At 66.4% G+C, this 57,671-nt stretch carries 44 protein-coding genes and 1 pseudogene (2 of these 45 cut by a window edge); 18 read left to right on the top strand and 27 right to left on the bottom strand.

The genetic code is table 11. The annotated features are described in order from the left end of the window. The 3 genes in view from IT361_06550 to IT361_06540 are tightly spaced (at most 56 nt apart) and all read right to left on the bottom strand, a layout consistent with a single transcriptional unit that may run on beyond the window. Positions 1–880, bottom strand: partial view of an ABC transporter permease gene (locus tag IT361_06550; protein MCC6317338.1) — the 5' portion only. Its footprint begins 1,883 nt before the window's first position; only the first 880 of its 2,763 coding nucleotides appear in the window; the start codon lies at positions 878–880; the stop codon falls past the left edge of the window. Between the two features lie 8 nt (positions 881–888). After that, positions 889–1,221, bottom strand: coding sequence for a PadR family transcriptional regulator (locus IT361_06545; GenBank protein MCC6317337.1), 333 nt, complete (start codon positions 1,219–1,221; stop codon positions 889–891). 56 nt (positions 1,222–1,277) lie between these two features. Continuing rightward, entirely contained in the window at positions 1,278–2,720 is a 1,443-nt protein-coding gene (locus IT361_06540; protein MCC6317336.1) for a M48 family metalloprotease, read from the bottom strand. 295 nt (positions 2,721–3,015) lie between these two features. Here IT361_06540 and IT361_06535 point away from each other — a divergent pair, with 295 nt between their 5' ends. The 3 genes from IT361_06535 to IT361_06525 all read left to right on the top strand — a co-directional run bounded on the left by IT361_06535 (position 3,016) and on the right by IT361_06525 (position 6,329). Continuing rightward, positions 3,016–3,654, top strand: a complete 639-nt coding sequence (locus IT361_06535) for a DUF1080 domain-containing protein (GenBank protein MCC6317335.1) — start codon at positions 3,016–3,018, stop codon at positions 3,652–3,654. 70 nt (positions 3,655–3,724) lie between these two features. Beyond that, positions 3,725–4,972, top strand: coding sequence for a nucleoside permease (locus tag IT361_06530; GenBank protein MCC6317334.1), 1,248 nt, complete (start codon positions 3,725–3,727; stop codon positions 4,970–4,972). A 13-nt stretch (positions 4,973–4,985) separates the two neighbouring features. After that, positions 4,986–6,329 (top strand): Gfo/Idh/MocA family oxidoreductase, encoded by a 1,344-nt coding sequence (locus tag IT361_06525; protein ID MCC6317333.1) that lies wholly within the window; start codon positions 4,986–4,988, stop codon positions 6,327–6,329. A gap of 4 nt (positions 6,330–6,333) precedes the next feature. On the opposite strand, the gene IT361_06520 is transcribed toward IT361_06525, so the two are convergent. From IT361_06520 to IT361_06510, 3 genes are all read right to left on the bottom strand, one after another. Continuing rightward, complete coding sequence (locus IT361_06520; GenBank protein ID MCC6317332.1) at positions 6,334–7,458, bottom strand: alkaline phosphatase family protein; 1,125 nt, start codon at positions 7,456–7,458, stop codon at positions 6,334–6,336. 94 nt (positions 7,459–7,552) lie between these two features. Further along, complete coding sequence (locus IT361_06515; protein ID MCC6317331.1) at positions 7,553–8,818, bottom strand: PQQ-dependent sugar dehydrogenase; 1,266 nt, start codon at positions 8,816–8,818, stop codon at positions 7,553–7,555. A 123-nt stretch (positions 8,819–8,941) separates the two neighbouring features. After that, positions 8,942–10,393 carry an amidohydrolase family protein gene (locus IT361_06510; protein MCC6317330.1) on the bottom strand — a complete coding sequence of 484 codons (1,452 nt, stop codon included), beginning with the start codon at positions 10,391–10,393 and terminating at the stop codon, positions 8,942–8,944. Between IT361_06510 and IT361_06505 the strand changes: the two genes are divergently transcribed. After that, positions 10,347–10,562: a hypothetical protein gene (locus IT361_06505; GenBank protein ID MCC6317329.1), complete on the top strand. Its 216-nt coding sequence runs from the start codon at positions 10,347–10,349 to the stop codon at positions 10,560–10,562. The two genes, IT361_06510 and IT361_06505, sit on opposite strands and share 47 nt — an antisense overlap. 14 nt (positions 10,563–10,576) lie before the next feature. Here the strand turns inward: IT361_06505 and IT361_06500 are convergent, their stop codons facing one another. From IT361_06500 to IT361_06470, 7 genes are all read right to left on the bottom strand, one after another. Then, positions 10,577–11,809: a Gfo/Idh/MocA family oxidoreductase gene (locus tag IT361_06500; protein MCC6317328.1), complete on the bottom strand. Its 1,233-nt coding sequence runs from the start codon at positions 11,807–11,809 to the stop codon at positions 10,577–10,579. A gap of 102 nt (positions 11,810–11,911) precedes the next feature. Then, the gene (locus tag IT361_06495) at positions 11,912–12,571 is read right to left on the bottom strand and encodes an AroM family protein (protein ID MCC6317327.1); all 660 of its coding nucleotides are present in this window, start codon (positions 12,569–12,571) and stop codon (positions 11,912–11,914) included. Between the two features lie 44 nt (positions 12,572–12,615). Next, positions 12,616–14,334, bottom strand: coding sequence for an amidohydrolase (locus tag IT361_06490; protein MCC6317326.1), 1,719 nt, complete (start codon positions 14,332–14,334; stop codon positions 12,616–12,618). Positions 14,335–14,409: 75 nt separating this feature from the next. Further along, positions 14,410–15,387, bottom strand: coding sequence for an acetamidase/formamidase family protein (locus tag IT361_06485; protein ID MCC6317325.1), 978 nt, complete (start codon positions 15,385–15,387; stop codon positions 14,410–14,412). Positions 15,388–15,416: 29 nt separating this feature from the next. Beyond that, positions 15,417–16,301, bottom strand: coding sequence for an acyl-CoA thioesterase II (gene tesB, locus IT361_06480; GenBank protein ID MCC6317324.1), 885 nt, complete (start codon positions 16,299–16,301; stop codon positions 15,417–15,419). Positions 16,302–16,316: 15 nt separating this feature from the next. Next, the gene (locus tag IT361_06475) at positions 16,317–17,453 is read right to left on the bottom strand and encodes an alpha/beta hydrolase (GenBank protein ID MCC6317323.1); all 1,137 of its coding nucleotides are present in this window, start codon (positions 17,451–17,453) and stop codon (positions 16,317–16,319) included. Positions 17,454–17,499: 46 nt separating this feature from the next. After that, complete coding sequence (locus tag IT361_06470) at positions 17,500–19,509, bottom strand: bifunctional 3-deoxy-7-phosphoheptulonate synthase/chorismate mutase (protein ID MCC6317322.1); 2,010 nt, start codon at positions 19,507–19,509, stop codon at positions 17,500–17,502. A 444-nt stretch (positions 19,510–19,953) separates the two neighbouring features. On the opposite strand from IT361_06470, the gene IT361_06465 reads away from it, so the two are divergent. Then, complete coding sequence (locus IT361_06465; protein ID MCC6317321.1) at positions 19,954–20,481, top strand: YceI family protein; 528 nt, start codon at positions 19,954–19,956, stop codon at positions 20,479–20,481. A 39-nt stretch (positions 20,482–20,520) separates the two neighbouring features. Here the strand turns inward: IT361_06465 and IT361_06460 are convergent, their stop codons facing one another. After that, positions 20,521–21,036 carry an SRPBCC family protein gene (locus IT361_06460; protein ID MCC6317320.1) on the bottom strand — a complete coding sequence of 172 codons (516 nt, stop codon included), beginning with the start codon at positions 21,034–21,036 and terminating at the stop codon, positions 20,521–20,523. A 219-nt stretch (positions 21,037–21,255) separates the two neighbouring features. Between IT361_06460 and IT361_06455 the strand changes: the two genes are divergently transcribed. The 3 genes from IT361_06455 to IT361_06445 all read left to right on the top strand — a co-directional run bounded on the left by IT361_06455 (position 21,256) and on the right by IT361_06445 (position 24,530). After that, positions 21,256–21,819 carry a DinB family protein gene (locus IT361_06455; protein MCC6317319.1) on the top strand — a complete coding sequence of 188 codons (564 nt, stop codon included), beginning with the start codon at positions 21,256–21,258 and terminating at the stop codon, positions 21,817–21,819. A 230-nt stretch (positions 21,820–22,049) separates the two neighbouring features. Beyond that, positions 22,050–22,664, top strand: coding sequence for a DUF305 domain-containing protein (locus tag IT361_06450; GenBank protein MCC6317318.1), 615 nt, complete (start codon positions 22,050–22,052; stop codon positions 22,662–22,664). 33 nt (positions 22,665–22,697) lie between these two features. Then, positions 22,698–24,530, top strand: coding sequence for a hypothetical protein (locus IT361_06445; GenBank protein ID MCC6317317.1), 1,833 nt, complete (start codon positions 22,698–22,700; stop codon positions 24,528–24,530). A gap of 195 nt (positions 24,531–24,725) precedes the next feature. On the opposite strand, the gene IT361_06440 is transcribed toward IT361_06445, so the two are convergent. The 6 genes and pseudogenes from IT361_06440 to IT361_06415 form a co-directional block, all read right to left on the bottom strand. Then, a complete protein-coding gene (locus IT361_06440; GenBank protein MCC6317316.1) occupies positions 24,726–25,304 on the bottom strand; it encodes a GNAT family N-acetyltransferase in 579 nt (192 codons plus the stop codon). A gap of 120 nt (positions 25,305–25,424) precedes the next feature. Further along, a complete protein-coding gene (locus tag IT361_06435; protein MCC6317315.1) occupies positions 25,425–25,613 on the bottom strand; it encodes a hypothetical protein in 189 nt (62 codons plus the stop codon). A gap of 4 nt (positions 25,614–25,617) precedes the next feature. Further along, positions 25,618–25,797 (bottom strand): annotated as a pseudogene (locus IT361_06430) (ATP-binding cassette domain-containing protein). A gap of 29 nt (positions 25,798–25,826) precedes the next feature. Beyond that, the gene (locus tag IT361_06425; protein MCC6317314.1) at positions 25,827–26,216 is read right to left on the bottom strand and encodes a GntR family transcriptional regulator; all 390 of its coding nucleotides are present in this window, start codon (positions 26,214–26,216) and stop codon (positions 25,827–25,829) included. A 158-nt stretch (positions 26,217–26,374) separates the two neighbouring features. After that, on the bottom strand, positions 26,375–28,048 hold the full coding sequence (locus IT361_06420; protein ID MCC6317313.1) for a sodium:solute symporter: 1,674 nt from the start codon (positions 28,046–28,048) through the stop codon (positions 26,375–26,377). A 251-nt stretch (positions 28,049–28,299) separates the two neighbouring features. Then, positions 28,300–30,921, bottom strand: a complete 2,622-nt coding sequence (locus tag IT361_06415; GenBank protein ID MCC6317312.1) for a prolyl oligopeptidase family serine peptidase — start codon at positions 30,919–30,921, stop codon at positions 28,300–28,302. Positions 30,922–31,343: 422 nt separating this feature from the next. Here IT361_06415 and IT361_06410 point away from each other — a divergent pair, with 422 nt between their 5' ends. Beyond that, positions 31,344–34,376, top strand: coding sequence for a hypothetical protein (locus IT361_06410; GenBank protein MCC6317311.1), 3,033 nt, complete (start codon positions 31,344–31,346; stop codon positions 34,374–34,376). Here the strand turns inward: IT361_06410 and IT361_06405 are convergent. Next, positions 34,367–34,720, bottom strand: coding sequence for a PilZ domain-containing protein (locus tag IT361_06405; protein MCC6317310.1), 354 nt, complete (start codon positions 34,718–34,720; stop codon positions 34,367–34,369). The two genes, IT361_06410 and IT361_06405, sit on opposite strands and share 10 nt — an antisense overlap. 231 nt (positions 34,721–34,951) lie before the next feature. Here IT361_06405 and IT361_06400 point away from each other — a divergent pair, with 231 nt between their 5' ends. Further along, positions 34,952–35,767, top strand: coding sequence for a class I SAM-dependent methyltransferase (locus IT361_06400; GenBank protein ID MCC6317309.1), 816 nt, complete (start codon positions 34,952–34,954; stop codon positions 35,765–35,767). Between the two features lie 73 nt (positions 35,768–35,840). Here the strand turns inward: IT361_06400 and IT361_06395 are convergent, their stop codons facing one another. After that, complete coding sequence (locus tag IT361_06395; GenBank protein MCC6317308.1) at positions 35,841–36,131, bottom strand: hypothetical protein; 291 nt, start codon at positions 36,129–36,131, stop codon at positions 35,841–35,843. Between the two features lie 996 nt (positions 36,132–37,127). On the opposite strand from IT361_06395, the gene IT361_06390 reads away from it, so the two are divergent. Continuing rightward, entirely contained in the window at positions 37,128–37,766 is a 639-nt protein-coding gene (locus tag IT361_06390) for a hypothetical protein (GenBank protein ID MCC6317307.1), read from the top strand. A 204-nt stretch (positions 37,767–37,970) separates the two neighbouring features. Here the strand turns inward: IT361_06390 and IT361_06385 are convergent, their stop codons facing one another. From IT361_06385 to IT361_06365, 5 genes are all read right to left on the bottom strand, one after another. Next, on the bottom strand, positions 37,971–40,061 hold the full coding sequence (locus IT361_06385; GenBank protein MCC6317306.1) for a DEAD/DEAH box helicase: 2,091 nt from the start codon (positions 40,059–40,061) through the stop codon (positions 37,971–37,973). Positions 40,062–40,067: 6 nt separating this feature from the next. Continuing rightward, positions 40,068–42,872 carry a DEAD/DEAH box helicase family protein gene (locus IT361_06380; protein ID MCC6317305.1) on the bottom strand — a complete coding sequence of 935 codons (2,805 nt, stop codon included), beginning with the start codon at positions 42,870–42,872 and terminating at the stop codon, positions 40,068–40,070. Next, on the bottom strand, positions 42,869–43,801 hold the full coding sequence (locus IT361_06375; GenBank protein ID MCC6317304.1) for a virulence RhuM family protein: 933 nt from the start codon (positions 43,799–43,801) through the stop codon (positions 42,869–42,871). The genes IT361_06380 and IT361_06375 overlap by 4 nt, the downstream gene beginning before the upstream one ends. 113 nt (positions 43,802–43,914) lie before the next feature. Further along, positions 43,915–45,552: a site-specific DNA-methyltransferase gene (locus tag IT361_06370; protein MCC6317303.1), complete on the bottom strand. Its 1,638-nt coding sequence runs from the start codon at positions 45,550–45,552 to the stop codon at positions 43,915–43,917. A gap of 16 nt (positions 45,553–45,568) precedes the next feature. Further along, positions 45,569–48,424 carry a DEAD/DEAH box helicase family protein gene (locus tag IT361_06365; GenBank protein ID MCC6317302.1) on the bottom strand — a complete coding sequence of 952 codons (2,856 nt, stop codon included), beginning with the start codon at positions 48,422–48,424 and terminating at the stop codon, positions 45,569–45,571. 215 nt (positions 48,425–48,639) lie between these two features. Between IT361_06365 and IT361_06360 the strand changes: the two genes are divergently transcribed. From IT361_06360 to IT361_06330, 7 genes are all read left to right on the top strand, one after another. Beyond that, entirely contained in the window at positions 48,640–49,620 is a 981-nt protein-coding gene (locus IT361_06360) for a hypothetical protein (protein ID MCC6317301.1), read from the top strand. Positions 49,621–49,834: 214 nt separating this feature from the next. Further along, complete coding sequence (locus IT361_06355) at positions 49,835–53,104, top strand: glycosyl hydrolase (protein ID MCC6317300.1); 3,270 nt, start codon at positions 49,835–49,837, stop codon at positions 53,102–53,104. 336 nt (positions 53,105–53,440) lie between these two features. Then, positions 53,441–54,199: a hypothetical protein gene (locus tag IT361_06350; GenBank protein ID MCC6317299.1), complete on the top strand. Its 759-nt coding sequence runs from the start codon at positions 53,441–53,443 to the stop codon at positions 54,197–54,199. Next, the gene (locus tag IT361_06345; GenBank protein ID MCC6317298.1) at positions 54,196–55,305 is read left to right on the top strand and encodes a hypothetical protein; all 1,110 of its coding nucleotides are present in this window, start codon (positions 54,196–54,198) and stop codon (positions 55,303–55,305) included. Before IT361_06350 ends, IT361_06345 begins: the two co-directional genes overlap by 4 nt. A 4-nt stretch (positions 55,306–55,309) precedes the next feature. Further along, positions 55,310–56,458 carry a PQQ-binding-like beta-propeller repeat protein gene (locus tag IT361_06340; GenBank protein MCC6317297.1) on the top strand — a complete coding sequence of 383 codons (1,149 nt, stop codon included), beginning with the start codon at positions 55,310–55,312 and terminating at the stop codon, positions 56,456–56,458. A gap of 225 nt (positions 56,459–56,683) precedes the next feature. Beyond that, complete coding sequence (locus IT361_06335; protein ID MCC6317296.1) at positions 56,684–57,205, top strand: hypothetical protein; 522 nt, start codon at positions 56,684–56,686, stop codon at positions 57,203–57,205. Between the two features lie 211 nt (positions 57,206–57,416). Next, positions 57,417–57,671: the start of an ABC-F family ATP-binding cassette domain-containing protein gene (locus IT361_06330; protein ID MCC6317295.1), read on the top strand. Its footprint extends 1,371 nt past the window's final position; 255 of the gene's 1,626 nt are visible here — the first part of the coding sequence; it begins with the start codon at positions 57,417–57,419; its stop codon lies off the right edge, out of view.

Below are 57,671 nucleotides of genomic sequence, written 5' to 3'. Positions count from 1 at the left end.
CCGCCGTGCGGATCGGGATCCACGCGTCCACCCGCAGCGATTGCGGGCCGTGAAATCCTGGCGGCGCCACCCCAACCACGGTGTGCATGCGACCGTCGAGACGAACGGCGCGGCCAAGCACCGCCGGGTCCGCGTTGAACTGTCCGCGCCACAACGCGTCCGCGAGCACCACGGCCGGTTCGGTGGCCGCAGGGTCGTCTTCGGCCGGGGTGAACCACCGGCCAAGCGCCGGTGACGCGCCGAGGAGGTTGAAGAAGTTCCCGGTCGCCAGCCCGAGGCTCACCTTGCGGGCAGCGGGCCCCTGGTCGAGCGAGCCCTCGGCGAGAAAGTAGGCGGCGGCGTCCTTCACCGCGCCGGAACTGTCGCGCAGCGCCGCAAAGTCGGGCCACGATGTGTTGTTCCTCGTGAACGCGCGACCCGAGCCCTCGGGCCGCGTGAAGTACACCAGCGACATCTCCGGGGTATCGCGCACGTGCGGCGGCGCACGCAGCAGCAACCGGTCGATGACGCTGAACATGGTGCTGTTCGCCGCGATACCGATGGCCAGCGTGAAGATCGCGCCGAGGGCGAACAGTGGCTCGCGCACCAGGCCGCGCACCGCGTAGCCCAGGTCGCTCCGCAGCTCATCGAGCGCCGTGCGCCACCGAGCACGGGTCAGGCGCTCGCGCCCTTCGCTCTTGAGCGAGGAGCGGTGCTGGTCGACCGGCCCGAACCGACGTTCGGCCTCGCGCCGCGCCGCTCCCTCGTCGAGGCCGCCGGCCACCAGTTCCGCGGTCACGGCGTCGAGGTGAAAGGCGATCTCGTCGTCGACGTCGCGCTGCACGCGGTCGACCGAGTCGACGTGGCGAAAGAGCCGGCGAAGGCCAGGGAGCCGCGGCATCGGGCTCCTCAGGCGGGTTGCAGCACGCGCCCAACGGCCGTCACGTACCGATGCCACTGCTCGGCCTGCGCACGCAGCGCGCGACGTCCCGCTGTCGTGAGATCGTACTGCTTCACGCGGCGCCCTTCGGCGGTGGTTCCCCACTCGCTCTCCACGAGACCGCGTCGTTCGAGCCGGTGCAGCGACGTGTAGAGCGCCCCGTCTTCGATGGCGAGCGCGTCTTCCGTGGTCTCGCGAATCCAGCGGGCCACGCCGTAGCCGTGATTGGGACCCCACGTGAGCGTCTTGAGCACGAGCACGTCGAGCGTGCCCTGCAGGAGCGGCATCTGGTCTGCGGCCATACTACCCTCAAATGTTGAGGGTAGTATGCACGGGCCCCTGGGCCCGACGCAAGCCCCTACTCGACCACCACGCGCTTCACGCGGCTGCCGGCCGGGAACAAAGCGTTCGCGTTCTCCACCCCGTTGATCACGGCGAGCTGCTCGATGGGGATCGGCGAGGGGTACTGCTGCTGGAACTGCGCGAGCGTCATCGCGCTGGCGAGGCGTACGAGTCGCAGGCGTTGCGGCTTCACGCCGAGCACGCGCGCGTCGGTCACGCGCTGGAATGAACCGATGGCGGCGCGGAACGCGCCGTCGTAGGACGCGATGCGTGGCTGTGGGGCATAGGCGAGGATCTGAAAGGTCGCCCCGTCGAGCTGGACAAACGCGGCGTAGCCGGCAAGCACGGTCTGCTCGGCCTGCGCGGTGAACTGGGTGACGGCTGCCGGCAGCCCGTTGATGCTGTTCGTCGATGTGCCGAGCGCGCGCACGCCTTGCTGGTTGGCGAACTGCGCAGCGGCCTGCGATGGCGCCGCGTTCCCGGCTGCCGACAGCACGATGATGGCGTCCTGCTGGGTGCTCACCGCTGCCACCTGCGTGGGCGCGTTCTGAGTCCGCCATCCCGATGGGAAGTCCAGGCGGAACTTCATGGACGGGTGATAGAAGACCTGCTGCTGGAAGTAGCCCTGCCTGGGATCGTCGCCGAACACGATGCCGTCGATGTGCTGCAGAAACGCGTCGCGGTTGACCTTGAGCGCGCCAGCGGGCCGCGACCACGCCGCGATGCGTTCGCGCGTCTTCTCCACGCGGTTGCCGGGGTCCGGGTGCGTCGAGAGCCACTCGGGCGCGCGCTCGGAACCGGCGCTGGTCCGCTCGAGCGTCCGGAACATCTCGGCCATCTCCGCGGGATCGTATGACGCCGCCGTCATGTATCGAAAGCCGAGGTCATCGGACTGCGTCTCGTCGTCACGCCCGAACTTCATGAACATCACGCCGAGTGCCTGGCTTCCGAGGTTGCCGAACTGCTGCAGCTCCGGCGCGGCGATCATGGCGCCAACGAGGCCGATCTGGGCGAGTTGGGCGCGGGACATCTGGTTGACCGAGTGTCGGGCCGTGATATGGCCAATCTCATGGCCGAGCACCGAGACGAGCTGCGCCTCCGAGTTCATGTAGGCGAGGATGCCGCGCGTCACGAAGACCGGCCCGCCGGGAAGGGCGAAGGCGTTGACCATCGGGTCATCGATCACCGTGAACGACCACGGCAGGCTGGGCCGTTCGGACGACCTGGCCAGCGGCATGCCTAACGAGCTGACGTAACGCTGCAGCTGGGAATCCGGGTACACGCCCATCTGCACGGCGGCCTCTTTGGCCGCTTGCAATCCCATCTGGATCTCCTGCGACTCCGAGACGAGGGAGAGCTCGCGACGGCCGGTGACCGGGTTGGTGGCGCAGGACAGAAGGGCGACGCCAAGGCCGGCGAGAGCGATCGCGCGGCCAGAACGCAGGTGAAGTCGGGTCATGGGGAGTGGTGTGCGTTGCCCAATGATACGCGAATCCCGGCGCGTCCGGTCCCCGGCTGTGTGCAACGGGTCCGTTGCGAGCGGAGCGACCGCGGCTGCGACCGCGCGGGCCCCTCGGGAGCGCCGCCCGGTCGACGTTGCCCGGCAACCGGCGGGAGTGCGCTGCTCCGCCGTGCTTTGCACAGCGCGGTTCGCTCTTCCGCCGTGACGCGAGCGGCCCTACGTTGGCCGCGACCTCACTCTGCTGCCGATGCGCCGGTCCCGGTTCGTTGTCGCGATGCTTCCGCTGACACTCATGACCTCTCCCCTGGCCGCACAGACTGCCGGCCCCTGGCGATCGCTGATCGACGCGCGAGCGACAGGCTGGCGCGGCTACCAGAAGGCAGGACTGCCCGACGGCTGGAAGGTCGTCGACGACGCCCTCACGCGCGTCGCGGCCGGCGGTGACATCGTCTACGGTGCCGAGGCTTTCGGCGACTTCGAACTCGAGTTCGAGTGGAAGGTCGGGCCGAAGGGAAACAGCGGCGTCTTCTATCGCGCGGGCGAGGCGACCGCGCGCATCTACGAGAACGCCGCCGAGTATCAGGTGCTCGACAACATCGGACACCCCGACAATACGACCGAGCTCACCGTCGCGGGCGCCAACTACGCGCTGTATCCCGCGCCACGCGACGCGGTGAAGCCGGTCGGCGAATGGAACGTGGCCCGCATCGTGGCGCGCGGCGCGCACGTCGAGCACTGGCTCAATGGCCGCAAGGTGGTGGAGTTCGAGCTCTGGTCGCCGGACTGGGAGCGCCGCATGAAGGCCTCGAAGTTCGTGGAGTGGCCCACCTACGCCCGGGCATCACGGGGCTTCATCGGACTCCAGGATCACGGCGATTGGGTCGCGTTCCGCAACATGCGCATCAGGACGTTCGGGGTCGGGCGAGGGTAGCGGTAGGTCGATCTCCGAGGGCGCACGCGCGTTGCGCGGACCGCCACCAACTCCCAACCCATCGCCCCTCATGTCCGTCCGCACGAAGCTCTCCATCATGATGTTCCTCCAGTACTTCATCTGGGGGAGCTGGTTCGTGACGATGGGCACGTACCTCGGGCAGGGTCTGCGATTCACCGACGGCGAGATCGGACTCGCCTACGGCGCAACGGCGATCGCGGCGCTCATCTCGCCGTTCTTTGTGGGCATGGTCGCCGATCGGTTCTTCGCCTCCGAAAAGCTTCTCGTGATCCTGCACCTCGCCGGCGCGGGTGTGATGTATCTCGTGTCGCAACAGACGAGCTTCAGCACGTTCTACCCGATGCTGATTCTGTATGCGCTCTGCTACATGCCGACGCTGAGCCTCACGAATTCCATCTCCTTCCACCACGTGAAGGATCCGGGCAAGGACTTCCCGCTCATTCGCGTCCTCGGCACCATCGGCTGGATCGCCGCCGGCACGATCGTCGGCAAGGTGCTCAAGGCGGATGCGCAGTCCACTCCCATGCTCATCGGCGCCGCGGCGTCCGTGGTGCTCGGCATCTTTGCGTTCCTGCTGCCGCACACGCCGCCCAAGGCGGCGGGCACCCCGTTCTCCGCACGCGACGCCCTGGGGCTCGACGCCCTGGCGCTCCTCAGGGACCGCGACTTCTCGATCTTCGTGCTCGGCTCCTTTCTACTGTGCATTCCGCTGCAGTTCTACTACACGTTCGCCAATCCGTTTCTCAACGAGATCAACGCTCCGGACCCGGCGTTCATCCAGACGTTCGGGCAGTGGTCGGAGATCGGCTTCATGGTGCTGTTGCCCTTCTTCCTGCGGCGTTTCGGCATCAAGACCATCATGCTGGTGGGCATGGCGGCATGGGCGCTGCGCTACGTGGCGTTCGCCGAGGGCAATGCCGCAGGAGGGCTACCGCTGCTCTACATCGGGATCCTGCTGCACGGCGTCTGCTACGACTTCTTCTTCGTGAGTGGTCAGATCTACACCGACCAGAAGGCGGGCGAGAAGACGCGCGCGGCCGCCCAGGGCTTCATCAACTTCGTCACCAACGGCCTGGGCTACTTCATCGGCGCGTTTGTCTCCGGCTTCGTCGTGAACCGCTCGTCGTCGCCCAACCCGACCTGCAGCGAAGCCGCGGCAAGCGCGCGCGAGTGCCTGGCCGTCGTGCATGACTGGACGGCGATCTGGCTGCAACCCGCGGCGATGGCGGCCGTGGTCTTCCTGCTCTTTCTCCTGCTCTTCCGCCCGGCGAAGATCCCGTCGGTCGATACCCGTTAACCCGTTCCGAGCCATGACCCAGTCCCGTCGCAGCTTCGTGTCCGACGTGTCCAAGGCCGGCGCAGGCGCCTTCGCCTTCACCATCGTCCCGCGCCACGTGCTCGGCCGGGGATACCAGGCGCCGAGCGATACGGTCAACATCGCCTGCATCGGCGTGGGCGGCATGGGTTACAACGACGTCGTCGGCATCGCGCCCGACAACAACATCGCGTTCCTCTGTGACGTTGATGATCGACAGGCCGAGCGCGCAGCGTTGCGCTTTCCTCAGGCGAAGCGCTACCGCGATTATCGGCAGCTGTTCGATCGCGATGCCGCCGGCTTCGACGCCGTCACGATCACCACGCCCGATCACACGCACGCCGCGATCGCGATGATGGCGCTCAAGGTGGGGAAACACGTGTACTGCCAGAAGCCGCTCGCGCGCACCGTTGGCGAAGTGCGCGCGCTCAAGGCCGAGGCGGCACGTCGCCCGAAGCAGGCCACGCAGATGGGGAACCAGGGGCACGCGATGGACACCACACGCGTGCTCCGCGAATGGATCGAGTCGGGCGCGATCGGCTCGGTGCAGCGCGTCGAGTTCTTTACCAACCGACCGATCTGGCCGCAGGGCATCAATCGGCCCACGGACATGCACAACGTTCCGCCCACGCTCGACTGGAACCTCTGGCTCGGCCCGGCCGCGGAACGCCCATACCACCCGAGCTATGCACCGTTCAACTGGCGCGGCTACTGGGACTTTGGCACCGGCGCGATGGGCGACATGGCCTGTCACCTCATGGACGCCGCGTTCTGGATTCTCGAGCTTGGCTACCCCGCGCGCGTGATCCCGGAGTCGACGGCCCTGTTCGCCGAGACGGCCCCGCGTTCGTCGCGCATCACCTACGAGTTTCCGGCGCGCAACGGTCGCCCGCCAGTGACCGTGACGTGGCGTGACGGCTCGCTGTTTCCACCGCGGCCCGAGGAGTGGGGCATGACACGCCCATGGCCTAACGACCCCGAGGGCGGGCAGCTGTGGGTGGGCGACAAGGGTTCGCTCCTGGCCGGCACGTACGGCGGCGATCCACAGCTCTGCGACCCGGCAAAGAACGCCGTCATCCTGGCCACTCCCGTGCCGAAGAAGTACGAACGCACGCCCGGCGTCTACAAGGAGTTCATTGCCGCGGTCAAGAACGGCACGCAGCCCGGCTCGAGCTTCGTGAGCCACGCCGGCCCGCTCACCGAGATGATCGTGCTCGGCAACCTCGCCGTTCGATCCGGGCGCACGATCGAGTTGGATCCGGTGACCGGCGCGGTGAAGACCGCGAACATCCCGGCGGAGTGGATCCTGCCGACCTACCGCGCAGGGTTCACGCTCTAGGCGGTCACCGACGGCGACCCACGACCGATGTGATGGGTGCGCCGGCCTGCGGGTTTGTCGCGCGCCAGTCCTCGCCGAGCAGTGCGGCGAGCGTGGCCGCGACCTGCGACTGCGCCACACGAGCCGCACGCGTGACTTCTCCGAGCGCCGGGGTGTCCGGCCCGATGACAGCCAACCAGATGTTCTCCGCGCCGGTCACATCCTCACCGTGGTCGCGCCACTTCGATGGCCCGTCGCCGCGACCGTGATCGGTGGTGATGATGAACGTCGTGGTGCCACGGTATTCGGGCATGGCCTGCATCGTCTCCCATAGGTCACGGATGTAGCCGTCGACACGGTGGGCGGACTGGAGCAGCATGTCGTACATGCCCGAGTGCGCCCACTCGTCGGTTTCGCCGTAACCGACGAACAGCACGCGTGGCTTTCGCTGGCGGATGTACTCCTTCGTGGCGGCGTGCATCGGGGCGTCGAAGGCGTTGCCGTCCCACATCCGTACCGAGGTGCGGTACCACTCGTTCACGAACGCGGCGCGCGGCGTGCGCGCCATGGCCCCGTGGAAGGGCTCGTCCCACCCGTCGAAGACGTCGAAGCCGGCACGCTCCCGATTGAAGATCCGGCGAAAGGCATCCCAGGTGGCGATCGCCGCCACTTTCCCTCGGTAGGCCGGGCGGCGGGCGAGCCACTCGAACACCGTGATGTTCGGGTTGGGCGGATATTCGTTGCTGTCGATCCGCGGATCGGCAGCGCCGGTCAACAGCTCGTTGTAGCCCGGATACGAGAAGCGCATGGTATTGGTGATCGCCGCCACGCTCCCGCTGTCCTGGTTGCCGAGCAGCACGCCGTCATTCGCGATCCTCCCCCAGAGAAACGGAAGGAGCGTGCGCCGGCGCGACGCGAGATCTTCGCGATACCAGCGCCTCAGAGCCGCGGTCGTGTCGCGCACACCGCCAGCCGTGCGGCTCACGAGGGCGCGCTCGGCGCCGCGAAAGACTTCCTGCCAGCGCAGCCCGTCGCTCACGATCAGCACCACGTTGCGCGTGCGTGTCTGTGCGATCGACGCGGCCGGTGTGATGGTGGCCAGCGCGAAGGCGGCCAGCAGGACGCGTGGGCTGAGGCTGGAGTCAGTCATGGGCGAGTGGCAGCGAGGGTCGCGAAAACGTGCAACGGCGCCGCGGGATCCACATCCCCGCGGCGCCGTCTTCGTGCAAGGAACTTCGGTGCTGTTACCGGCCGCCGACCCAGCGAATGCGGTAGACGCGCCCCGCACGGTCATCGGTGACGAGCAGCGATCCGTCGGAAGCGACGGCGAGCCCCGTGGGGCGACGTTGCTGTTCGTTGGCCGCACCGCGGAACCCATCGGCGAAGATCTCGTACGCTCCGCTGGGGCGCCCACTGGCAAAGGGTTGATAGACCACATTGAAGCCGGCCTGCGGGAGCGGCGCGCGGTTCCACGAGCCATGGAACGCGATGAACGCACCCTGCCGGTACTTCGCCGGAAATGCGTTCGCCGTGTAGAAGACCATCCCGTTAGGCGCCCAGTGACCCGGGTAGGCGGCCATCGGCTGACCCACCGCGGCGCACTTCCCCGGCTTCACACCGTCGCCACCGTACTCCGGCGCCAGCACCTTCTTTTTCTGGTCGACGTCCCAGTAGCAGTACGGCCAGCCAAAGTCGCCGCCCTTGTCGAGCCTGAACATCTCCTCACCGGGATTCTCGGCGCTCTTGGCCTCGGTGTACAGCGGGAACGTCTTGCCCCAGTTGCTGGCCAGCAGGTCGCGCCCGTGTTGCGTGCCCCACGGGATGCGCCCCGCGGGGTCCATGGTGATCGCCATGATGTTGCGGATGCCCGTTGCCCAGCGCTCGCCGTCCGCCTGCGATTGCCGGAGCTTCTTTGCATCGAATCGCCAGATTCCTCCGGAGGTCTCGAGGAAGGGACACGGATCCTGACCCTTGGTGCCCGGTGCGTTCATGCGTTCTTCGCATGCGTTCGAAGGCGCCCCGATGTTCACGAAGATCGACCCGTCCCGGGAGATCGCGAAGCTCTTGGCGGCATGATGCCCGCGCTCGGCGCGCAGGCCCATCACGACGGTGTCTGGCGAGGCCCCGCGATCGATCCCGCCGGGGCTCCAGCGGTAGCGTACGATCGCGGTGTCGGTGCCGAAGTAGACGTAGCCGTCGTGGTACACGGCCTCGCTTCCGGTGAGCGCGCCGATGCGCGAGACCACGTCGGCCGTGCCGTCGTTGTTCGTGTCCCGGAGCATCACCAGGGCGCCGCGCTGCGTGTTCGTGCTGCGCACGGCCACGAACAGGTCGCCGTTAGGCGCCACGGTGATGTGGCGCGCCGGGCCAATGCTGTCGGCGACGATCTGCGCGCAGAATCCGTCCGGGAGCCTGAGGCCCGCGTTGTCAGGGGCGCATTGCGCCCGCGTGCCCTGCGCCGCTGCCAGGGAAGGAACCAGAAGGAGCGCGAACCCGAAGTTTCGGAACATGAGTTGAAGTGTCCGTTGTTGTTGGTGTCCTCGACTATCCTGACGATCCACCTGTCCGGCCATCCGACTGGTCGCAGCCATCTCATCAATCGCCTGTCGAATCCGCCTTCCCTCCCTCCGCCGCTAGAAGAGGCCCACGCGTCCAGTCACGGACGCAATGAGCTTCGCCGGGTCATACCCCACGCCCTGCCTGAAGACCAGCTCCACGTGGCGAATGTCGGCGACCCTGACGGCGGGGTTCCCGTTGATCACCACCAGGTCGGCCTGCTTGCCCACGTTGATCGACCCGACGCGCGACGCTCTGCCAAGGTAGGTGGCTCCGTTCAATGTGGCTACCCGGATCGCCTCGACCGGCGTGAAGCCGCCTTCGACCAGCAGCTCCACCGCGCGCTGGTTGGAGAACCCCGGGATGACGCCGCCACCGCCCGTGGGGTCGGTACCCGCCACCAGCAGGCCACCGGCGCGCGCAAACGCCAGCTCGAGCGCCATCCCCTTCGGAAGCAGCGTCGAGTAGAGCGACGTGGCATTTCGCGCAACCTGGGCGTGCTGCCGCTCATAAGCTTCCCGCATCGCGGGTACGAGCACCTCGATCCCGGGCGGCATCGGTCGGCCCGGCGTGAACGTCTCGAACACCGTCATCGTCGACGTGAGCGCGACCTTGCGGCGAACCAACTCCTGGATGAGTGAGCGCACCGCGTCGCTGGACGGGTCGATCGCATTCACGGACTGCTGGCCGCGACCCTGCCCGGGGCATTCGTCAGGCACCTTGCCGGTGACAAAGTCCGTCGCGGCCAGGAAGCCGTGCTCGAGATTGTCGATGCCGAGTCCTGCTGCCTCGCGGTATGTCACCGAGCAGAGGTGGCCGGTGACCTTGAGACCCCGGGCGTGTGCGGCGTCGATCGCGGCCCTGAGCACCTCGCGCGAGATCTGCATGTAGGCCTTGAACGACGTGGCGCCCTGATCGGCCCAGAAGTTCACGAACGTCCGCGCTTCGGCCGGCGTGCGCAGCGCATGCATCTGGATGAACGCGTTCGGCCCGTTGAGGTATGGCGCCGTGGCGTCGATCCAGGGGCCGGCTTTGTCGCCGCGCTCGATCGCCCTGGCGATGTTGAGTTCGGAGTAGCCGTTCATGTTGCCGCCGGTGCGCATCGAGGTCACGCCGCCAGCGAGGTAGAGTCGCGAGAACGACTCCGTGTAGTTGCCATAGATGCCGGGCCCCGCCGGGTAGTACAGGTGCTCGTGCACCATGACCAGCCCGGGTATCAGCGTCTTGCCCGTGAGATCGACCTGCAGCGCGCCGGCCGGCACCACCGTCGTCGCAGCGTCTCCAACGGCGGCGATGTTTCCGTCGCGGATGACGACCGTTTGCGCGTCCCGCGGGGCAGCTCCGGTGCCATCGATGACACGCACATTGGTCAACGCGACGACGTTCGTGTCGATGCGTACATACGCACGCGTCGCCGGAGCCAGTGTGGGCCGCTGCGCAGCGACCGGGGTGGCGAGGAGCGACAGCAGCAGGACACGCGCGATGGTCATCGACCGTGCGCGTGGCATCCAGGTGGTGACGGATCGCATCAACTGGCAGGGTGAAGAGGTGGTTGCGGGCCCGATCGGGCTACTTCGGTGTGAAGGCACCAGCGACAGGTATCGTGCGCATGGCGCGAACCCGACGCCCGCCTATGGCCTGGTTGCCGGCACGCGCCCGCGTTTGCCCCTGGTGGCGTGCCTGACGAGACATCGTTGACGATGGCGGCCGGGCTACGGTCGCCATTCCCCCTTGGCCACCGCTGGCACGAACCGGTCGATCCCCTTTGGCGGGAACGCCAGCGTCTTTCCCTGCTCGGCGCTCTGGTACGCCGTCATCAACATGCGCACCACGTCCACGCCGTCGTCAAACGTGAGTCGCGCCGTCTCCTTCCCCAGAAACACGCGGCAAAAGTGACGGTCTTCGCCGGTGTACCCGTACGCGAGGTACTCCTCGGGCACCACCGGCATCACGCCCTGCTCCGCGTTCTGCTTCTCCACGAGATCTTCGCCCGCCCTTCCCTTGACCTCGCGCGAGAAAAACAGCTGGAGCCCGCTGTCGAGCGAGTTCCACTTCATCGAGTACTCGGGCCCGAGGAGTTCCGCCGAGAGGCGCAGGCCGGCGCCGATGTAGCTCCACGACGTGCTCGCCTCACCGATCATCCGGTACCCGTCGGCCGACTCGAACTCGATCATCACGCTCGCAAAGTCCTCCGACGGCGTCTTCGTGTAGTCGGCGCCCATGGTCTTCCTGAGCTGGGCCGCGTAGTGCGGCCGCGTCCACTTGAGCGAGGCGATGTGGCCCGTCACCCGCACCGGCTTTACCGTCGACAGCGGCTCGCCCGGCTTGGTGAGCAGGTGCCGCACGACCAGCGCGGAGTGGCACATCATGTCGTTCAGCACGCCCCCGCCCTGCAGATTGCCCTGCCAGAACCACGGCCCGTGGGGCCCCGCGTGCTCCTCAGCCGCACGCGCGAGGTAGGGCCGACCGGTCGTGGCCGCGCCACGCGCCCAGATCAGCGCCTTGCCGTACTCCACGTGGGGCGCAAAGAGCTGATTTTCCAGGTATCCCGTCTGCAGCCCCACCGACGCCACCATCTTCGCGACCTGCGTCGCCTCCTGCACGTTGCGAGCGAGCGGTTTCTCGCTCGCAATGCCCTTGAGTTCGCCCTTTCCACGCTTCACCGCGTCGACGATCTCCTCCACGTTCTCGATGCGCGCGTGGTTGGGGCCGCAGAGCCAGATCGCGTCGATCGCCGGGTCGGACACCATGTCAGCAATCGACTTGTAGGGCCTGGCCGCACCCACGTCGAGCGTACGGGCCAGCTTTGCCGCGTCGGCCGCATTCTTCGCGTTCGGGCTCCACACGCCGAGCACGTCGCCCTCGCGCACACCACGCCATCCCTGAATGTGAAAGCGCGTGTTGAAGCCGGAGCCGATGAAGCCAACGCCAAGGGGACGGGACATGGGACGCGGGGACAGGGGATCGACGAAAGCGTCCGCGAATCTCTCCCGGAATCCCGCCGTCGTCCACCGAACCGCGACGCCGAGCCCGCTATCGGGGCGCGGCTAGCGGGTGAGCAGCTCCGCCTGCACCGCGCGCGCCACGAGCGCTCGCGCCGTCACGACAGTCTTTCCACAGCGCCGCGCGAACTCCTCGGCGCTCCCCACATCGTGTCCAAGGTCGTCCAGCATGACCACGTCGACGTCGGCATCACGCATCGCCTGGCCCGCCCGCATCACCTCCACATGGCGTCGTGGCGAGGCCCAGGTCACGACCGGGAGGAAGCCATCCGCCAGCCATCGCGCCGCCGTCACCCGCGCCTCGGCCTCGACCGGCGCCACGATGCCCACGCGGGCCCGGGGACTCCTCGCGGCCAGTTCGTTTCGGCACACGACCGATGGCTGGAGGATGGGCACCTCGCAGCGACACGGCGGGAAGTCTCCCGTGCATGCGATGACGATGAGGCGCGCATCCGCTTCCATGAGTTCGCGCGCCAGTCGTTCGACCAGCGGGTGCAGCCACTCCATGCCTATCGTGCGCGTCGAACCATCGACCAGGCGCACGAGGACGGGCGCGTCGGTACGCCGCCGGGCAAGGTCGGCGATCTCCTGCGGTCCCAGCCCATCGAGCGCACCGCGCACACGCACGCGGACCGTGGACGCCGCGTCGACGAACGCCTGCTCGAGTTCCGGGTGCGGCGACTGCCCCAGCGTGATGACTCCCAAGGTCAGTTGCGCCCTCGCGTCGGCCCGCGATGGTCGATCCGAGCTCACGTCTGATGGGTGGTGCGGCCACCGGCCACGGTGCGCACGATCCGGATGTCCTTGATCGTATCCGGCGCCACATCCGCCGGCGAGCGTTCGAGGATCACGAAGTCCGCGTATTTGCCCGGCGTGATCGAGCCCTTCACCCGCTCTTCATAGGAGGCATACGCGCCGTTGATGGTCGCGATGCTCAGCGCCTCATCGATCGAGACCTTCTGGTTCGGGCCCCATTCGCGGCCGCGATAGTCCCGGCGCGTGACCATGCTCTGGATGGCCATCAGTGGCTCGTACGGCCCCGGCCCGTAGTCCGAGGCGCCCGGCACGCGGATCCCCATGTCGAGAAACGAGCGGTGAGCGAACATCCAGCGCAGTTTGTCGTCACCGTACTGCGACCACTTCTCACCGTGGTAGTAGACGTAGGTCCAGAACGGCGTGGGAATCGTGCCCGTTGCCTTGATACGCTCCAGCAGCGAGGGGTTCACGAGTGTGCAATGCTCGATGCGGTGACGGCGATCGGGGTGCGGCGCTTCCTGCAACACGCGTTCGTAGGCCTGCAGCACCATGTCGATCGTGACGTCCCCGTTGGCATGGATGCCCACCTGCCATCCCTTCCGGTGCGCGTCCTGCACCGCTTCGTGGATCTCCTGCTGCGTCATCGTCAGGATTCCATGGTCGTCGGTGCCGACGTACGGGGTGCTCATGCGCATGGTGCGCTCCGACGCCGATCCATCCGCCGAGTACTTCACGCCACCGACGCGCACCCACTCGTCACCGAAGCCACTGTACACGCCGGCATCGCGCAGTTGGCGGTAGGCGGCCCCGCGGATCATCATCCATGCGCGGTGCCGCAGCTCTCCCGCGCGCTGCACATCCTCGTAGGCGCGGATCTTGTCGGCACTCGTGCCCGCGTCGTGCACGCTCGTGAGTCCCACCTTCGCGAACTCGCGGGACATGTGCTGCATGCCCTGGCGCGCGCGCTCGCGTTCCTGTTCCGGCGAGAAGCGCTCGCGCACGCCGACCCGAGCGAATACTCCCCGCGCCAGCTCGGCCACGCGTCCGGTCAGCTCGCCCCGCTCATCCCGGAAGAACCGCCCGTGATCCGGATCGGGCGTCGTCCGTGTCACCCCCGCAAGTTCGAGCGCCTTGCTGTTGTACCAGCTCGTGTGCCCACCGCGGTGGTTCACCGAGACGGGATGGTTGGGCGAGATGTCGTCCAGGTGCTGACGCGTCAACGGCACATCGAGCTTGGTGTCGTCGAACATGAACGCCTCGACCCACTGATTCGCCGGCACCTGAGCCACGCGCCTGCCGATATTCGCGCGCAGCTCGGCCACCGTGCGCACATTGGCGTTCACGCCGAACAGCTCGTTGATGCCGCTCGGGTGACTGTGACAGTCGATGAAGCCGGGCGCCACGAACATCCCCGCAGCATCGATCACCGTCGTGCGCGCCGTCGCCAGGTTCCGGATGTCGGCCGATCGCCCGACGGCAAGAATCCGCCCATCCTTCACCGCGAACGCCTCGGCGCGCGGCTGAGCCGCGTCGGACGTGTGGACGTGTGCGTTCACCACCACGCTATCGGCCTCGATGCCACTGCCACGATTCTGCTGCGGCGGCTCCGGCTCGGCGGCCGCGCTCCGGGCAAAGGGCGCCCGCGCGATGGTGGCCGCTCCGGCCAGCAGCGCACCGAACGTGAGGAACTCCTTCCGCGTCTGTCGCGACATCCGTCCTCCAGGCTGACGATCCGGCACCAAATTGACGCGCCGCAGCGCGCGCCGGGAGAGCCGCGCCCCGACAACTCAGCGCCGAGCCAGCAGTGCCTTGTCGATCATGGCATGGACGCCGACGTTGCCATCGACCAACTGCGTGATGCGCAGATCCACCGCCACGCTGGTGAGCTGATAGGCCTCCGTCTGCGTAAGCCTCGCGCGCTCCATGAGAAACCTGACGGTGTTCTGTACGCAGATGCGCGTCGCGACCGTGAGATCCTTGTCCATGCCCATCGTGATCCAGTGCGTGCGCGTTTCCCCCAGCGGCCATTCGAGCTTCATGTCCTTGCGCACCGTGAGCTGCAGTCGCCCGGTGAGCGATGTCTCGATGGCGGTGATGTCCACCTCGCCATCGCCCTGCGCGGCGTGCCCGTCCCCCACCTCGAACAAGGCGCCCGCGACGTGTACGGGGATGTAGAGCGTCGTGCCCACCACGAGTTCCTTGTTGTCGAGGTTCCCGGCGTGGATGTCCGGAGGAGCGGAACTCACACGCCCGCGCGCCGGCGGCGGTGCCACGCCCATGCTGCCGAAGAACGGCCGCAGCGGCACGGTGATGCCGGGCAGGAACTCGGCGGTCATGCGCTGGCGATCGAGGGGCACGATGGTCGTCGTGGGTCGTTCACACAGCTCGCGCATGAAGCCCTGACATGCATTGTACCCATAGGCAGTGGGCAGCCCGATCGAGAGGACCTTCACCTCGAGCACGTCTCCCGGCTCGGCTCCCTCGACGTATACCGGCCCCGTGAGGATATGCCCGCCCGGGCCGCGATCCGTCACCTGAGCCACGATGTCGCGGAGCGCCTGCTGCACGTCGGTTGCCGACAACCCTGCCGCCTCCAGGCGCTGCGGCGTGCTCGTGATCATCGTCTCGACGTCGATGATGTCGCCCGACCTGATCCGCAGCACCGGCTTTGCCTCGGCCCAGTAGTAGCCGTAGACGACGGTTTGCGGCGTGGCCGGCAGCTTATGCACCTGTTGCGCAGCTCCCGCGCGAACGGCGAGCGCCATGGCGAATGCGCCGAGAACCCTGGGCAGCATCATTGGTTGGGTGGTGTGGGCTCGACACGAACCCGCATGAGGCCCTCCTGCGCGACGGAGGCGACGAGCTCGCCGGTGCGCGTATACACGGTCCCGCGTGCAAAGCCACGGGCCCCGGCGGCCACCGGACTGTCCATGGCGTACAGCAGCCAGTCATCCACGCGAAACGGCCGGTGCATCCAGACCGAATGATCGAGCGACGCCATCTGCAGCCCGCGCGAACGAAACGTGAGACCATGTGGCTGAAGCGCGGTGGTGATGAGCCCGTAGTCGGACGCGTAGGCAAGCACCGCCTGGTGAATCAGGGACTCGTCAGGCAGTGAGCCCACGGCCCGGAACCAGACGTGACGCACGGGCGCGCTCGGCGCCGCAGGTCGGAACGGGTCGATCGGGTCCACCGGTCGGAAGTCGATCGGTCGATCCTGCGTGAGCACACCGCGCAGCGGCTCGGGGATGCGGTCCGCCATCTCGCGAATGAGCTGCAGCTCGGGCGCGAGTGATTCGGGCGCTGGCACCTCTGGCATCGGCGTCTGGTGCGACCGGCCGTCTTCGGCGCGATGGAACGATGCCGAGAGGTTGAAGATCGCCTGGCCGTGCTGGATCGCCGTCACGCGACGCGTCGCAAAGCTTCCGCCGTCGCGAAGCCGATCGACGAAGTAGACGATCGGGGCGGCGAGATCGCCGGGGAGAATGAAGTATCCGTGCGCCGAGTGTGCTTCCCGCGGTTCGGCGACCGTTCGACGCGCCGCGACCAGAGCCTGCGCGAACACCTGGCCGCCGAACACCCGCCCCGCACCGAGGTCGCGGTTCTGACCGCGATAGATGTTGACTTCGAGGGGTTCGAGGTCGAGCAGGTCGAGCAGGACGCCAGAGGACGAGGTCATCGCGAGGTGTGTGTGTTACTGCAGGCCATCCGCTGGCCGAACCACCCGACTGGGCGGAGGTGGAACCGACTGCTCGACCCACCGCACCGGGTGCCTGAAGGCATCGCGCACGGTCGGCAGGTAGGATGCGCCCTCGCCCATCGCGTCGGCGACGTCGCTCCCGAGCTTCATGCGCGTCTCCGCGATGTACTGGAACGACCACACGCCATCGTCGTCGGGCGACATGTGCCATGCACCGTCGACCTCGTAGAGTCGGTGGAGGTCGCGCGGTCGTACGCGTGCATCGTACGCTCGGATCTCACGGATCACGAGATCGTCCCAGCTCCCGACGACTTCGATCGTGGGAACCTGAACCACGCCGGTCGCGTCGTCGGTTCGCGCGGGTGCGGCGCGAGAGGTCGCGGCGACGGCGCTCGCACCGGTGTATGGCCACAGGCGCCGCGCCGCGATCGGCGTACCCACCGCATCGGCGTAGGCACGGAGGAGCGGACTGTCGGCTGGCAGCTCTGGCCTGGTTCGCGGATCGACCTGCGGCCACAGCTCCGCCATCCGGCGCTGTCGATCGAGACGCGTTGGCCGGTCGCCGCCAGCGCCGGCGATGATCAGTACACCGGCGTACGCACGGAGCGAGTCCTCAGCCGCAAGACGGGCAATGCCACCGCCCGCCGAAAGGCCAACGAGATACGTGCGTGCCGGCGCGCGGCCCAGGCGCCGTGCCACCTGCTCGGCGGCGATACGTGTGAACTGGCGCGTGAGCCCGTAGCCTTCGCGCCAGGCGCCCGCGCCATCACGATCGACACTGGCATAGGCAAATCCCATCGAGAGTGCCTGCCGCCCCACGACGTCGTCGAGTGCCGACTCGTCCGTGCCAATGACCTTGCCGCTGCGATCGTAGTTGTCGCCGCCACTGCCGCCGTGCGCCCCGATCACGAGCCCGCCGTTCCATGTCGCGACGGGCGGCACACGCAGCACGAATCGCTTGGGAACCCGGGTACCGGAGATGTCGAGCGCTACCAGACCGCGCATTTCGGTTGCACCGCCGTCGAGCGCGACCTCCCTGGTGGAGAGGAGCGTCACGGCCACCGACTGTGCGTCGACGGTCGCCGCAGACAGGACGCCGAGGAGCGCCGCGCGTGTGAGCGAGATTCGCATGTGGCGGAATATGCGCACGTTTCGGTGTGACCGGGACAACCCGGTGTCAGCTACGAAGCTTTTGCATCATCTGGGCAAACTGCTCGAAGTACAGCGCCTGCGGGCCGTCGGACAGGGCCTGCTCGGGCTGCGGGTGGAACTCGACGATGATGCCGTGCGCCCCAACGGCCTTGGCAGCCAGCGCCATGGGCACCACGAGATCGCGACGGCCCACGGCGTGCGACGGGTCCACGATGATGGGCAGGTGCGTGAGCTCCCGGAGCACGGGTACCGCACTCAGGTCCAAGGTGTTGCGGGTCGCCGTCTCGAAAGTGCGGATGCCGCGCTCGCACAGCATCACCTGCTGATTGCCGCCCGCCAGGATGTACTCGGCCGCCTGCAGCAACTCGTCCACGGAACTCATCAACCCACGCTTGAGCAGGACCGGCAGGTGCGTTCTCCCCACCGCCTTGAGCAGGCTGAAGTTCTGCATGTTGCGTGCGCCGATCTGAAGGGCATCGGATTGAGCGGCGATGTCGTCGACCTGCTCGGGAGCCATGACCTCGGTGATGATCGGCAGGCCGTGGCGTTGGCCCGCGGCCTTCATCATGGCCAGTCCCGGAAGGCCAAGGCCCTGGAACGCGTAGGGTGACGTGCGCGGCTTGAAGCACCCTCCGCGCAGCATCGCTGCGCCGTGCTGCGCCGACCACTCGGCGCACTGCTCGATCTGGCCTTCGGACTCCACGGAACACGGACCCGCCATCACCATGAACCCGTTGCCGCCGATGCGCGCCCGCCCGATCTCGATGATCGTGTCGTCAGGCTTGTGTGCGCGGCTCGCGAGCTTCCACGCCTTGTTGGCCACGGGAGCCTTTGCCGAGGGTACGGCCGGCGCCGCGGCGGCCGGCACATCGGCGACCTCCGACTGCGCGACCGTCGCCAGCGGGACGTCGGTCGGCGGAACCCGATCGTTCGGATAGCAGCCAAGCACCCGCAACAGCCGCGTACACCGCGCCACGTCATGCAGCGCCTCGGCAAATCGGCTGCTGTCTGCGTTACCCTCGGCATCGACGAAGAACATCATCTGCCACGGCTCGCCCTCCATGGGTCGCGACTCGATGCGGGTGAGGTTGATCCCGCGATCGCGAAACACCTGCAGTGCGTCGACCAGGGCGCCGGGGCGTGACCAGGTGGAGAAGAGCAGCGACGTCTTGGCCGCCACCGACTCCTGTACCGCTGCCCGCGCGCGGCCGAGCACGATGAAGCGCGTTTCGACTTCGCGTGCGTTGGCGATGCCCTCGGCGAGCACCACCAGGCCCTGTGCGCGCCCCGCGTCTGCGCCGGCGACCACCGCGTCGGGCTCGGCGCTCGCTGCCACCGTGCGCAGGGCCTCGGCCGTGCTGTCACAGTAGTGCAGCAGCAGATCGTGGCCCTGCAGGAACGTTTCGCACTGCGCCAGCGATTGCGGGTGACCGTGCACACGTCGGAGTGCGCCGAGCGTGACACCGGGACGCGCGAGGAGGCTGTGGACGATCGGCAGGTAGTGCTCTCCCACGATGTAGAGGTCGCCGTCGCGCAGCAGGTCGTACACCGCGCTGATCGCACCCGTCAGACTGTTTTCGATCGGCAAGACCGCGTAGTCGACCTCGCCGCGGCGCAGCAGGCGTACCACGTCGCTGAACTTCTGACCGGGTACCATCTGGTAGTCGCTGTCGGTAAAGCACGCCCGGGCAGCTGCCGCGCTGTAGGATCCTTCCCCGCCGAGCACGGCCACTTTGGTTGCCTTGGGAGGCGGTTGCAGCGTGTGCCGCTGGGTGCGGAGCGATTCCTCGATGAGCGTCTGGAACACCCGGGTGACGAAGCGCGGATTCAGCCCAAGGGCCTGCCCCTGCTGCGCGTGTTGCCCCAGGAGCACGCGTTCACGCTCGGTGTCGCGGAGGGGCAGTGCCGCGTCGAGTTTGCTCTCGGCCACCGCCCGGGCGCACTCCTGCCGCTGCGCGAGCAGTTCGAGCAGCTGCGTGTCGAGGGCGCCGATGCGTTCGCGGAGTTCGGCAAGGGCGGGTATGGACTGGCTCATCGGGGAAATGCTCCGTTCCTGGTTCCGGGATTCCGTGGGACAAAAAAAACCTCCCCGCTCGGGGAGGTTTGGGCTCGATCGCGTCTTCTGCCTACGCGCCGCCGTTCTCCCCGGGGTGTGGGAGGCTAAAGCTGAAGAAAAAGGCGCGGCGGGCGGCGGCGTTCATGGCGCCTAACCTAGCCGGGCCCCAACGCCCGCGTCAATGGAACCGGATTTTCGCGGAACGATTCGGCCCCGAGGCGCGGGGCATCGAATCATCCGCCAGGAAAGGTGTGTTGGTCGTGGAGGTGGTTCCGGCCCTGCCGCAGCGATCCCGCCTGAATCAGGCACCACAGCTGCGCGTGCGCGCCCAGCGCGTGCCGAGGCCCTTGCGGGCGTCGGCGCCGGACATTATCTTAGTACTAAGTTACTTAGTCATAAGACGCACCTCCGACCCAACTCGCCATGACGACCTGGACCATCGACCCGACCCACACCAACGTCGGCTTTGCCGTGAAACACCTCATGATCTCCACCGTCCGCGGTCGGTTCGCGTCGTTCACGGGGACGATCTCGCTGGACGAGCAGAATCCGGCCAACTCCCGTGTGACGGCTTCCATCGACGCGGGTTCTATCGACACGCGCGCCGAGCAGCGTGACGCGCACCTGCGTTCGGCCGACTTCTTTGATGCCGACAATCATCCCACGCTCGACTTCGTCAGCACGCGAGTCGAGGGCAATGTGAACGGTGACTTCCGCATCGTCGGCAACCTCACCATCCGCGGAGTCACGCGCGAAATCGTGCTCGACGCGAAGTTCGATGGCGCGATCAAGGATCCCTGGGGCAACGATCGCAAGGCCTTCAGCGCCACCGGCAAGATCAACCGCGAGGCCTACGGTCTCGTCTGGAACCAGATCCTCGAGACCGGCGGGCTTACCGTCGGCAACGACGTGAAGATCGAGATCGAATCGGAGTTCGTGAAAGCGGCGTGAGGCCGAGCGGACGGGCAGGTGAATCGCCAGCCCGTCCGCTCATTCGATCCGCGGCGGTTCCCCGAACCGCGCGGCCAGCGCCTTCATGACTACCTCGATGGTGCCGGCCGGGCTCATGAAGTAGTGCGAAACGAACCGGAAGATCGGGTGGTAGACCTCGCCCGCTTCGGTGATGGTGAGCCGTGTCCCGCCGTTCTCAACGGCCAGCTCATACGTCCACGACCCGCCGAACGGCAGGGTCGAGTCCGCGATGGTGCGTATGAGCCGGCTGGGCGGTTCACTCACAGTCGTCGCGAGTGGCATTTCACCGTTGGAGCCAGTTTCGACCCATACCTCCGGTGACGCGCCCTCCTGGCGGCGCACCGCGGAGATGTCCGTACGCCACGAGGCCTGGCCGGCGTAGTCCGTGAGCACGCTCCAGACGCTGTCCCGCGGTTGCGCGAGATGGAGCACACGCGATGCCACATGTTCGCGAGGCAGTCGGGAACCCCACACGGTGACGAGAGCGACGGCCAGCACGAGGGTGCCAAGGAGCCCGAGGATGAGCTTCAGCATGGCTTGGGGAGGGGCCGAGGTGGACAGTAGCGAGCGTTCGTGACAGAGTTGGACGAGGGGCCTTGCACACTCACACCCGCGAGCCCGGCTTCTATTCAAACTGCACCAGTACCAACGGGGGAACGGGGCGCGCGCCGACGGATCCGCGAACGAGGATCATGTTCCGTCCCTGCTGCTTCGTCCACCCTCGCTGGTCTCGTCGCTACTCCCTCGGCCTCCATGCATTCCCTCGACGACCTAACCGAGCAGTTCCGAGCCTGCCAGGATCGCGCGGCAAAGCTGGTGAAGCCTTTGAGCCACACGCAGTTCAACTGGCGACCGGCTGCCGAGTCCTGGTCGGTCGCCGAGTGCCTTGTGCACCTGAGCGTGACAGCGCGAGCCGTCGTGGCGAAGATGCGGCCAGTGATCGCGCGGGGTCGTGCCGACGGCATTTCGGGGACGGGCACGTTCACCGTTGGCTGGTTCTCGCGATGGTTCGAGGCCGAGATGGAACCACCTCCGCGACGGCGGACCAGGTCGCCCGACGTGTTTCGGATCGCGACCCGATCCGACCACGCGCCGGATGACGTCATGCGCGCGTACGCCGAGACGGGCGTGGAATGGCAGTCGCTCCTCGACAGCGCGCGCGGACTCGACCTCGGACGATTGCGCGTCACCTCGCCGGTGAGCCGCCTGCTTCGCATACCGCTCGGCAGCTACCTGCGTATCAGCGTGGCGCACGAACGCCGGCACCTCTGGCAGGCCGAGCAGGTAACGGTCGCCGCCGGGTTTCCTCCTGGCTAGCAAGTCCCCGGCCCAGCGGGCGGGCCAGGTGCCGGGCGATCACGCGGGGCGGCAGGTCTGGCGGATCACGTCCTTCGACAGATTCTGGGCCCCGGTGGCACCGGCCCCACGGTTGAGCATCACAGACCCGGAGGCTCGCCACGTACCCGCACGGGATCGCGAGCGCACCCCTTGCGCCTTTCTCTGCCGGCTTGCTCCGTAAGCAGGCCTGCCTCCGGAGCACATTCGCCATGACGGCCTCTCGTCCGATCCTCGTTTTCACCGTTGCCTGCGCGCTCGCCGCCGGCTCCTCGCGCGCCTTCGCGCAGTCGGGCATGGATCACAGTAAGCACCGCATGGGCCCTGAGATCGTCATCCCCAAGGGTGCACTCTATACGAAGGCGGACGTCGAGTTCATGCAGGGGATGATCGCCCACCACGCCCAGGCCATCGTGATGTCGCGGATGGCGGAAGCGAATGGCGCCAATCCGCAGGTGCTCAAGCTCTCGCGGAAGATCGATCAGTCACAGGTGCCCGAGATCCTCATCATGCAGGAGTGGCTCCGCCGGTACGGGCAGTTCGCCCCGGACACAGCCTCCTGGCATGACATGCGGATGGACGGCATGCTCACCGACGACGAGCTCAAGGCGCTGAGTGAGGCGAAGGGTGTCGCCTTCGACCGACTCTTTCTCAACGGCATGATCAAGCACCACGCCGGCGCGCTCAAGATGGTCGAAGACCTCCTCAAGTCCCCCGGCGCCGGTCAGGAAGTGGACGCGAATGTCTTCGCCAATGATGTGGTCACGGCACAAACCGCCGAGATCGGCATCATGCGGCGTCTGCTATCGCTGCTGCCTCAAGAGTGAACGCCTGAGTCCCCGTTCCCCGGAGTAGACCCGATGCACAGAATGCGTGGCTTCACCCTGCTGCTGGCCGCTACCGTCGTCCCGACCATCGTGTCGGCACAGACGTACCCGTCCAACAAGGATCCGCGAAGCACCCTCAAGCCCGGCCGGTTCGACGCGGGCATCGCGATCAGCAACATGAAGCAGGTGTCGTTCGTGAAGAAGCCAGCGGCTTTCGACACGACCGCCGGCCTGAAGTTCATCAATTCCGACCTGGCGTTTGGCACGCACTACATCTATCAGGCCAACTTCGCCGGGTTCACGATCTGGGACATCGCCGATCCGGCAAACCCGGTGATGGTGTCAGCCACCAAGTGCATTACCTCGCAGGGCGATCCAACCATCTACGAACACCTCCTCTTCCTGTCCGCCGAAGGCGCGGGCAACCGCAATGATTGCGCGGACGGGGGCGTGAAGGATCCGAAGGACCACATGGCCGGCGTGCGCATCTTCGACGTCTCCAACCCGAAGGCGCCCAGGCTCGTGAAGAACGTGCAGACCTGCAAGGGCTCGCACACGCACACCCTGGTACCGAGCCCCAAGGATCCGCGCACGATCTACCTCTACGTGTCCGGTGGGCAGGCAGCGCGCCCGGAGACCGAGCTCGCGGGATGCAAGAACGGCAACGACCCGGCCGACCCGACGAACTCCCTTTTCATGCTGGACATCATCCGGGTGCCGCTCGACAACCCGGAGAAAGCCGAGGTGATTCCGGGGGCGCGCATCTTCACGGGCCTCGATGCAGCCGGCGAGTGCAAGCGCTACTGCCTCCCCAACGACCCGCGCCGTCAGGAGATGCGGGCCCAGCGTGCGGCGGCCAACCCGGAGATGCCAACCACGCCGCGCAATTGCCACGACGTGACCTCGTACCCGGCCATGAACATGCTCCTTGCCTCGTGCCAGACGCACTCCATCCTCGTGGACATCACGAACCCCGAGAAACCGATCCGCATCAACGCGCTCGTCGACACGAACAATTTCCAGGGCCGTCACACGGCGGCATTCAGCAATGACGGCAAGAAGCTGATCCAGACGGAGGAGTGGGGCGGCGGCACCGGCCCGATGTGCCAGGCGTCGAGCATGAAGGAACTCGGCGGCAACACGGTCATCACGCTCGACGGAAGGAAGCGGCAGACCCAGCGTGCCTACTTCAAGCTCGGGTCGGCGCAGTCAGCCGAGGAGAACTGCGTGGCGCACAATGGCGGCATCATTCCGGTGCCGGGGCGCGACCTGTACGTGCAGGGGTGGTACCAGGGGGGCGTGAACATCATGGACTTCACGAATCCCGACAGCGCTCTCGAGATCGCATACTTCGACCGCGGGTCCATCAATCCGCCCAAGGGCGCCGACGTGCCGCAGCCACCGCCTGATCCCAACGTTCGAGGGGGAGGCAACACGATCGGTGGTTCGTGGGGGGCGTATTACTGGAACGGCCTGATCATCTCGTCCGAGCTCGATCGCGGCATGGACATCCTCGAGTTGACGCCGAGCGACCAGCTGTCGCCGAACGAGATTGCGGCGGCGAAGCTGGTGCGCTTCGAGCGGTACAATCCGCAGAGCCAGCCGAAGCTGACGTGGCCGCCGGCGTTCGTCGTGGTGCGGTCGTATCTCGACCAGCTGGTTCGGAACCGCGGGCTCGCCGCGGAGCGGACGGACGCGATCTCCTCCGCGCTCGACATGGCGGAGATGAAGAGTGGCGCGGCCCGTGCATCGGCGCTGAATGCACTTGCGGCGCAGGTCGACAAGGATGTCGCGGGCGCGAAGGACGGTGATCGCGTGCGTACCATGGCTGGCGAGATCCGGCGTCTCGCGGCGGCGTCGCGTTAGGTCGGCGACCGGTCATGAACGGCCACGGGCGCCCGCAGCGGGGCGCCCGTTCGCTGTCGGCGTTCAGACAGCAACGCTCGATATCGCGGTGACAGCCGAGCCGACCGCACGCGCCATCCACGCAGGGTACACCGGGTGGCGTGTGTGGGCGAAATGCCACCCGGGGGAGCCCGCCTGCCCAGCCGTCTCACCTGTTCAGGAATCCGGAATCCCTCCTACCTGTCCCTGATCGGTCAGCGTCCACTCGAAGGTCAGGGTGTCCCGTCGATCTGCATTGGCCTCAGTGTCGTCGCGGGGCGTAATCCCTAAAGACGTAAAGCCGAGGCGATCGGGGATGGCGGCGCTCCGGCGATTCCGTGGATCACAACAGATGCGGACGTGAGAAATGCCAGGGACGGCGGCGGCCACCTGCCGTAGCGCCGCAACGGCTTCGGTGACATACCCGCGACCTTCCTCTCCTGTCCGAATCCAGTAGCCGATCTCCAGGACGTGGGCTGGGCCTCGCCGATGCAAACCGATGCCGCCCAGCAAGCGAGACTCCACGGGATCGAAGATTCCCATGGCCCACTCGGTGCCGGCGTCAAAGCTCGCGCCGAAGGTCGTGAGCCGCTCCGCCAACGCGGCCAGGGGCGTCGGCTCATGCCGGGCCCACGGCATCCACGGCACGAGTCGGTCGAGGCTTTCGTCAATCGCGGGTTTGAGGAGGGCGGCATCCTCCGGTCGGTAGCGTCGGAGGACGAGGCGTCGAGTGATCAACCGGGCCGGGACAGGCATTCTGGAATGCTAGCGACGCAGCAAGCCGGCTCAACGCTCAGGTGCCACGACGAGCGCTGAGCATAGGACGATCAGAACATCGTCAAGCGGACGGGCCGGCTGGAACGGCGGAATGAAGGATCATTCAGCGGCTTGCTTCGGGCCCTGCTGCCTGGCGAACTCGCGGAACTCCGGGCCGGCCAGGCGCAGGTTGTCGCGCAGGTAGGCGCGCAGACGCTGGCCCGGCGCGACCGGCCTTGCGCCACCGAGGTGGGCCTGCAGCAGGGCTTCCATGCCGAACACATAGGCCTCGCGCGGCACCGGATCCAATGGCGAATCCCATCAGGATGCGGAACAGCGTGGACTTGCCGGCGCCGTTGGCACCGACGATGGCGTGGATGCGCCCGCGCGGAATGCGCAGGTCGAGATTGTCCAGCGCGAGCTTGCGCCCGTAGCGCTTGCTGAGCGCGTGGGTCTCGATCACGTAGTCGATGGAATCGCTCATGGCGGTCATCTCGGCGGGAAGGAGGTCAGTCGGCGGGTTCAGGCCCGCTTGCGGGGAGCAAGCTGCCGAAGCCCGTGGGCGACCCGCGCCTGTACCTCGTCAGGCCGGAAACCCAGTGGCACCACGTCGTGGACGAAGCGGTCGATGGCCACATCGAGCCGGCGCCCACGCTCGGCATCGGACAGGCGCTGTCGTGGTGTGGCCACGTACAGGCCCATGCCCTGGCGGGACTCCAGCCAGCCTTCGGTGGTCAGCTCGCCATAGGCCTTGGCCACCGTATTCGGATTGATGGTCAGCTGCTGGGCCAGGCCGCGCACGCTGGGCAGCTGATCGCCGGGCTCCAGTTCGCCGGTGGCGATCTTCACCCGTACCGCGTCGGTGATCTGCTTGATGATGGGGCGCGGATCGCCGGTGGCGATCTGCAGCATCAAGGGGCGGGTTCTGGCCACGCGCGTCTCGTATTAGCTGTACTAATAAGACTAGTACAGTATACGGACCTGTCAAGCCAGCGGGAACAACCTGCGCGGCCAGGCCGTCGACGGCGCCATCGACGCGTTCGGCGGCGCCAAGCCTGGCACCGCGCGCTCTAGCCCTTCGAGACCTCCGGGCGCACATGGCCTCCTGCGCTCAGCACCACTCCGACCACGACGACCACCACGGCCGCGATCACGTTGTGCCAGAGGAACGCCACCTGCGGGAGGAACACGTACACCGCCGTCACCGACGCCATGCCCGCCAGCATGGCAACGAATGCCGCGGTGCCCGTGGTCCGCTTGATCATCGCCAACAGGAACACCCCAAGGATCGAACCGTAGAAGAAGGACCCGAACCGGTTCACCACTTCGATGAGCGAGCCCAACGATCCGGCAAAGGTGGCGACGATGCAGGCGAAGATGCCCCAGAAGACCGTTGCAGCCTTGGACACGTTGAGGAAATGGCGATCACTCGCCTCCGCTCGCACCCAGCGCCGATAGAAGTCGATCACCGACGCAGTGGCCAGCGAGTTGAGCTCGGCGGCAACGGCCGACATCGCCGCCGCCATCACCGCCGCGAGAAAGATCCCGGCCAGCCCCACCGGCAACTCGTTGAGCACGAAGTGCGGAATGATGTAGTTCACGTCGCGCGTGGGTTCGCCCGTCACGGTGCCCGCCATGGCGAGCGCCTCGGTACGGATGTCCTGCACACCCTTGTCGGCGGCGCGGAAGGCGTCATCGGCAGCCCGATCGTCGGCGACCTGAGCCAGCGTGCGCGCGGCCTGCTGCCGCACATCGAGCGCGGCGGCGTAACGCTGCTGCAGCGCGGCATAGCCTGACGAGTCGGCCGCGATCACGCGGCGCTCGTGCGCGGGATTGAAGAGCAGCGGCTGAGGCTGGAACTGGTAGAACACGAATACCAGCACGCCCACCAGCAGGATCGCCGCCTGGAGCGGGATCTTCCAATACGCAGAGATGAGCAGTGAGCTGCGGGCTTCGTCGACGGACTTGGCCGTCAGGTAGCGCTGCACCTGACTCTGGTCGGTGCCGAAGTACGACAACATCAGGAACGTCCCGCCAATGAGGCCGGACCAGAACGTGTATTGCTCGTTGAGGGTGAAGCGAAAGTCGAAGACCTTCATGCGCCCTGCAGCACCGGCGATCTCGAGGGCCTGGTCGGGCGACACGGGAATGCGCAGGATCAACACGGTGATCACCGACCCGATGGCGAGCACCACGAGCACCATCTGCTTCACGTCGGCCCAGGTCACGGCCTGTACGCCGCCGATCATGGTGTAGAGCACGGTCGGAATGCCCATCGCCGCCACCGACCAGCCGATGGGCCATCCGAAGATGGCGGAGAACACGATCGCGGGCGCCGAGATGATCGTGCCGCACGACATGCCGCGCGAGAGAAGAAAGAGGAACGCGGTGAGCGAGCGTGTCTTCGGGTCGAATCGCTTCTCCAGATACTCGTACGCCGTGAACACGTTGGCTCCGTGCAGGAACGGCACGAGCGTCACGCCGAGAATGACCATCGCCAGCGGCAGCCCGAAGTAGAACTGCACGAAGCGCATGCCATCGGTGGCACCCTGTCCCGTGGTCCCGATCATGGTGACGGCAGAGAGCTGCGTCGCCATCACCGACAGCCCAACGGCCCACCACGGCAGGCTGCGATTGGCCAGGAAGTACCCTCGGATCTCGGTGGTGCCGCGCGCGCGTCGCAGGCCGTCGATGGCGACGTAGGCGAGCCAACCAAGAATGATCACCCAGTTGATCCAATGCATCGGTCAGCCCGGATGGTGGTAGCGACTCTGGAGCAGCCAGAGCAGCGCGAGCGCGACGACCTGGATGGCGATCACGCGAATGAGCGTCTTCTTGAACACCGTGGGCCTGGGCCGCAGGGGCGGATGAGTGAGGCGTCTCGGGGAAGGAGTGCTGCGAAAGGGACTGGAGTTCCCGGCAAAGCGAAAGGGGCCGAATCGCTCAGCCCCCTTCGATACCTCTATCACGCGCCCCTACGCCCTCCTCACCACAACTACGACGCCACCTTGGGCTTGTTCGCGTTCTTTACGTACACGTCCAGCCACGCGGTCCATCGGGCCCACTGGTCGAGCAGCGTCTCACGCGCTGCCGGGCCGTGGTCTTCGTACGGATACATGTAGAGCGACGCGGTTTTTCCGAGACCTTCGAGTGCGTGCATCATCCGCTCCGACGACAGCAGGGCGGTACCCACGTTCTGGTCCTCGATCGAGTGATACATCAACAGCGCGCCCTGCAGCTTGTCGGCGCTGAAGAACGGCGACATCTCGAGGTACGTCGCCTGGGCCTCGTAGAAGTCGCGGCGCTCGCTCTGGAAGTTGAACGGCGTGAGCGTGCGATTGTACATGCCGTCGCCGGCGATACCCGCCTTGAAGTACGGAGTGTGCACCATCGCGTTCACGGTGGTGAAGGCGCCATAGCTGTGTCCGCCAATGCCCAACCGCGTGCGATCGATGAAGCCCTGCGCATCGAGCTCGTCGATGACGGCGCTCAGGTTGCGCTGCAGGTCCGAGACGTAGTTGTCGTTCATGCGACCCGACGCGCCAATGACCGGCGGCGCGAAGTTGGCCACCGCGTATCCCTGCAGCACGAGGAACTCGATCGTGCGCGGTCCGCCCTGCGGGAACCGATTGATGTTCTCCGTCCGCAGGGTACGATCGTAGCCGCCCTGGTCGGTGAACTCACCGGGATAGAGCCACAACATGGCGGGCAGCCGCGTTCCGGACTTGTAGTCGGCCGGCAGCGTGAGGTTCACCATGAAGTTGATGCCGTCGGAGCGCGTGACCTTGATGCGCTTGCGGATGGCCTTCGTGAACTCCGGCGTGGGATCGGTGTTGCTCGTGAGGTTGAGCGTTCCGCTGGCCGACCTGAGGATCGCGTTGGGCACCAGGGTCGACGACTCCCGCGTGATTACCATCTGCGTCATGTCGTCGTCGAGCGACGCGTTCACCGTCTCGAAGACATCGGCCGCACCTTCGAACAGGCGCGACTTCTGCCCGGTCCGGATCTCGACCTTGTCGACGAACCCGCGTGGGGCCTGGCTTTCCCAGTCACGGAAGTACCGTGTGCCGCGCAGGAAGGCGAACTTGCCGTCCGCCGAAACCTGCACGACGTCGCGGCCCGCCTTGCCCGTCTTCGTGACGAGGTTGCCCGGGTTCTGATAGAAGGTCACCGAGTCGTCGCCGGCGCCGCCGCGGCCGCCACCAAACCCGCCAAAGCCACCGCCGACCTGCGCGTTGATCCCGCGCATGCGCCACAGCGTGTGCTTCTTCGTCGGCTCGTTGAGATCCACCGCGTACACGTGGCCCGTGCCGCTCACGTTTTCGGCGACGAAGGCCATGGTCGCGTCGTCGTTGAAGAGCACGCCGCCCATGCGGTTGTCGCTCTCGAGCAGGACCTTTTCGCTGCCCGTCGAGAAGGGTGGCGCCCACTGATACAGCCGATCCTTGCCGCGATTCGCCGCACCGCCTCGCGGTGCGTCGGCGGAGTCGGTCGCGGCGGGCCGAGCCGGACGCTCCTGTCTGAGGAACGAGAGTCCCTGGCCGTTTGGGAGCCACGCGACGTTGCGGCGCGTGGTATCGACCGGCGGGCCGCCCGCGCCGGGCGTCGCGAGCGGGTCATCGGCTCCGCTGGTTCGCAGCGGACGCTTCGCAAGCTCGGCAACGACGCGACCGTCGGCGTCCCACACCTGCTCCACCGTGCCAAAGCTGCCGTACTGCACGATGTACGAGAACGGCTCCTGCATCTGCGTCACCCGGATGTACTTGCCGTCGGGCGACGGATCGACGGCGCTGATCATCGCCGGCGCGCCCACCTTCTTCACCGCACCCGTCTTGCTGTCGACGATCGCGAGCTGACCCGTGATGAAGTACTTCATCTGGTCCTTCTCGAACGGATCGCGCAGGAGCGACGCAAATACCCGCTGCGGATTCTTTGCCGGATCGGTGAGTCGCACGAGCGGGCCGGTCTCGACCGCTGGCCGTACGGGTTCGGCCCCTCGATTGTCCGGTACGAGCACGGCGACGATGCGGCCGTCGGACGTCCAGGCGAGCGATGTGACGAGCGTCGCGAGCAGCGGCGTCTGCGTCAGCACCTTCGACTTGCCGGTGGCAACATCGGCGACGTAGATGCGCGACGCATCGTCGAAGTTGGCGATGAACGCGATCTTGGTGGCGTCCGGCGACCACTCGGCGCCGCTCACCGAAGCGCCGCGGGGCGTCTCGATCACGCGCGGCTTGCCCGTGGCGGCGTCGACCACCTGGATCCCGGCGCTGCCGCGCGTCGTGAGCGTGCGCGCGCGATTGGCCTTGTGATCCACCTGCAGGCCCGCGAAGTAGTAGTGCGACTTGCCGAACTCCTTGAGCGTGGGCAGTCCGGCCGACCTGGTATCGAGGAAGAACTTGCGGTCGGGGCTCAGGTTCTGGAGCGTGACGTTGGTCTGGCGAGGCGCATCGACGAGCCGCTCGATCACGGCGGGCGGCTTGACGAACGTTTCCCTGGCCAGGATGTCCTTCGCGGACCAATCGCTGTTGTTCTGCGCAGCGAGGGGGAGCGCAAAGGCACCGGACAGGAGGAGCGCGAGCGCGATGCTGACGCGACCGACGGACGAACGGGACATGGTGGCTCCGAGTTGAGGAGTGCCCCGGGGACCGGCGGTCGGGGGGCCGTTGGTATACGGCCAGGCCCGACGAAACGCGGCGGCCTCGGGAGGCGAGATACGCTCGGCGCCAGTGGCGTTGCTGGCAAGGGGGAAGACCTGGCCGTACGCGCCGGGGGCCCACCACCGTACGACCGGTGCGCTGGTCCGCGGAGTCCTTCGCTCCCGGATGTGCTCGATGTCCTGGCGCGGAGAGCTGGGGAGGCGGACCGGCGCTGACTCGCGGACCCGCCCTGCAAGAGCAACCCGGCGCTGGCACCCGGACAGCCCCATTCAATGCGCCCCGGCGTGGACAACCGGGCACGCCCCATCGCGTGCAGCGCGCACCTCCCCGGCCAACTACCCCGCCCGTAGTTTGTCGCGACCTTCTCGCCCCCACATCCGTGCGTTCTCGACTCCTGCTTTCCGCCCTCGCCGTCCCTGCCCTGCTTTCGGCGCAGGTGCCGGACTCGGCCACCAACGCCGCGCTGCGATGGCGCTCCATCGGTCCGGTGAACATGGCCGGCCGCATCACCGACATCGAGGTGCACCCGCGCAACCCCAAGGTCTTCTACGTGGCCGGCGCCACGGGTGGCATCTGGAAGACGGTGAACGCCGGCACGACGTTCGTGCCCTTGTGGGACCAGGGGCCGATCGCCTCCATGGGCGACCTCGCCATCGCGCCGAGCAACCCCGACATCGTGTGGGCCGGGACTGGCGAGGAAGACTCGCGCAACTCGGTGGCGCCGGGGTACGGCATCTACAAGTCGACAGATGGTGGCGTGACCTGGCAATCGATGGGGCTCGAGAAGACGCAACACATCGGCAAGATCCTCATCCACCCAACGAATCCGAACATCGTTTGGGTGGCTGCACTCGGCGCTTTGTGGGATACCAACCCCGAACGCGGGCTCTACAAGACGACCGACGGCGGCAAGTCGTGGACCCTGTCCAAGTTCATCAGCGACAAGGCAGGCTTCATCGACATCGCCATGGACCCGCGCAATCCCAACGTGCTGTACGCGGCGAGCTGGGAGCGCATTCGCAAGCCACACTACTTCAAGAGCGGCGGCCCGGGCTCGGCACTCTGGAAGTCCACCAACGGCGGCGCGAGCTGGACCGAGGTGCGCGGCAGTGGCTTCCCCGAGACGCCCAAGGGCCGCATCAGCATCCAGGTAGCGCCGAGCAATCCCAACGTGGTGTACGCGATGGTGGAGGCCGACAGCGTGCGCGGCGCCAAGCCGCAGCGGCTGCTGAGCGGGCTCTATCGCTCGGCTGATGCCGGCCGCACGTGGAAGTGGATGAGCACGATCAACAACCGTCCCTTCTACTTCTCACAGGTGCGGGTCGATCCGCGCAACGAAAACCGGGTGTACCGCATGGCGGTGGACTTCCAGTCGAGCGAAGACGGCGGCTACTCCTGGCGGGCCGGCATGCTGGGCATCCATGAGGACTACCACGCGATGTGGATCAACCCGGCCGATCCGGAACATTTCATCGTTGGAGGTGACGCGGGGATCTTCCAGAGCCACGATCGCGGCGGCACGTACGATGCGCTGAACAACATGGCGATGGGCCAGTTCTACGGCATCAGCTACGACTTCCAGGTGCCGTACCGCGTGTGTGGCGGGTTGCAGGACAACGGGACGTCGTGCGGTTGGAGCCGGCGTCGGAATGGCACCTTGCAGATGACCGATTGGTTCGCGGTGTTCGCCGCCGACGGACTGCAGACGGCGCAGGACCCGCAGGATCCCAATCTCGTGTACTACGAATCGCAGGGTGGCAACATCTCGCGGCGCAACGTGGCCACTGGCGAGCAGGTGAGCGTGCGCGCCCGCACGGTGACGCGCAATCAGTTCGGTGGCCAGATCGCAGCCATCCGGGGCAACGGCAGCACGCCGCTCACCCCTGATCAGGAAAAGCAGGTGACCGACCTGCGCGCGCGCATGCAGCGTGAGATGGCCGACCCCAACGTTGCCACGCGCTGGAACTGGAACACGCCGTTCATCCTCTCGCGGCACGACCCCAACGTGCTGTACAGCGGCGCGGAGAAGCTCTTCAAGTCCGTGCGCAAGGGCGTGGAGCCGTTTGCGATCTCCGGAGATCTCTCGACGCGCAGCGAAGACATCGTACGCATCACGACCGGCTACGACGAGAACGCGAACCCCGCCACCGATGCCACCGGTGGCATCACGCGCGATGCGACCGGCGCCGAGGAGAACGCGACGATCGTGACAATCGCCGAATCGCCGATCAGGGCTGGCGTGGTGTACGTGGGGACCGGGGACGGCAAGGTGTGGGTCACGCGGAACGACGGCGGCGCATGGGAGGATCTCACGGGCCGGTTTCCCGGGCTTCCGGCCGGCACATACGTGAGTCGCATCGAGCCTTCGTATGCCGACACGGCGACCATGTACGTGTCGTTCGACAACCACCGCGAGAACGACTTCACCCCGTACCTGTACGTCTCCACGGATTTCGGAAAGAACTTCCGCTCCATCGCTGCGGGTCTCGCGAGCCCGCGGCCCAACACCGTGTACGTAGTGCGGGAAGACCCGTTCAACCCCAACCTGCTCTATGCCGGGACCGAGCTGGGCGTCTCGGCGTCACTCGATCGCGGGACCACCTGGTTCTCGCTGGGCTCGCGGCTGCCGGTGGTGCCGGTGTACGACCTCAAGGTGCATCCGCGTGACCGCGAGCTCATCGCCGGCACGCATGGTCGCGGCATCATGGTGCTTGACGTGGCACCGCTCCAGCAGCTCACGCCGGCCGTCATCGCGAAGCGCTCCCACGTGTTTGTCCCACCGGTGGCGCTGCAGTACGGCATGCTGCCGCCGGGCTCCGAGCCGCGCGCCCAGCGTCCGTGGCGCGGCGACGCCGTCGCCGACGGCGCCGTGATTTCCTACCGATTGGCAGCGACGGCCGCGACCGGCGCGGTGCGCGTGCTGGTGGTGAACGCGGCGGGCGATACCATCGCCAGGCTGACCGGCGGTACCGCGGCGGGAATCAACCGCGTGACCTGGAACATGGTCCCGACCGTGGCGCCCGTGGCCGGGGCAGGCGGTGCGCCGGGGCAGGGACCTGGCAACCCGGCATTCGGCAGTCAGGGTGGCGCCAACCAGGCACCGGTGAACGTGCCCGGATTCCCGCCCGGCTTCAATCCGCGGCCGGCGGAGTCACGCGCTGCCCCGGATACCGCCGGGAGCCCGACGAATCAGGCGCGACTCCTGGCCGCGGGGCCTCGCCCTGGCGGACCGGGTGGCGGTGGCCAGGGCGGCGGCGGCGGCTTTGGCCAGGGTCAGCGCCCGCCGGTCGAGAACGGCGAGTACCGCGTGGTGCTCGACGTCGCGGGTGAACGCACGACAACGGTGTTGCGCGTGGTGCGCGTCACGCCGGGACAGGTGGTAGGCGAGGAGGAGCGCGGCCGTCAGCGCTGAGGGCCGGGCCCGTAGCGCGCTGGAAAATGGCGCGCGAGATGGCGTTGTTCGGCAAAGATCGCCTGCATTGGCAGGCCGGGGGATGCGAGGTGAACGGCGACCTCATCCCCTTCGCAGCGGACGACCTTGCCCTGCACGGAGATGGGCTGACGACTGCTGAGGAGGCGGACCGTCCCGGCCACGGTGGCGCCCGGCTCGGGCCGTGCGACACCTTGCGAGACATAGCGCAGCCCGCGTTCCGAACAATCGACCAACGGTAGCGTTCGCCCGTCGAGGGTGAACGTGGCGCGGGCCGAGGGCGGATAGGGAATGCGATATTCGCTGCGTTCGAACTGCCAGGCCATTGTGGCGTCTGGAATTGCGTGGAGCTGGCGGTGACTCGGCGGCCTGCGATTCGACGCACGCGGCGATCGCCAGGCAACACCGACCACCCGAATCCTAATGGGTCGGTGCCCGGGGGCACTCCGCCCTCTCGTGTTGGCCTTCGCGCGCGATGTCGTCTGTCGGGCGTGGATCGCGCATGGAGGTGGACAGGGCCAACCCGTCGTTGGCTCCCTTCCCTTACCGTGTCGCACATGACCGCTGCTACTCTGGATCTCGCCGCCATCAAGAGCCGCCAGCAGGCGGCCTGGTCGTCCGGCGACTACGCCATCGTTGGAACGACCCTGCAGATCGTGGGTGAGTCGCTGTGCGAGGCGATCGACCTGCGCGCCGGCGCGCGCGTGCTCGACGTGGCGGCCGGCAACGGCAACGCCACCCTCGCGGCCGCCCGTCGCTTTGCGACCGTCACCTCCACCGACTACGTGCCGGCCCTGCTCGAGGTAGGCCGTCGTCGCGCGCAGGCCGAGGGCCTGTCGGTCGGCTTCCAGGAGGCCGATGCCGAGCAGTTGCCGTTTGGCGACGGTGCCTTTGACGTGGCGCTTTCCACGTTTGGAGTGATGTTCACCGCCGACCAGGCGCGCGCCGCGCGGGAACTCACGCGTGTGGTGCGGCCGGGCGGTACCATTGGCCTGGCCAACTGGACGCCGGAGAGCCCCATTGGCGAGCTGTTCAGGGTGCTGGGTCGTTTCATTCCGCCGGCGCCGGGCCTCCAGTCGCCGCTGCGGTGGGGGACGCGGGCGGGCCTCGAGGAGCTGTTCGGCGATCGCGTGACGGAGATTCGCGCGACCTCACGGCAGTTCTCGTTTCGCTACCGATCCGTGCAGCACATGCTCGAGGTGTTCCGCGCGTTCTACGGGCCGGTGCATCGGGCATTCGCCGCACTCGACGCGGAGCGTCAGGCAGCGCTCTCGGCGGACATCATCGCGCTGTTCGACGCGCGGAGCGTCGGGGGCGACGACGCTCTTGTGTTGCCGAGCGAGTACCTCGAAGTGGTGATCGAGGTCGCGTAGGGAAGCCGAGTGCAGACGTGCGGTCCCGTCTCGGAAGGATCCCGGGTCGGGGTCGTGCGTAGATTCTGGTACCTTAGCCCTTGATCTTTGTGCTGCCGAAGATCGAGTGCTTCACGATGGCCTCCGGCTCGCCACCTCCGTGCGGGACGGCCACGACGAGACGACGAGTCCAGCCGAGGTCGAGCTGCACGATGACGTGGCGGGCATCACGGGACGTACGCCAGCCCTTCACCCGCCCGTCATCGCCTCCACGGGCTTCGTCGACCGCGGCGAGCACCTGATTCGAGATGTCCGTGGCCTCGATCAGCTTGTTGCACGTCGCACAGGTCGCTGGCGACGACGGGTGGAAGTCGCTCGTGCACACGCGGCGTCCACAGTTCGAGCAGCGTCGGGAGTGCGTCTCGCAATGCAGCCGACCGCATGCCGGGCAGGAAGACGTCCCCTCCTGCGTGAAGGCTCCTCCGTCGACATGGCACGTTGTCCGATGCGCAGCGCATGCTCGTTGCCCGTTGCGGTCACGAACTTCTGCCAGGTGGACGGTGCAATGCACGGTGCGGTCGATGGCGCAGACTCCCGTGTGCTCGGCGCACGCGGTGCCCCCGCAGGTCGCGCAGGACACGACTTCATCCGACGCGAGGACCGCGTTGGGCTCATAGGTGCAGGCAGCGCGGTGCTTCTCACACACGAAGCGTCGTGAGCGATCGACCCTGCGCAGGTGTGTCGAGCAGTGCACGAGTCCGTCCACGTCACAGCGCGCCCGATGGCGGTCGCACACGACACGTTTGCAGCTCGCGCACCCGGTCACTTCGTCAGGAGCCACGACTTCACGCGAACCACCTTCACAGTGCCGCACGCACTGCGAACACAGTCGTCGCTGGCCTCTCGTTGACTCCTTGTGGGTGAGTGTCGCGTGCTTGTCGCAGATCATCCGATGACAGTGCGCGCAAGGCGCGAGACAGGCTGTGCAGGATGGGTGGTCGCTTTCGCCGCAACGACCCTCGTGCGTGGAGCAGTGTTTGCGCCGGCATGATGTGCACGTCCTCGAGTGCGCCAGGCAGGCGGGTCTCTTGTCCACGTGGCAGGCGGCGAGTCCGTGGTCTCGGCAGAAGGTCTCACCACACACCGAGCAGTCGCGGCCGCAGGCGATGCAGCAAGCGTGATCGTTGCGGCAGACCGAGAGGCCCTTCGGCACCTCCGCGCAGGTCGGGCACGCCAAGAGCCACTGCCGGTCGCCGGCGAGTACGCGCTGCGCCGTGAACACCGCGTGATGTCCGTTGTTCGCCTCGATGTGCCACTCCACTCGCTCGACGGCGACCTCCCACTCAGCCAGCTGAATCGGATGCACGATCGCTCTCACACGATGACGCTCGGTCTCCTCCTTTTCGCGTCGCTTGTGCTCCGCCTCCAGAGCACGACGACCATCGGCATCGTCGACCTCGGCGAGCATCGAGCCGTAGTAGCGCTGGATGCGCGAGAGTTCGCGCTCGAGCGCATGTTGAGTTGTCGCAGCTTGCTTCTTGATCTCCGGCTGCAAACGTGTCTCCAGACTCCCGAGCATTCGACCGACGAGTTCTCCATGATCACGCACCGCGACCTCATCAAGCGCAGTCCCGTATTCTGGCCGCTCGGCCGTCGGCTGACCCGCGACCCGTTCGCAGTCCTGAACGACATCGGAACCCAGCGTCGCTCCTGTGCTCAGGTCGAACAGGTCACTCTCGACCAAAAGCTCCCGTACCTCCGCACCAGCACGCACAACCACGCGGGCTGTGAGGCGGCCGATCCGATGCCTGGCGTGCCGGACCTCCTGCGTCACCACGCGACCGCTCCGTATCGGAGCCGCCACGGGAACGGACGTGCCGACGGACGCCGTCGCATCGCCAACCCATCCCATGTGCAGTCGAGATCCTCGCCGTCGAACCGCGGTGATGAGTTGGTTCACGAATGCACTCCCGACGATTGCCAGTTCGGCATGTTCGTCTTCGGCCAGCGCCTCGGCTGACAGTGCCAGCCGAATGGCCGAACGACGGCCGAAGGCAGAACGATCGCTGGCGGGTACGGAGAGCTGCAGCAGACCGGGAGCGAACGCGGTCAGCGTGGCGCCAGAGAGCGCGACATAGCGATCGAGGAGGGCGAGGACGCGCGCATCCTGAAGCGGTTGGTCACCGAAGTCATGACTACGTGCAAGCTCGTCGCTCATGCAACGTTATCGCGGGAGTTCGGCGTCCAGGCGCACGAGCAACATGGGGAGTCGGTCGGCCTGCACGGTGAGGTGGACGGCGCGTCCGCGATTCGTCGCGCCCGCAATGTTCACGAGTGCGCCGTACTCTTCCGAATGTTCGCCATCGGCAACATCCGCGCCTTCCAGCGCCTCCATGATTTCATTGACATGCAGCACGAGGTGTTCGCGCATGGCTTCGACCCCTTCGACCTGGGCGAGGTGCTTCGTCCCGTAACCGAGTCGCACGCGAGCGGGGATGGTGAGATGCGCGAACTCTCGCGCGAGTCGCGTTGCGCTGTCATTGCTGCTCAGCTCCGAGTTCAGGCGCTCCTGTTCCATGCCGGCCTCTCTGCTCCGCACGATGTCCGCGCCCATACGCTCCACCGCGTCATCGAACGCTCCGTCATCTTCGGCCGAGAGGAACTCGGCGGCGAGGCGTTGCTCCAGGGTCTCCGATCCACCGAAGTCGCCAAGGATGACATCGAGTTCGCCGACGACCAGTTCGAACAGTCGGATCTTCTCGTCCAGCAATCGCAGGATGTGCGCTTCGATCGTTCCGTGCGCCGCCAGGTTGATGATGTACGCGTCCCGCGTCTGCCCGATGCGATGAATGCGTCCGATGCGTTGCTCGACCACCATCGGGTTCCATGGCAGCTCGTAGTTCACGAGCACGTTGCAGAATTGCAGGTTGAGGCCCTCGGTACCGGCGCGCGTCGACACGAAGACTCCGCTTCCCGCTGCCTTGAAGGCCTGCAAGCGCCTCGCGCGATCGTGGCGCGACAGCCCGCCCTGATAGAGGATGGGCTGGCGTCCGTGTGCGCGGACGCGCTGGGCGATCACCTGGAGCGTGGGCAGGTGCTCGGAGAAGACGATGACTTGTTCGCGGTGCTGATTCAGCACGGTGTCAAGGGCATCGAGCTTGGCGTTCCCGGAGATCGCTGCCGCGGTGCCCGCGAGGCCCAGTGCCTTCTTGCGGTACGCCGGGGTCACGAGTTCCCCTTCGGCGAAGCGTTCGAGCGACTTGCCGAGCGACGCGGTCGATGAGCATAGCCGCTGGCACAGGCGGATGACCTCAAGCGCCTGGATACCCTTGCCCGTTCGCCTCGGACGACGACGACGATCTCCCGTGGCTTCGGCGAACGACTGCTCGATGAAGCCCTTGGCGTATAGCTCGCGCAGGAACGACACGGTCGCGCCATAAAGCGACGCTTCCTGACGTGTGAGCCTGACGTTCGGGTGCACGGGGATGCGCCGAGGCAGTGCAAGCGCCTGCGCGACACTCGAGCGCCGCGTGCGCACCATGACTTCCGAGGTGAGCTCGCGGAGTTGCTCCGGCGATCGCACGCGTCGACGATCGTTCATCGCGAGGTGCCGAGCGGAGAACTCGCGCCACGTGCCCAGCTGCCCTGGTCGCAACAGCGTGATGAGGTTGTACAGCTCGCGCAGGTCGTTCTGCAGCGGCGTCGCCGTGAGCAGCAGGATGAAGTTGCGCTCGATCTTCGAGATGAACTCGTAGGTGGAGCTCTTGTGGTTCTTGACCTTGTGCGCCTCGTCGAGGATCACCAGGTCCCACGTTTCTTCGAGGATCGCCCGTTGATGGTGCTCGCGAACGGCTCGATGATAGGAGACGATGGCGCGAGGGGTCCGGCGCCAGTCGTCGGGCACCTGCGGCGTCTCGAACCTCTCGAAGAACTTGGACTCGAGCTCGCCTTGCCATTGGTCGACGAGGGCTGCGGGCGTGAGGATCAGGATGCGCCGCGCGAGGCCGCGCACCGCCAACTCCTTGAGGATGATGCCGGCTTCGATGGTCTTGCCGAGGCCCACCTCATCAGCGAGGATGGCGCGACCGCCCATGGTGCGCAGAACCCGCTGGGCGACGTCGATCTGGTGGGGCAGCTCCTTGATGGCGTTGGCGTCGAGTGCGATCAGCGACTCGAAGCCCGGAACCAGTGCAAGCTCCTCGGCGGCGCGGCGAAGCGAGAACCATGCCTCGCCGTCAGGCGGCGTGCCGAGAGCGCGCGAAAAGGCCGCGAGGGACTTCTCGTCGATGCTCCACAGCCCGGCCGCGTTTGTCACGCGATCTCAGGCTGGAGCGACCACTGGAGCCACTGACGTGAACCGGGCGACCAGCGCGTCGAGCCCGACGTTTTCAGCGATCTCGTCGTGCGGGATGAGCAGGTAGCGCCACGGCTTGCCACCATGGGCCGCGGTGAAGCCGGTGGCATGTATGCACCACGAGCGCGCCACCTCCCGCTTGAGCAGCACCTCGGCCACCTCGAGGTCCCTCCGCGCCTTTACCTCGATCATCAGGATCTCCCGCTCCGTCTCCGCCACGAAGTCCGGTTGATATTCGGCCATACCCGCACCGCTCCGGTAGTGCATCTGGAACTGCCCTCGCACGGGTTTCATCCACTTGAGTGCGTCGCGCTCGAGGATCACCGCGAGCCGGCGCTCGGGATCGGAGTCGAACTTCTGTTCGGGATACAGGCAGCGCGCGAACCCGGTGAACAGGTATTTCCCGATGTTCGCCCGGTCGGCAGGCGCGACCCGGTAGTCGACGATGTGTTCCCGGACGGCAGTAAACGCACTCTGACGAAGGGGCGTGAGTCCGCGACTGACCACGACGTCATAGCCCTCGCTCGACTCCTCGTGGAATTGGGGCACCATCTGCGCATGCACGAACTGCCCGACTTGCCGCTGGTGATAGCGCAGCACCTTGCTCACCTGGTCGTCGGGGAGATACGTACGGAGGTGCGTCACCACCTGTCCCGCGAGATCGTAGAGCAGGTCGGCCTGGTCGTCGTACGACACATCATCGTAGTCGACGAGGGCACTCACGACATAGTCTTCGGCGCGTCGCTCCTCGGCGCTCCCCTCCCCGACGACGAGCCGGTCGATCACGCCGGTGCGCAGGTGCTGGATCCACAGGTCGTCCGACACGGGCTGCAGGCGCAAGTTGGCCAATTCCAGCGTGAAGGGCTGGAAGCCCGCCGAGATGTTGCCGCGAGGTACGAGAAGGATGCGGGGGATATCGATGGTCCGCTCTACGAAGACAGTGGCCGCCTTCGCCACGACGCTCCTCACGTCAGGGCGTCCATTGTCCATGGCGAGTTCGGTCTGCAGCGGTGCCATGGCAGTTTCCACGGCACGCACGATCTCGGACTGGACATCGTCCCGCGTGAGGTACCCCGATTGCGGCAGGGCCTCGGTGCTGTTCGCCCGCCGTTCGATCTCCTCCCGAACGAGCTGTGCGATGCGTCGCTCGGCGGGCGTTGCGAACGACACCGGGCCCCGCCTTTCGCCGGGTTCACCGTGAGTTTCTGCCGACGCGGAGCGACCTCGATCGCCGCCGCCAGCTTCCGTCACGCCGGACCCGCTCGCGCCAGAGAGCGCCGATCCGGAGTCCAGTGTCGTTGCTGCTTGCGGCCCGTGCCCGCCGAGTTCGATCATCACACGCGGTACCGACACGATCGTCTGGAGACGGGTCCCCAGCTCAGCCGGGTCGAGCACCACACTCGTCATGCGGATCGGCGAATCCGGCCGCCCGGCCTCGTCCACGATCTCCTGAAAGCGATCATGGGCCACGATGTTGAGCCGATCGACCGCGGCCACACCGGTCCGCATCCCGTACGGCAGCCGAAGCCCTCGACCGATGGACTGCTCGATGAGCACTCGCGCGTTGGCGGCGCGCAGCGGCACGATCGTGTAGAGGTTGGTGACGTCCCACCCCTCCTTGAGCATGTTGACGTGGATGACGATCTCCGTCGGCTCGTCGCCTTGCTCGATGCGCAGGAGGCGCTCGATCATCTGCTCCTCCTCGGCGCCGGTCCTGCTGGAGTCGACCTGGATCGCCCGGCCCTTGTAGCGTCCGTCGAAGAACGCGTCGGACTCGATCGTCTCCAGCAGGTGCCTTGCATGCGTGGTATCGCGCGCGATCACGAGCAGGAACGGCTTCACCACCTGCTTGCCGGCTTCGCGCGCATAGGTCTCCAGTTCCACCTTCACGCGTTCGTGCAGCCGGATCCCGTCCTCGAGCTTGAGGCGTTCGATCTCCTCGGGCGCCATGCCGGCCGGGTTGAAATCCTTGCGCGTGACCACCGCGGGCTCCTTCACGAAGCCGTCGGCCATGGCGCGACCCAGCGGGTAGTCGAACACCACGTTCCGGAACGGCGTGGTGCCCTTCGACGACTCCACATACGGCGTCGCGGTCAGTTCGAGCCCGAGGACCGGCTTGAGTTCATTGATCGCTTTCACGCCCGCCGACGCTCGGTAGCGATGCGACTCGTCCATGATGAGCACGAGGTTCGGCAGCGCCGCGAGGTAGTCGAAGTAGCTCTGGCCGATGTACTCCGAGAGCCGCTTGATGCGCGGCGCTTTCCCGCCGCGAACTTCCGACGTGATCTTCGAGATGTTGAAGATGTTGACCTTGCACCTGATGGTCTCGTCGAACAGGGTGCCCGCCCGGAGTTCGTAGTTGTCGCCGGTAATGATCTCCGGCGCCGACGTCGCGAACTCGGCGATCCCCTTGAACACGTACTTGGGCGTGTTCGGCGTAAAGTCCGCCATCAGCTTGCGGTAGATCGTGAGGTTCGGCGCGAGGACGAAAAAGTTGTCGATGCCGTGGGCGAGGTGCAGGTAACTGATGAACGCGCCCATCAGGCGCGTCTTGCCTACACCGGTCGCCAGGGCGAAGCAATACGACGGGAAGTCACGCTCGAAATCGGCGAACGACGAGAACTCCCCCTGGATCACTCGCAGGGCCGCACCGAGATCAGCGGACTTTGACGGCGGGACGACCTCCACCAGCCGATCCAGAATCTCGAGTGACCTGCGTTGCGGCGGGCGGAGGCTCAGCCGCCCCGCCACCGTGTTCACGTGACGGTTCACTGGTCGGCCTCCTTCGTCGGGCGAGGCAGCGACCGGATCGCCTCGTTGATCTCCTCGAGGTTCCGACGCTCCGCGTCCTGCTCGGCCTCCACGCGACGACGCTCGGTGAACTGCTCGTATTCGTCGCTCGCATGTTGCTCAGCGGCAGCGTGCGACACCGAGCCTGCGCCTCCGAGCACCGCGCGATCGTTGAACCGCAGAAAATCATCGAGGCGCTGCTCCCAGTCGCGCAGGAACACCTGCTTTCGTCGCTTCGCCTGGTCTTCGGCGAAATCCAGGAACATCACGACGATTCGATTGAGGCCGTCGATCTCATCTTCGCGCAGGTAGTTCTTCGCGACCGTCACGTCTCCTTTCCGCACCACCTCTCCTTTCCACGACGTGAGCCCCATGTTCGGGAGCGCGTGGTCCGCGCGTTCGACGATCAGCTCGGCGGCCGTCTTCCCGGTGGCGGCAAAGTGCAGCTTGTTCTGCAGGATCTGGAAAGTCCGCTGAGTGTTGGCCGCCGAGGGGGCGTAGTCCGCCGCAAGGGCGATGATGTCTCGCACCCGCAGGTACATCCGGCGCTCGCTGGCCCGGATGTCGCGGATGCGTTCGAGGAGTTCGTCGAAGTAGTCCGGAACGTCTGGGCCGGGGGGATTCCGAAGCCGCTCGTCATCGAGCACGAAGCCCTTGACGAGGTACTCCGCGAGCCGCGCGGTGGCCCATTGTCGGAACAGCGTGCCGCGACTGGACCGCACGCGATATCCGACGGCGATGACCGCCTCGAGGTTGTAGTGCTGAATCGACCGACTGACCTGCCGAGCTCCCTCCGTTCGAACTATCAACCAGGAGTTGATAGTTGCCCCTTCGTCGAGTTCGTTCTCCTCATAAAGCTCTACCAGATGGGCATTTACGTTCTGGACAGACGTCTGGTACAGCTCGGCCATCTGGGCCTGGGTAAGCCAGACGGTCCCCCCAGCCAGCCGCACTTCGACGCGCGTTCGGTCGTCGGCGGTCTGGTAGAGGATGATCTCCGTGCCCGGCGGGCCCTGCGGATTCGTCACGCGGGCTCCCCAGCGAACAGGTCCTGCTGTCCTTCCTTGGGAGGTGCCGGAGGAAGGTCAGCCACGGCGAGGCTGTAGTCGTCGCGGCCCCACTCACAGCGCGAGAGCACGTGCGTGGGGATCTTGCGAACGGTCAGGTTGGGCCAGCCGTCGGCCTTGCCGCGAAAGGCCGAACACAGGACCAGGAGCGTGCGCTCGGGCCCGACCTCGTCGCTCAGTTGCTGGAGTTGATCACGGTTGAGGTTCGCGGTGGTGACGTAGAGGAAGTCGCGTTCAGTGGACTGGCCCTGCTGCCACCAGGTTGTCTCGCTCGGCGCGTACGTAAAGCCTTCGAGCTTGCAGAGGGCTTCGGCGAGCATGGCCGCATTGTATTGCTTGTTTATGACTGGGTTGCCCCACGAGTCCAGCTCGATGAGCGATGGGGCGAGGCGGTAGTAGCGGAAGCCGCCGCCGCCTTTCCAGTTGGCGTCTTTGGTGATGCCGCCGGGGTCCTGACCATCGATGACCTTCTTGAGGCGCGGGATGATGTGGGTGTGGGCGTGTTCGCCCATTTCGATCATGATCCAGCGGCGGCCCATCTTGTGCGCCACCGCGCCGGTGGTGCCGGAGCCGGCGAAGGAGTCCAGGACGAGGTCCCCGGGGTTGCTCGCGATGTGAATGACTCTCGAGAGCAACCCTTCCGGTTTAGGCGTTGCAAACGGCTCGATGTGAGGGAGCAGCTTTCGCAGGTGATCGCGCTTGGCGTCTTGGTTGGATCCGACTTCGGTGGCCGGCCACCACGAGCGCGGCACGACACCGACCTGAACCTCCGAGAGGTAGCGCTTGATCACCGGCATGCTATTTCCGCGTGCGCCAAAGTACACCCGCCCCTCAGCTCGAGCCGCTTCGAAGGTCTGCGGGGAAAACCGCCAGTAGTTGCCAACTGGCGGCGTGACAACTCTTCCCGAAGGCAACGCTATCTCGAAGCGGGCGCTTGCCGATCCGCTCTTCGCGGTTCCGTTGTCGCCTTGAAGCCACGGCCCTCTTGGGTCGTTGTCGGGATTGCGGTAGCGAGCCTCCTGCTCCGGCGTCCTCGGCAGGAGATTCCGCGCATTTCGCCACTCATCGCGATCCTTTGCATAGACAAGTACGTGGTCGTGAGCCGACGACATATCGGTATCGCCTCGCCTCCCTTGATCCTTCTCCCACGCGATGGATGTCACGAAGTTGGCTCGCCCACAGACTTCGTCACATACGACCTTCAGGTAGTGACACTCATTGTCGTCTATTGTAATCCACAGCGAGCCGGCGGGCTTGAGCAGCCGGAAGAGCAGATCAACACGGTCACGGACGAGAGACAGCCACAATGAGTGCTCGAGCCCGTCGTCGTAGTGCTCGAACGCACTCCCTGTGTTGTACGGCGGGTCGATGAAGATGCACGTCACTTTACCCGCGAACTCCTGCTCCAGCGCCTTGAGCGCGAGCAGGTTGTCGCCAAAGATCAACCGGTTATCGAAGATCTCGCTCTCGCTCGTGCGGTGCGGCGCGTGATACGAGCGCTCGGGGTCCTCCAGCAGGACGCGCGGCTCGAGGCGTGGCCGGTGCTCCTTCCCCACCCACGTCAGCTCCAGCCGCGGCTTGCGTCCATTCGTCACGCTTCTGCTCCAGGCATCATGCCGTCACCGTCCATCGAATCGTGAACAACCGCTCGAGGCGCGACGACTGGTCGAGCCTCGCCTCCACATCGGCCAACAACGCATCGCGGCGCTGCTCGATTTCGTCCTGCGCCTCGAACAACCGCTTGCGCTTCTCGTTGCGCGACGACTCGATGGCCTGCACGCGTTTGCGTGCCGCCAGCTTGTCCTCGAGCGTGAGGGCCGCCGTCGCCCCCTTCCGCACCTCCTTGATCTGCCGCTCCAGCTCCTTGATCTCCCGCTCCAGCCCGAGCTTGAGGTCATCGGCCCAGTCATCGAGCTTGGTCGACTCGGCGTCGAGGAACTGCGCGTTCCGCGTGGAAATGTCCAGCTGCACGTCGGCCTGTCGCCGAGCCTCGTCCGCACTGAGCGCCGCTGCCACGTCAGGTGGAATGTCACATGGGCCACTGACACTCGCATCAAGGCGAAGCATACGCCCGAGCGCGTCGACGTCCAGCCGCGTACCGTCATCGACGCGCGCCGCGAACATCATGTGGTCCTCGGCTCGATCGAGCGACTCCACCGACAGCAGCGACGCCAGGAGCCAACCGGACTTCCCTACCATCCCCTCGACCGCCGAGATGCGTCCCTGTCGCGGATCATAGCGAAAGGAAATCGCCGCCGCCGGGTACAGCTCGCGCGCCTTTGCCTGCTCCACCACCCACTCGGCGAGGGGAGACCCGAGCCGATACAGGTGCGCCTCACCCGATCGCCGCGGGAGCTCGTAGCGCCCCGCGGAAATCGAGCCGCTCGGCGCATCTTCGAGGTCGAACACGCCATCGCCGAGATGCGTCGCGCGCTCGCCCAGTTCGTGGCGGGTGAGTGTCATCAGCATGTCCTCGAACCGATCCCGCTGGGCCACAGATGACTCGTTGCGCATCCTGAGTCGCTCGCGCACCTCCTCGTCGAAGTGTTCGAGCAGCTTGCGCCGCGTGTCGGTCATGGCCTCGGTGATCTCGAGGCTCAGCTCCAGTTGCAAGGAATCAAATGCCTTCCGGATCTCCTCCGGGTGCCGGCATGTCTGATAGATCGCGGCGATGCGCTTCTCGAACTCCACACCGGATTCGATCGCGCCCAGCACCTCGTCGCTGGCGCCGAAGATGCCATCGAACAACCTGAACTTCTCGTCGAGCAGTTCGTACACCCGTTGGTCGGCGGCATTCTTGCTGTTGAGGAAGTTCACCACGACCACATCGTGCTTCTGCCCATAGCGGTGGCAGCGACCGATGCGCTGCTCGATGCGTTGCGGGTTCCATGGCAGGTCGTAGTTCACCACCAGGGAGCAGAACTGCAGGTTGATGCCTTCGGCGCCGGCTTCGGTGGCAATCATGATGCGGCCCTGCTCGCGAAACCAGTCGACGAGCGCAGAGCGCATGTCGGCGGCCTTGGCTCCGGTGACCTTGTCGGTACCCTCGTGCTGCGCGAGCCATGCCGCATAGATCGCCCTGGAGCGATCGTCCGTGTTGGATCCATTGAACAGCACGACGTCTTCGCCGTACCCGGCGTCGGCGAGTACACGCTGCAGGTAGTCCTGCGTGCGTCGCGACTCGGTGAAGATGATCGCCTTGTCGCGTGCTCCGAGTTCGCGCAGTTGCGCGAAGGCGATATCGAGCGCCGTGAGGAGCGCCTTGCCCTTGGCGTTGTGCTCGATGCCGCGGGCCAGGGTCGCGAAGGCCTCGAGATCGGCAATTTCCTGCGCGATGGCGGCGCGTACGTCGGGCGGCAGTGGAGCGCGTCCCTCGTCTTCACCCCACTCCTCCTCGGTCTCATCGAGCGCTTCGTAGTCCCGATCCAGTGTCTCGGTAAGTCCGTCGCCGGCGGCATCGTCACCGACCTGCTGCTTCAACCGATCGACGATCGTCTGCAGAGCGCCGGCGATCGCGAATGTGGATGACGCGAGCAGCTTGCGCAGGACGAGCGTGAGCAGGGAGCGCTGGCCCTTTGGCAGGGCCTGGAGGTTGTCGCGCTGCAGATACTCCGACACCAGGTGGTAGAGCCGGTCTTCACTCTCTTCGGGCGAAAACGGCTGCAGGATGGGGCGCCGCTGCGTGTAGGCGATGTACTGCGTGACCTGGCGCCGCAGCGTGCGATGACAGAGCGGGGCAAGACGTGTCTTGAGCGACCGAAATCGTCGATCGTCGCCGAGTGACGCGAACTGTTCGCGAAAGGAGTTCACGTCGCCGAAGGCATGCTCGTCGATGAACGTGACGAGTCCGTAGAGTTCGAGGATCGAGTTCTGGAGTGGCGTCGCCGTCAGGAGCAGCTTGTGCGTGCGGCCGAGTGCGCGCTTGAGGGAGTTGGCGATGACGTTGGACGGCTTGTAGACGTTGCGGAGGCGATGTGCTTCGTCGAACACCGCCAGGTCCCACGGCGTCCGGCTGACGTCGGTTTCTTTGCTGCGCGCGAACTGGTACGAGCAGATGAGAACGTGCGTGGGGTCGTCGAAGGGTGGGCGGGCGAGCTTCACCGCATCGTTGAAGGACTTTGCGTCGAGGATGCGGCAGGGCAGCGCGAACTTCTCGGTCAGCTCCTGATGCCATTGCTTCCGGAGATTGGCCGGTGTCACCACCAGAATGCGCCGCTTGCGTTCGGCCCAGCGCTGCAGGATCACGAGGCCAGCTTCGATGGTCTTGCCCAGCCCGACTTCGTCGGCGAGGAGAGCGCCCTTGGAGAGGGGAGAGTTGAACGCGAAGAGGGCGGCGTCGACCTGATGCGGATTGAGGTCGACCTGCGCATCCACCAGCGCACCGGCCAGGCGGGCGTCACTCCCCGACGGGAAGCGCCGCGTCAGTTCATGAGCGAGGTACTTGGCCTGGTGATCGGTGATGGTCATCGACGGCCCAATCTACGTTTCGTCCTTGGGTTGGGGAGTCTGGCCGGTTGTCACTGCATCACCACCACGCGAGTTTGACCAGCCTTCCTTGCAACCCGCGGCACCGAGTGAGAATCGCAACTGGTCGGCGCATCCCTGACGCACACGGGCGCGGACTCACACGTCCGCGTTGCCGCGGCCAAGTCCCATTGTCTTCCTTCTCAACAGCCAATCTCATGTCACTTCGTGAACGACACCTGGACTACCTGATCGCCGAGGAGTTTGAGTCTTCTGTCGCCTTCGCGACCTGGGTAGCCGAGAAGGCATTTGGGCAGGGCACGCTGCCAGGGGACGACCCGTCGTGCCGAGCCGAGGTCGGTCATTTTCGTGCGTCGGGAGAGACCGACATCCTGGTGACGCTGACCTGGCAATCGGGCGAGAAGGCTGTCATTCACATCGAGGACAAGCTGACCGCGAATCCTCAGCCTGAACAGGCGCTCCGGTACGCGAAGGACATCAAGGCGTCAGCCGAGCGCGCGGTGAGCCTTCTCATGGCGCCCGACGCGTGGATGCTCCGCCATACGTCCGAAAGCGATCTCTTTGACTGCTGCATCTCCTTCGAGGAAGTGGCCGCGCACCTGGGCACCCGCGCACAGGACCTGGAGGAGAACGGAAGCGTGGCGAGCCTGGAACTTGCCCGCCGCCTTCGTTGCCGGCAGCAGCTTTTCGATGTGAGGCAGCGAATCCAGCGCGCCGTCGCAGCCATCGGAGCACGTGACATCGACGACTGGAACGCCGACGCCGCAGATGTGATCGCGGCGGTGAACGACATCAAGCTTGAAGTGGCACCACGACAACGGACCACCGGAGCCGCGAAACGAGGTCGCCACATCCGCTTCAATGAGCGGATGCTGCCGAGTGCTTCGGGACACGAGGTCACCTTGCAGCTCAAGACGAAAGAGGCGCAACCTGGCCGCGTCTCGCTCCAGGTGCCGGAGAACGGCACGAACTCGGCGCTGCGGAGCAGTGCGGCCGCGGCCGGCTTCACGGCAGGGGCCACGGGTACGAACACCCTGCTGATTGACGCGACCACCCCTGCACTTCGCGACCTCGACCTGCAGCGCCCGGTGCGCGATCAGGTTGATCGCCTCGAGGCCGCGGCGAGCGCCGCCCAACAGATCATCGTATGGTGGCAACGCGAGGGATGTCGGATGTGATCTAACCGGACATCCGGCCGAACAACACATCGACGTTGACGTCGTCTGATGGGACGCGTCCGCGATCCGGGATCGAGGACGTGGCGCGAGCAGGGTGACGGAAGGGAACGCGCGGACCGCTGGATCCGGGGTTTGCCAATGCGTGCGCCCGGCTGCAACGTTTCCAGAGTCCCCGATTGCTCGACACGCGTCAACCCACCGTCCCAGAGAGACGATGTTCATCTCGCGTCCGCTGCTCCTCGCTCCCCTGGCCGCGGCCGTGGTGGCCGTGCCCACCACGCGGCTTGCCGACTCGAGTGCGCCAGTGCCGCTCGTTGCCCTGGCGCCGCACGTGCACGACCACCTCCGCGACGACGTTCCACTCGCGCTCGACTCCGCGCTCCTCGCCGGGTACCGCTGGCGCAACATCGGCCCCGACCGTGGCGGCCGCTCCATTGCCGCCTCGGGCGTGAAGGGCCGACGGAACGAAGCGTACTTTGGCGCGGTCGGCGGCGGCCTGTGGAAGACGACCGACGGCGGCGACACATGGGCGCCCGTCACCGACGGCCAGATCCGCAGCGCGTCGGTGGGCGCCGTGGCCGTCAGCGAGACCAACCCCGACGTGGTCTACATCGGGATGGGCGAGACGTGTATCCGCGGCAACATCATGCCGGGCGATGGCGTGTACAAGAGCTCCGATGCCGGCAAGACGTGGACGCACGTGGGCTTTCGCGAGTCGCAGGCCATCGCAAAGATCCGCATCCATCCCACGAATCCCGAGATCGTGTTCGTCGCCTCGTTCGGCAAGTACAGCGTGCCAAGCGAGGAGCGCGGCGTCTTCAAGAGCACCGACGGCGGTCGGTCGTGGCGCCGAGTGTTGTTCCGTGACGGCAAGGCCGGGGCGATCGACCTGTCGATCGACCGCACCAACCCCAACGTGATGTATGCGTCGCTCTGGGAGGCGTACCGGAAGGAATACCAGATGTCGAGCGGCGGTCCGTCGAGTGGGCTGTTCAAGTCCACTGACGGTGGCGAGAGTTGGACCGAGATCACGCGCAACCCGGGCATGCCGACGGGCCTCGTGGGACGCATCGGTGTCGCCGTGTCGCCGGTGAACCCGAACCGCGTGTTCGCACTCGTTGAGAACGAGAAGGGCGGCCTGTTCCGCAGTGAAGACGCGGGCGCTACGTGGGCGCTCATCAACAGCGATCGCAACATCCGGCAACGGGCGTTCTACTACACGCACGTCACCGCCGACACGAAGAACGCCGACGTAGTATGGTTGCAGAACGTGAGCCAGTATCGATCGACCGACGGTGGCAAGACGCTCGTGAATACGGGCAACGGCACGCACGGCGACTTCCACGACATGTGGATCGATCCGGACGACGCTACGCACCTCGTGATCGGCAACGACGGCGGCGGCGCCATCACGACGAACACGGGCGGGCGGTGGTCCGACCAGGACTTCCCCACTGCGCAGTGGTACCACGCGATCACCACGGCCCACGTGCCGTATCACGTGTGCGGTTCCCAGCAGGACAACAGCACGCTGTGTATTCCGTTCAACTGGAACGCCGCCGCGTTCGGTCTGGGAACCGGCGGTCGGCGCGGCGGTGGCGGCGGCGCCGGAGGACCGGCGCGCGATATCACCTCGGGCGGTATGGCCGTGTCCTATCAGGCAGGTGGTGGCGAGCCGGGGTACATCGCCCCGGACCCCCGCGATCCCGACCTGTTCTACTCGGGCACGAACAACGGCGCGTACGTCGACAAGTTCAATCGAAGGCTCAATACGTCGCGGGAAGTGAATCCCTATCCATGGTTCTACTCTGGCGAGCCCTCGAAGGAGATCAAGGAGCGCTGGCAGTGGACGTTCCCGATCATCTTCTCCAAGGCCGACCCTTCGCTCCTGTTCGTGTCGTCGCAGCGCCTGTGGGGCACGCGTGACGGCGGCAAGACGTGGATGAAGCTCTCCGGCGACCTCACGCGCCACGCGCCGGAGACGCAGGAGAAGTCCGGCGGCCCGATCACCGGCGATATGAACGGCCCCGAGGTGTACGGCGTGATCTTCTCCGTGGGCCCCGGCAAGAAGGACGCGAACCTCATCTGGACGGGCTCAGACGACGGCCTGGTGCACGTGACGCGCGACTTCGGGAAGACGTGGCGCAACGTGACGCCGCCCGACATGCCCGACTTCGGCCGCGTGAGCCAGATCGATGCGTCGGTGTTCTCGCCGGGCACGGCGAACATCTCGGTGCGCAAGCCACTGCTCAACGATCTGCGCCCATACATCTTCAGGACCACGGACTTCGGGCGCACGTGGACGAAGATCGTGAACGGCATCCGCGAGGACGCCTATGTTCACGCGGTCCGCGAAGACCCGACGCGTCGCGGCCTGCTGTACGCCGCCACGCAACACGGCGTCTACATCTCGTATGACGACGGAGCGAACTGGAGTGAACTCAACCCGGGACTACCCGACGTTCCCGTGGCCGACCTCATCGTCGAAGGCAACGAGCTGGTCATCGCCACGCACGGTCGCAGCTTCTGGGTGCTCGACAACATCGCCCCGCTGCGTCAATACGAGCCCGCGGTGCTGGCGAAGGACGCACACATGTTCACGCCACCGCCGGCGGTGCGCTCGGGCCCGGGTGCCGTGTTGAGCTGGTGGCTCAAGGCGCCGGCAAAGCGCGCCGTGCTCGAGATCATGGATTCCACCGGCGCCGTGCTGCGATCCTGGGAGAATGACACGACGCCACCGCGTCGCGACTCAACCAACGCGCCGCAAGGCGGTGGTCGCTTTGGCGCACCGCCTCCGCTCTCCAACGTGGCAGGCATGAACCGTTTGGCCTGGGACGGACGCTCGGCGAGCGCCAGCAGCTTTCCGGGAATGATCCTCTGGGGCGCGGGCACCAACGGCCCGGCGTTGCCTCCCGGACGCTATACCGCGCGCCTCACCGCCGACGCGCACACGGTGAGCGCTCCCCTCGTGGTGCGCCGCAATCCGTGGCTCACCGACGTCACCGACGCCGACTTGCGCGCGCAGTACCTGTTTGGCCGTCAGGTGCGCGACAAGGTGACCGAGGCGAACAACGCAGTCATCGCCATTCGCCGCGTGAAGTCACAGCTCGACGATCGCCTGAAGAAGTCCGATGACGCGGCCCTGAAAGCGAAGGGAGAGACGCTGCGGACAAATTCCTCGCAAGTGGAGGAGAACGTGTACCAGGTGCGCAACCAGAGCGGCCAGGATCCGCTCAACTTCCCGATCAAGGTGAACAACCGGCTCGCGAACCTGCTGTCGATGTCGGAGCGCGGTGACGGGCGGCCCACCACCTACATGCCGGAGATCTTTGGGATTCTCGAGACCGAACTCAAGGGCTACACGACACGCCTGGCCGAGGTGTGGCGGGTGGATCTGGCCGCGGTGAACGCGGAACTGGCTCGGCTCCGTCTCCCGCGGATCGATCCGGCCTGCGCCAGGAGCGAGGGGTGCAATTTGATGTAGTGCGGCCGAGCGTCATGCGCGGGCGCGGGTGTGTGCGAGGTGAGGCAAACTGTCAACAGCATGCAGCCAGCAGAGCTCGTCGGCCTCGATGCCGTCCTCATCCGCATGATCGGCATTGACAGGTGAACACGACGCGCCTACACTCGGCGCGTCGCGTTCACGGGGTGGAGGAATGGAGAGAGAGAGAGAGAGAGGACGGGAGAGGGAGAGCAGGCTCGGCCGTGGGGTGGGCGATACTGGGCATACCGCAGGCTTCTGTGGCTACCGTGGGTGGTAGCCTGTGTCGGCGACGCGCCACCGCAGCGCTCGCTGTCCGTTGATCCCGCAGCGCTCGTGATGAGCGCCGACTCCGTCCTCGAGTTCGCGACGGAATACGAAGTGCGGCTGATCCGGGTCACCAGGACTCGCACCGACTCGAGTCCCGCCCGACGACTCAGGATGACTCGGCGTCGCGACCCCCGTGGTGGCTGGCTTACCACGATCGCGCATGCGCCGGCCACGTGGGCGGCCCCAGCCACATCAGACTCACTGCCCGCCAGCCTCGAGCTGAGCGATGCGTTCGGCGACGTGGTCGTGCGCAACGCCAGGGGCGAGGCGCTCGATCTGAACCCGGCGTGGCGACAGGCGCCAACGGGTGCGCCGGCGCCTGCGGCCGCGAAGTACGTCCCCCAGCTGTTCCGGTCCAAGCCGTCCGCGAGCGCTCCGTCGAGCCGAGCGGTCGATCCCGATGCGTGGTTAGGCAGCGTGGTGTATCAGAAAGGATCCGGTGCCTCGGTGCGGGATCTGTTGGCCGCGGGGGCGGCCAGGGTCACCGCGCGTGGTGGGTATGACCGGTACGTGCTGCCCATCGGATCGCGTCTGCTGGAAGTTTCGGTCGATCCTGGCAGCGGGGTGGTGGTGGAGGAGAATCTGATCGATCGTCAGCAGCTCGTGGCGCGGACGCACTATGGCTACCAGGCGATTCGTGGTGGGGAACTCGTGCGCACGTACTCGCGGCACGAGACGGCGGATCCCGGTGGGGGAGCAACGCGCCGCACCGTGGAGATTCGCCTGATCAATCCTGTGCTTCGCCGCGTATCCGGAGACTACCGATGATCGCCTCCCGAATGCTGAGCGCCCGCGCGGCGTTCGCGATGGCCGTCGCGCTGGCGTCGCGTACAGCGGACGCGCAGCAGCGCATTGGCCTGATTCATGGGTTCAACTCGTCAGGCAGCACATGGCAACTCACCGAGCAGCGCCTGGTGCAGGAGTTTGGCTCGCGCATCCAGGTGTATCGGCCGAACCTGCCCGACAATTCGACATACGAGGCGCAGGGCGTGGTGCTGGCGTACAATACCGCCGGGTGGCCGAACGGGGGCATCTTCGTGGGGCACAGCAACGGAGGCATCGCCAGCCGCATGGCGAGTCGGTATTCCCCGGCGACGCACCGAGGCATCGTGACGGTGGGCACCCCGCACGGCGGTGCGCCGCTGTTCGGCAACGCAGGTGCGGTGGCCGGGCTCGTGATGAGCACGGGGGTGGAACTCGCGCACCCGATCAGCCACTTCAATACCATCCTGGGTGGAGCGGACAACCAGACGACGCTGGTGTGGATCGAAGCGCTGACCTACACTGGCGTGTTGGCGCAGGCCACGGCCTTCGTCGTGGATGGATTCCTCGGGTTGATGAGCGGTGAACTCCGCACCCAGATGGCACCGGGGTCGGCCTTCAACGCGAACCTCAATCACGATACCACGCTGACGCGAGAGGCCACCGAGATGCCGCAGGGGCGGCACGGGATCATGTCGGTCGTGCCGCAGATCGGCGGGTACTTGTGCGGGCTGTGGATGAGCCAAACGGGCTGTGCCTACGTTCAGTATGCGCTGGCCGATCTGTACGAGGCGACGTACTGGCACTATCTGCTTTATCGCAATCCCGGGAACCTGGCCATGGAGTATCAGGCCCACTTCTTTGCGTTCGAGTGGCTGTACGGGACGATGGCGTTGTGGAATCTGGACGAGGTGTACTGCGAGTTGTACACGGGCGTGCCGTACTCGTGTGTAGGGGATTCGGTAGTGGGGCTGGAGAAGGCGATCTACCCTGGTGGAGGCCTGCTGACCGTTCCCGACGGGCCAAATCATTTCGGTGAGACCTCATCAGATCTCGTCTATCAGCGAATGGCCGGATTGCTGCGTTCCGGAGGTCCACTCGCGGTTCCATAAGCATATGCACTGCGGCCTGTGGCGAGCTGCCCTGCTCGCAATCGCGCTCGCCGGCGCCGAGGGCTGCTCGCGCGAGGGTGTCCTGCCTCCCGGCGACGGAGGGCCCGCCCCGGCGCGGAACCCCGGCGACTACCTATGGTCGGTGCCACTCGTCGGCCAAGGGCTGGCTTCGTTCGACGACTCCAGCGCGTTCTTTCTGGGGCGAAACCACGAAGTCCTTGCCGTGGACAAGCGGAGCGGGCGTGAGCGCTGGCGACGCACGATCGGTGCGCCGGGGGGCGCGACCTTGGGCTTCGGGACAGTGGTCGCGGGCCCGAACGTGGTCGTCACCGATGTGGATCTGTGGGCCTTCGATCGGCGCACGGGTGCCCCCGCGTGGCGCGTGGGGCTGCCGGGGGTAGTGCTGGCCCAGTCGAATCCCACGGCGCACGGTGACACGGTGTTCGGCGGGTCCAGCAACGGCCAGTTTGTCGCGATCGACGCGAGGACCGGCGCAACGATCTGGCGGGTGCAACCGATCTCGGGAGACACTAACGTCGCCTACGACCCGGTCTATGCGCGGGGCCGGGTGTTCGGGTGTCTGTCGAGCGACTGGACCAGTGTGCTGGTTGCCCTCGCCAGCGCCACGGGCACAGTGCTTTGGGAACGCCCACTGCGCGTTCGTCGGCCGCTCCGCACCTCGCGATGCCTCGGGAACGTGGCGGTCGGCGGTGGTCTGGTGATCGTGACGGCGATGGACGACGGCTACGTCCTCGCCGTGGACGAGCTCACCGGGACGGAGCGGTGGCGTGCACCACACGTCGTGCGCGATGATCTTGGCGACACGAGGTTTGCCGCGGTGGTGGGCTCCATCGTGGTGCTGGGCTCATCGTTCGGAACGATCGTCGGGCTGGATCTCGCAACCGGTGCCGAGCGGTGGCGTATGAATACGCAGCGAGGCTCAGCCACCGATCCGCTGGTGGCCGACGACAGCTTGGTCTTCATTACACATGCGGGCGGGCACTTGGCCGCAGTGCGCGCGTCAACGGGCGAAGTCGCCTGGCGAGCCTGCGGGGGCTTCGGCACTCCGGGGCAGTGCACCTACACGGCGGCCGTGGACACCGACCGCCTGTATCACACGGGGTTCGAGGTCGCCTACGCCATCAAGAAGTAGCTTGAGCAATGCGGTCGCCCACCATCGCGTCGAGTTCCAAGCCGCCTGGATCACGAAGTCGCCCGCTCACGATGCGGAAGGGCCAGCACAACGCTGGAAACGCGATCCACTCGCCTCGCCCATCTGGGCCTGCTCGCCCTGACCGGGTGCATCCCGTATGCCGTGGGACAGACTGCGCAGACCGTGGAGCCAGGCAGCATGGTGCTCTCCCAGTCAAGCTTCCTGATGCCGCATGGATACGAGTTGCGCGGCGACTCCGGCCGCAAGTACGCGCCGCGTGGGGGCATGGACCTGGAGTATCGCTACGGCGTCGATGAGGCGATGGACGTGGGCGTTCGGATGCCGAGCCTGAGTGGCCTGATCGTGAACATGAAGCGGCGTCAGTTCGACGAACAGAGCAGCATCTGGCGAGCCTATACCCTCGGCGGCGGGGTCGTGAACGGCGGCAACCACCTGTATGGGGAACTGATCCTGCATGTGTCCGCCTCGGAGCTGGTGCCGAAAGCGATCACGCCATACGGCGCACTGCGCATGAGCCAGGTGGTGCCCCTGCGACGAGGCGCGGTCTCCGACTGGCCGACGATCGGCGTGGCGTTCGGGGCAAAGGTGGGGAATGAGGAGTATGCCTTCATGCCGGAGGTGGGGGTGTTCCACGACCGGTCGGCGCTCGGAATCAATTCCAGACGCATCATCGTGGTGCCGTCACTTTCCATCTCCCGGCGACAAACGAGGGCTCGCCGGGACTAACAGCGGTATGCCAGCTACTGCCGGGACAGCCCGCGACACGCTTGCCGGCGCTGAAGGGGCGCGAAGCCTGCGTTCCGAGGCTCTGTGGATCCTTCCCCGGGTTCCACCGTCGAGGGGAGCACTGCGGTCAGGTTAGTTTACCCGGTGCCGCGCGCGTTCGGACTTGAGCGCGCGCGACCTGCATCGTTCCCCGGGCCTCCTCTCGCTTCGCGTGACCCTACTTTCGCTTGCCGGCGTCGGCGTTTCCTTCGGCGCCACGGAACTCTTCAAGAACGTCACGTTCACCGTCGGCGAAGGCGAACGGTGGGGCGTGATCGGCCGCAACGGCGCGGGCAAGTCGTCGATCTTCAGGCTCATCACCGGCGAACTCAAACCCACGACCGGGAGCGTCGCGCGCAAACCCGGCCTGCGGCATGCGCTGCTGGACCAGCATCGTGCGTTCGAGGGTGCGACGACGGTCTGGGAT

This window comes from Gemmatimonadaceae bacterium, from assembly GCA_020846935.1.
Lineage (GTDB): Bacteria > Gemmatimonadota > Gemmatimonadetes > Gemmatimonadales > Gemmatimonadaceae > RBC101.
This window is presented reverse-complemented; position numbering and strand designations above follow the sequence as displayed.

What these genes read in the sequence shown, in the direction of transcription:
- IT361_06460 (MCC6317320.1), bottom strand. Translation starts at nt 21,036, where the DNA reads ATGCTGAAGCTCATCCTCGGGCTCCTTGGCACCCTCGTGCTGGCCGTC.
- IT361_06500 (MCC6317328.1), bottom strand. Translation starts at nt 11,809, where the DNA reads ATGTCCCGTCCCCTTGGCGTTGGCTTCATCGGCTCCGGCTTCAACACG.
- IT361_06405 (MCC6317310.1), bottom strand. Translation starts at nt 34,720, where the DNA reads ATGGCCTGGCAGTTCGAACGCAGCGAATATCGCATTCCCTATCCGCCC.
- IT361_06475 (MCC6317323.1), bottom strand. Translation starts at nt 17,453, where the DNA reads ATGCGAATCTCGCTCACACGCGCGGCGCTCCTCGGCGTCCTGTCTGCG.
- IT361_06340 (MCC6317297.1), top strand. Translation starts at nt 55,310, where the DNA reads ATGCACTGCGGCCTGTGGCGAGCTGCCCTGCTCGCAATCGCGCTCGCC.
- tesB (MCC6317324.1), bottom strand. Translation starts at nt 16,301, where the DNA reads ATGACCTCGTCCTCTGGCGTCCTGCTCGACCTGCTCGACCTCGAACCC.
- IT361_06440 (MCC6317316.1), bottom strand. Translation starts at nt 25,304, where the DNA reads ATGCCTGTCCCGGCCCGGTTGATCACTCGACGCCTCGTCCTCCGACGC.
- IT361_06375 (MCC6317304.1), bottom strand. Translation starts at nt 43,801, where the DNA reads ATGGCCGAGCTGTACCAGACGTCTGTCCAGAACGTAAATGCCCATCTG.
- IT361_06485 (MCC6317325.1), bottom strand. Translation starts at nt 15,387, where the DNA reads ATGGCGCTCGCCGTTCGCGCGGGAGCTGCGCAACAGGTGCATAAGCTG.
- IT361_06400 (MCC6317309.1), top strand. Translation starts at nt 34,952, where the DNA reads ATGACCGCTGCTACTCTGGATCTCGCCGCCATCAAGAGCCGCCAGCAG.
- IT361_06365 (MCC6317302.1), bottom strand. Translation starts at nt 48,424, where the DNA reads ATGACCATCACCGATCACCAGGCCAAGTACCTCGCTCATGAACTGACG.
- IT361_06465 (MCC6317321.1), top strand. Translation starts at nt 19,954, where the DNA reads ATGACGACCTGGACCATCGACCCGACCCACACCAACGTCGGCTTTGCC.
- IT361_06490 (MCC6317326.1), bottom strand. Translation starts at nt 14,334, where the DNA reads ATGTCGCGACAGACGCGGAAGGAGTTCCTCACGTTCGGTGCGCTGCTG.
- IT361_06360 (MCC6317301.1), top strand. Translation starts at nt 48,640, where the DNA reads ATGTCACTTCGTGAACGACACCTGGACTACCTGATCGCCGAGGAGTTT.
- IT361_06420 (MCC6317313.1), bottom strand. Translation starts at nt 28,048, where the DNA reads ATGCATTGGATCAACTGGGTGATCATTCTTGGTTGGCTCGCCTACGTC.
- IT361_06515 (MCC6317331.1), bottom strand. Translation starts at nt 8,818, where the DNA reads ATGTTCCGAAACTTCGGGTTCGCGCTCCTTCTGGTTCCTTCCCTGGCA.
- IT361_06350 (MCC6317299.1), top strand. Translation starts at nt 53,441, where the DNA reads ATGAGCGCCGACTCCGTCCTCGAGTTCGCGACGGAATACGAAGTGCGG.
- IT361_06355 (MCC6317300.1), top strand. Translation starts at nt 49,835, where the DNA reads ATGTTCATCTCGCGTCCGCTGCTCCTCGCTCCCCTGGCCGCGGCCGTG.
- IT361_06540 (MCC6317336.1), bottom strand. Translation starts at nt 2,720, where the DNA reads ATGACCCGACTTCACCTGCGTTCTGGCCGCGCGATCGCTCTCGCCGGC.
- IT361_06535 (MCC6317335.1), top strand. Translation starts at nt 3,016, where the DNA reads ATGACCTCTCCCCTGGCCGCACAGACTGCCGGCCCCTGGCGATCGCTG.
- IT361_06470 (MCC6317322.1), bottom strand. Translation starts at nt 19,509, where the DNA reads ATGAGCCAGTCCATACCCGCCCTTGCCGAACTCCGCGAACGCATCGGC.
- IT361_06505 (MCC6317329.1), top strand. Translation starts at nt 10,347, where the DNA reads ATGGTCATCGACCGTGCGCGTGGCATCCAGGTGGTGACGGATCGCATC.
- IT361_06415 (MCC6317312.1), bottom strand. Translation starts at nt 30,921, where the DNA reads ATGTCCCGTTCGTCCGTCGGTCGCGTCAGCATCGCGCTCGCGCTCCTC.
- IT361_06450 (MCC6317318.1), top strand. Translation starts at nt 22,050, where the DNA reads ATGACGGCCTCTCGTCCGATCCTCGTTTTCACCGTTGCCTGCGCGCTC.
- IT361_06510 (MCC6317330.1), bottom strand. Translation starts at nt 10,393, where the DNA reads ATGCGATCCGTCACCACCTGGATGCCACGCGCACGGTCGATGACCATC.
- IT361_06335 (MCC6317296.1), top strand. Translation starts at nt 56,684, where the DNA reads ATGCCGCATGGATACGAGTTGCGCGGCGACTCCGGCCGCAAGTACGCG.
- IT361_06445 (MCC6317317.1), top strand. Translation starts at nt 22,698, where the DNA reads ATGCACAGAATGCGTGGCTTCACCCTGCTGCTGGCCGCTACCGTCGTC.
- IT361_06545 (MCC6317337.1), bottom strand. Translation starts at nt 1,221, where the DNA reads ATGGCCGCAGACCAGATGCCGCTCCTGCAGGGCACGCTCGACGTGCTC.
- IT361_06390 (MCC6317307.1), top strand. Translation starts at nt 37,128, where the DNA reads ATGACGCTCGGTCTCCTCCTTTTCGCGTCGCTTGTGCTCCGCCTCCAG.
- IT361_06345 (MCC6317298.1), top strand. Translation starts at nt 54,196, where the DNA reads ATGATCGCCTCCCGAATGCTGAGCGCCCGCGCGGCGTTCGCGATGGCC.
- IT361_06520 (MCC6317332.1), bottom strand. Translation starts at nt 7,458, where the DNA reads ATGACTGACTCCAGCCTCAGCCCACGCGTCCTGCTGGCCGCCTTCGCG.
- IT361_06455 (MCC6317319.1), top strand. Translation starts at nt 21,256, where the DNA reads ATGCATTCCCTCGACGACCTAACCGAGCAGTTCCGAGCCTGCCAGGAT.
- IT361_06425 (MCC6317314.1), bottom strand. Translation starts at nt 26,216, where the DNA reads ATGCTGCAGATCGCCACCGGCGATCCGCGCCCCATCATCAAGCAGATC.
- IT361_06525 (MCC6317333.1), top strand. Translation starts at nt 4,986, where the DNA reads ATGACCCAGTCCCGTCGCAGCTTCGTGTCCGACGTGTCCAAGGCCGGC.
- IT361_06530 (MCC6317334.1), top strand. Translation starts at nt 3,725, where the DNA reads ATGTCCGTCCGCACGAAGCTCTCCATCATGATGTTCCTCCAGTACTTC.